The organism is Streptomyces lancefieldiae, from assembly GCF_031845825.1.
GTDB classification, from domain to species: domain Bacteria; phylum Actinomycetota; class Actinomycetes; order Streptomycetales; family Streptomycetaceae; genus Streptomyces; species Streptomyces lancefieldiae.
Genome location: NZ_JAVRFH010000021.1, coordinates 1 through 57,671, shown reverse-complemented (window position 1 = coordinate 57,671; position 57,671 = coordinate 1). Strand labels below are relative to the sequence as shown.

Genomic DNA, 57,671 nt, shown 5'->3' with positions numbered 1-57,671 from the left:
CGTCCACGCGATCCCGCTCTCGCGCACCGCGCTCTCACCGTCCACGTGTGTGGCACCGGCGATATTGGCTTCGCCGGAGTAGCCCGGCACATCCACACCGCGTCCCGACAGCAGCACGACGCGCTCGACACCCAGCTGCGCGGCACGCTCGACGAAGGGACGCGTCAGGAGCTGCCCGTCGAGCGGCACGAGGTATACCGCCTCCACGCCCTCCAGCGCGGTGTCCCAGGTGGTGCGATCGTGCCAGTCGAAGGCCGGCTCACCGGAGCGTGACGCCACGCGGACTGGGGCCCCCTGTGCCCGTAGCCGGGACACGACCCGGCTGCCCGACTTGCCCGTGCCGCCAGTTACCAGAATCGGATGTTTGGTCATGAGGCAAGCCAAGCCCCTCCTCGCGAGACGATCCATGGCCAACAAGCTCACTTCGATGCCTGCACGTCTACTGTGGAGGTGTGGATGTGCTCTCCGAACTGCTGGACGGAGTCAGAGCGCGGGGTGCCCTGTTCCGGCAGACGACCATGAGCGGGCCGTGGTCCATGAGATTCGCCAGCGGCTCACCGCTGACACTGGCCACCATGCTGCGCGGCCGGGCGTGGATCGTTCCCGCCGAGGGCGAACCGGTGCCGGTCAGCATCGGAGACACCGCGATCATCCGCGGCCGGGCGCCGTATACGGTCGCTGATGATCCGGCCACTCCGCCACAGGTGGTGATCGACAGCGCCGATTACTGCGCCGCCGAAGGTGACGCCGGCGACAGCCCGGACGGCTCAGCCCTGCTGCTCAGCGGCGCCTACACCGGCCGTGGCGAGATCAGCGAGCGGCTGCTCCACGCACTGCCCGAGGTACTGGTGATCCCCGCCGCGGACGGCCGCTGCCCGCTGCTCGATCTCGTGGTCGAGGAGATCGTCACGGACAGACCCGGGCAGCAGGTGATGCGCGACCGACTGTTGGACCTGTTGCTCCTCTCCACCCTGCGGACCTGGTTCGACCAGTCCGACGCCCACGCGCCGCCGTGGTATCGCGCATGGGAGGACCCAGTAGTAGGCCATGCTCTGCGACTTCTCCATGACGATCCGGCCCACCCGTGGACTGTGGCGAGCCTGGCGGCCAAGTCGGGGGTGTCCCGTGCTGCGCTCGCCCGTCGCTTCACCGCGCAAGTCGGCGAGCCGCCGATGACCTACCTCGCCTCGTGGCGCATCGACTTGGCGGCCGACCTGCTGCGCGAGACGGACGCCACGGTCGGCTCGATCGCCCGGCGAGTCGGCTACGCCAACACCTTCGCGCTGAGCGTTGCCTTCAAGCGCCTCCGCGGCATCACCCCGACCCAGCACCGCATCACGGCGCCGTCCCCCAGGCTCGGGGAATGAGAACGTTGCCCGCTCCCACTCACGAATCCACAGCCCTTACCGGCGAACCGTTCAGCGACGACGCGCTGCTGCTCGCCGGTGTCGTGGCGGTCGTACGCCAGCTCCTCGGAGGCGAAGTGCAGGGCGGCCTGGGCTCGGCCGTCGGAGTTCTCGGCGACATGTTGGCCGCTTGCCCGGGAGAGACGTAGAGCTGCCCGGTGCGGTGCAGGGCCGCAGATGGGATCTACCCAGGCCTCCCGCAGTAACCCTGCTGGAAGGCTGCCCAGAAGCCCTCGTCGATCCCGGTGTCGGTGAACGAGTTCCAGTTGGTGTGGGCGACGAGTTGGTCGCGCCCGTCGCGGCTGTTGAGGGCATAGGTCAGGTAACCGGGTGCGCTGCCGCCGTGGCCGTACGCACGGCCGCAGCTGGTGCTCAGACGGCCGTGGGTTCAGCATGACTGAGGGACTTTCACCGGGAACCCACGGCGTCTTCGGCAGGCAGGCTCGGAAGTGCGGTGGGTTCGTCGCTGTCTCGTCTCAGATGATCTGGTCCCTGGTGATGCCTGTGACCTCCACAAGCACCCGGAACAGCGTCACTGAGCCGGGATCGGCTGGGTGAGGTTCACCGGGTTGCCGTCGGGGTCCTGGATGTGGGCGACGCGCTGTCCCCACGGCATGTCGTTGGGGCCGCCGCGGACCGAGCCGCCCAACGCCGTTACCCGGCCGAGCGTCTCATCGACGTCGTCGACACCGATGCTGAGCAAGACCCGCGGTGCCACCCCGGTCCCCGGATTCGTCTTGGTCACCAGCCCGAGGTCGGTGTCGCCGATGCGCAAGCCGAGGTAGAAGGCCGGCCCTTCCTCCGGTACCCGGAAGATCTCCTCGGCGCCGAACAATTTCGTATAGAAGCCGAGCAGGACGTCCTGGTCGGCAGTCAAGATCACTGGCTGGATGGTGGACATGGCACTCCTGTCGAGAACGGTCGTGTCGCTGGGTGGACCGTTCGAGGACGGTGAACTCATCGGCAAAACCGCCCTGCCAGACGATCTACGCCCCAGACTGCCGCCCACGACCAGTACGAGCACCCCGAAACGACGTCACGCCACGAGCCACCGTTGTTCACGCGCCCCGGCGGCCGGCGCTGCCGCGGGGACGCGGCGATAGGGTGCCGGGCATGTACCCGGTCGACCGTTCGAGTCAGCGCCTGCGCCTCCGCGAACTCACCGTCGACGACGTCGGTGCGGTGTTCGCCATCTATGGCAGTCCTGAGGCGACCGAGCACCTGTCGTTCGAGCCACGCACTCGCGAACAGGTCGGTGTGATCGTCGCCCGCTCCGTGGCCTCGGCCACAGCGGAACCGCGCAGCGAGTACGCGCTTGCGGTCGTCGAGAAGGAGACGGATCAGGTCATCGGCTTCGGACGCATCGCCCTGGACCCTCACCAACAGCGTGCGGCCACCTTCGGCTTCGCTCTCCGCCCGGATGCCTGGGGCGTCGGCTACGGAGTCGAAACCGTACGGCTCCTCCTTGGCCTCGCGTTCGAGGGGATCGGTCTGCACCGAGTCTGGGGCGGGCGCTCCCCCTTGAACGAGGCCTCGGCAAGGACCATGGCGGCGGCCGGCATGACGGAGGAAGGAGTGATCCGGGGCCACGTCCAGAAGGCGGGCCAGTGGCGAGATTCGGTCGTTCACTCGATGCTCGACGAGGAGTGGGAGGGCGAGTAGGCGAAGAGGCATCCAGCGGGCTCCGGCAGATCATCCACTGAACCGTCCCGGGGCAAGTGGAGACCCGGGCTGCCGCAGTTCGACCGGCTCCCCACCCGGGCTCCGGGCCCGGTCGAGGCGGTGCGCCGAACATCGGGAGCATCCGGTTTCCGGCTGTGGCCGGAAGGCTCACCAAAGGGGTCCCTGCCCGTGAAAAAGATCGCCTCGTCGGCTGCGCTGTCCGGGCGGGCCGAGCGGATCGCCCAGCGCACCCGCCCCGACAACTGGAAGAAACCGCCGCGCCGCATCGAGAAGTCCGAGTGCATCACCTGTGACACCTGCCTGCGCAGCTGCCCCGAGGAGCTCGGGGCCATCTTCGACCGCGGACTGGACGTCGTGATCATCCCGGAGCTGTGCTCGGGCTGCCCCGCGTGCGTCCTGGAGTGCCCCGTCGACTGCATCTACATCGACGAGGACTGGACACCGACCGACGAGACGATGTGGAACCACATCGAAGTGACCGCCAAGGACGCGAAATGAGCGGGCTGACCGAACGCGGCGAGTCCCGCCGCCAGATCAACGCGCGCAAGCGGATCAGCCGCCGCCCCAGCCGCCTCGGCATCCCCGCGGGCACGGTCGGACCGGACCGCGAGTTCGACCCCGAGGCAGGGTTCCCGGGACTGCTGAAGCGGGCCTGGCAGCGCGCCGGGGAAGCAGCCGACCTGCGCTCCTTCGTCGAGGTGCTGCTCACCCTCGACGGCCATGTGCCCGCCGACATCCAGCTGCGCGCGCTCACCGCTGCCGAGGAGGCCGCGCTGCACGCGCTGTGCGGCCTGTCCTGGGGCACGGCGGAGACGGACACGGCCGCGCCCTCGCCCGCGGCCGAGGACATCCCGGACGAGCGGCCGGGCGGCGACGACACGGCCTTCCTCGGCGAGATCGGCCTGTCCACCTCCGGCCGGATCCTGCTGCGCGTGCCCTCCCAGGGACCGCTGAAGAAGGACGACCTGGTCGGCGGAGTGCGCCGGGTGCCCTGGACGAGCGGCACCCTGCGCGCCTACCAGCAGCGCATCGAGGCCGCCGAGGCCCGCCTGAAGGAGACCGCGGCCGACTGCCGGCGCTGGCTCGACGAGCAGGGCCCCGAGGGCCGCGACGAGCTGCTGGCGCAGGCCAGGGAAGCGGCGCTGCGCAACGCGCCGTTCGTGCTCTACCAGCAGGAGCGGCAGTACACCAACTTCCGCGAAGCCAACAACCTCACCGGCAAGACGCTGTGGCCCGGCCACCCGGACTGCGTCCTCAGCAGCCTGCACGGCCTGCCGCTCGACCTGTGGTCGGACCACGACGTCCAGCTGATCGTCTGTCTGACCCTGCTCATCCGCTCGGCCGGCTTCGGCCGTGTCGAGGAGGCCAACGGCACCCAGCTGACCGTCGATCACGTCGCCCACATGCTGGAGCGGATCCGGCGCGGCTACAACGGCGTCCCCGGCGGCACGCAGGTCCCGCCCGCCGCCGCACACACCGTCGCGGCCCTGAACGACCTCGCCGTCGCCCTGCGTTCCGCCCGCGCCGAGGCCGGGCGCGGCGCCCAGCTGTACCGCGAGATCCACGGCGCGCTCATGCACAAGATCGAACGCGTGGCGCAGGAACCCGGCGAGCGGACCCGGGCCCTCGAGGAGGCGATGGTCGCCCGCCTCACCGAGCGGCTGCCGCTGACCGGCACCACCCTGCACGAGCTGGGTGAGGACCTCGCCGCGGCCCCCGACCTGCTCGCCACCCCGCTCGGCGGCTACGGCACCGGCCTGGAGCACCTCGTCCACGAGACGGTGGCCGCGGTCACCGACGTGTTCGAAGCCGACTTCGCGATGAGCCGCGGCATGCGGTCGCTGCCCGCCCTGATCGAGGCACTGCGCGAGGAGCGCTGGCCGGAGATCTGCGACTGGGACATCACCCGCTTCTTCTGCTGCGTGGTCCCCCACCCCTCGGCCGTACGGCACTTCGGCGGTTCCGCGGCCGCCCTCGCCGACGCCGCCTGGGCGATGTCCTCGCGCATGCAGTACAACTCCTGGCACTTCATCGCGGGCAACCTGCCCCGCACCGACGAGGTGGCCGCCCGCGACCACTTCGTGCCGCCGGTGATCCCGGACGTCGCGTTCTACTCCGACCAGCACCACCACGGCCACGTCAACAACAAGGTGCGGTTCTCCATCCGCTCCCCGCAGGCCGTCGAGGTGGACGGACGGGTCTTCAACGGCTTCATCGACCTGCGGCTGCTGCGCTGCGCGGGCACCCCGTTCGGCGAGCAGGACCTGCTCGCCGTGCACCGGGTCTCCGCACTCGTGGCCCGGGCCACGGGCCTGGCCGCCACCCTGGCCGCGGCCGGCACGCCGATCGAGGTCACCGCGTTCGACTCGCCCTGGCACTGGTCGACCGTAGCGGGCGACGAGCCCGCCGAGGCTCCCACCGCAGCCGGGCCGGCCCGCCGTGCGTCCTGACGCGCACGGCGGGCCCCGCCCCGTTCCGCTCCCAGAGCGCTCTTGAAGGAGGGTCCGATGACCGCCCGCGGCATCAGCCACATCAAGGACCTCCTCTCCCGGGGGGAGATCACCGTCGTCGAGCACGTCCGGTCCGTCCTGACGGACATCCGCGAGCGGGACACGCTGGGGGCCTACGTCGCGGTCGCGGGCGACGAGGCCCTGCGGGCCGCCGAGCAGGCCGACGCCCGCATCCGTGAGAAGGGCCGCGAGGCCTGGTGGGACCAGCCGCTGCTGGGCGTCACGGTCTCCGTCAAGGACCTGCTCCAGACCCGCGACCTGCCCACCACACGAGGAACGCTGCTGCCCAACGACCGCCCCCGCGAGGACGCCCCCGCGGTGGCCCGGCTGCGCGCGGCCGGCGCCGTCGTCGTCGGCAAGACCACCACGTCGGAGTTCGGGTGGAGCGCCTCCACCGTGGGCCGCGTCGCCCCGCCCACCCGCAACCCCTACGACCCGAACCTGACCGCCGGCGGCTCCAGTGGCGGGGCCGCCGCCGCGATCGCCGCCGGCCTGTGCGAGGGCTCGCTGGGCACCGACGGATCCGGCTCCATCCGGATCCCGGCCGCGTTCTGCGGCGTCGTCGGCTACAAGCCGTCCTACGGCAAGGTGCCCTACTTCCCCAACGGCGCCGACCGCCTCGCCCACCAGGGCCCGCTGGCCCACTGCGTCGCCGACGCCGCCCTGCTCGGCCAGGTGATCGCCGGTCCCCACCCCACCGACCCCGACTCCGGGCTCGGCTCCCTGGACTCCCCGCGCGACCTGCGCGCCCTCAGGATCGGCTGGATCGAGTACGAGGGCACCGACCCGGAGATCCGCCGGGTCACCGAGCGGGGCAAGGAACTGCTCCTGGCCGAGGGACACCGGGTCGAGGACGTGGAGGTGCGCTGCCAGGACCTCTACCCGGCCGTCGTCGACATCCTCGCCGCCACCGAGGCGGCCGGCACCCGGCCCGAGCACGAGGCCTTCTGCGACCCGGGCCGCCTGGAGATCGTCCGCCACGGCCGCACCCTCAGCGGGGTGCGGGTCATCCAGGCCGAGGAGGTGCGCCAGAACCTGCGCGCCACCCTGCGCTCGGTCATGGACCGCTACGACCTGCTCGCCATGGCGACCGTCCCCGTCGAGCCGTTCGACGCCGACGCCATCGGCCCCGCCTGGGCGGCCGACCCGCGCGATCTGATGTGGCTGGCCTGGGCGCCCGCCTCGTACCCCTACAACATGACCGGCCAGCCCGCCGTCTCCCTGCCCGCCGGGCTGACCCCGTCCGGGCTCCCGGCCGGTCTGCAGCTCGTCGGCCCGGTCGGCGCCGACGACCTCGTCCTGACGGTGGCCCGCCGCCTGGAGGCGATGCTGGTGCCGCTGCCCCGCCCGCCCGCGACCGGCCTCACTCCCGTCACCACCGGCGAAAGGACGTTCTGAACCATGTACGCCAGGTCATGGTCCACCCCTGCCGCGGACGGCAGCGTCGGGTCCCCGTCGTTCGTCGCCGACCACGGGCTGTGGGACGCCGAACAGACCGCCGCGGCCGAGCGCGTCGAGTCCGTTCTCGACGACGTCGACTTCGTGCGGATCGCCTTCGCCGACCCGCACGGGCTGGCCCGCTCCAAGACGCTGACCACGCAGGCCTTCCGCGCCGTGCTGCGCAACGGCATGAACTTCAGCCCCGGCCCGTTCCTGTTCGACACCGGCCACGCCGTCGCCGTCGACTTCCTCGGCGAACACGGCATCGGTGTCGACGAGATCGCCGGCGCCGGCAACTTCGTCCTGGTGCCCGACCCGCTGACCTTCCAGGTGCTGCCCGGCGCCGGCCCGCGCACCGCCTGGGTGATCGGCGACGAACACCTGCGCGACGGCACCCCGCACCCGCTGTCCGCGCGCGCCGTCCTGCGCCGGGTGCTGCGCCGCTACGCCGACCAGGGGCTCGCCCCCGTGCTCGGCCTCGAGGTCGAGTGGTACCTCACCCGCCGCCTCGACGACGAACCCGGCAACCAGGGCAACGGCTTCGGCCTCCAGGGCCGGGCGCCGCGCGTGGCCGCCGTCAACGCCGGCTACCAGTTCAACCTGGACGCCGCCTACGACACCGTCGCCCCCGTCACCGACCCCCTCGCCCTGGACCTGCTCGCCCTGGGCCTGCCGCTGAGGTCGATGGAGCACGAGTCGGGTCCCGGCCAGGTGGAGACCACCTTCAGCCCCATGTCGGCCCTGGACACCGCCGACGCGATGCTGTTGTTCCGCACTTACACCAAGCGGTTCTGCGCCGGCCGCGGCCATCACGCCTCCTTCATGTCCCAGCCGCTGCTGGACGCCGCCGACCCCAGCGGCTGGCACCTGAACCAGTCCGTCGTGGAGAGCGGCACCGGCCGTAACGTCTTCAGCGCCGAAGGGCTCTCCGGCGGCCTGTCCCCGCAGGGCAAGGCGTACGCCGACGGCCTGCTGGCCTGGGCACGCGAGCTGTTCGTGCTGTCGGTGCCCACCGTCAACGGCTACCGGCGCCTGGCCGCCGAGCACTCGCTCGCCCCCACCCGCGTCGGCTACAGCGTCGAGGACCGCACCGCGATGCTGCGGATGGTCGGCAGCGGGGCCGGCGCCCACATCGAGAACCGCATGGGCGAGCCGTGCGCCAACCCGTATCTGAACATCGCCGCCCAGCTCTTCGCCGGCCTGGAGGGCCTGTCCGGCACCGCCGCGCCGGCGGCGCCCACCGCAGCCGGCGCCGCACCCGGCGCCGTACCGGCCGACGGCCCCCGCCAGATGGTTCCGCAGTCCCTGCGCGAGGCGCTGGAGGCCTTCACCGCGGGCCGGGCCGCACAATTGCTCGGCGCGCCCCTGGCCGCCTGTCTGGCCAAGCTCAAGGAGAGCGAGCTGCACCGCTTCGAGGGCTGGTGCCGACAGGCCGCCCCGCCGCCGGGACGCGTCACCGAATGGGAGCAGCGCGAGTACTTCGGGGCGTACTGAGGGACCGTCCCGAAGCAGAGCCCGGTGCGGTCCCACGCGCGCCGCACCGGGCCCCCACCGTCCCGCCCGACCGACGAAGGCCGACCGATGATTCCTCGTTACACCCTGCCCGAGATGGCGGACCTCTTCGCCGACCAGTCGCGCTACGCCACCTGGGTCAAGGTCGAGATCCTCGCCACCGAGGCCCAGGTGCGGCTCGGACGCGTACCCGCCGAAGCCCTCGCGGACATGCGCCGCGCCCCGGTACCGCTCGCGGCCAGGGTCGCCGAGATCGAGAAGGAACGCGATCACGAGGTGCTGTCCTTCCTCGCCGCGTACTGCGAGAGCATCCCCGAGTCCTCCGCGCGCTGGGTCCACCTCGGCATGACCAGCTACGACCTGGTCGACACCGCCCTCGGACACACCCTGGCCCGCGCCACCGACCTGCTGCTCGGCGCCGGGCGGCGGCTGCGGCGGGTGCTGACCGACACGGCGCTCGCGCACTGGGACACGGTGATGGTGGGCCGTACCCACGGCGTCCACGCCGAGCCGACCACCTTCGGCCACAAGCTCGGCACGCACGCCTTCGCCGTCGACCGCTCCCTGACCCGGCTGGCCGCCGCCCGCGAGGCCGTCGCCGTGGGCACGGTCTCCGGCTCCGTCGGCACCTACGCGCTGATCGACCCGTCCGTCGAGGCCTACGTGTGCGAGGCGCTCGGCCTCGGCGTCGAGCCGGTGCCCAGCCAGGTCGTCGCCCGCGACCGGCACGCCCAACTGCTCCAGGCAGTGGCGGCCCTGGGCGCGTGCATCGAGCAGATCGCCCTGGAGCTGCGGCTGTTGCAGCGCACCGAGGTCCGCGAGGTCGAGGAGCGCCGAACCAGCGCCTACCAGGGCTCCAGCGCCATGCCGCACAAGCGCAACCCCACCACCAGCGAGCGGCTGTGCGGCCTGGCCCGGCTGCTGCGCGGATACGCCACCACCGCCCTGGAGAACGTGGCGCTGTGGCACGAGAGGGACCTCGCCCACCAGTCGGTGGAGCGGGTCATCCTGCCCGACAGCCTGTCCGTGGGCCACTTCCAGGCGACGAAGGCGGCCGAGCTGGTGGAGTCGCTCACCGTGCACCCGCAGCGGATGCGGGACCACATCGACACCACCGACGGTCTGATCTACAGTTCGTCGGTCCTGGCCGAGCTGCTGGGCGACGGCACCGAACGCGAGCGGGCCTACCGCTCGGTGCAGGCCGCGGCGAACCGCACGATCGCCACCGGCCGGCACTTCGCCACCACGCTCGCCCAGGAGGGCATCGACCTGGGCGCGCTCGAACCCGAGCGCTTCCTCACCCATCACGACGTGATACGCGGCCGATTGGAGAATCTTCGTGAGCTGGACGATTGAGCGGGTGGAGGGCACCGCCCTGGACCTGGACGAGGTGCTCGAGGTGTACCGCTCGTCGGGCCTGGGGGAGCGGCGCCCGGCCGACGACCGCGAGCGGATGGCGGCGATGGTGCGCAACGCCAACCTCGTCCTGGCCGCCCGGGACGCCGACGGCTCGCTGATCGGCATCGCCCGCAGCGTGTCCGACTTCTCCTACGTCACCTATCTGTCGGACATCGCGGTGTCGGGCACCCACCAGCGCTCCGGGATCGGCCGCGCCCTGATCGACGCCACCCGCAAGGAGGCCCCGACGGCGAAGATCGTGCTGCTGTCGGCGCCCGCCGCGACGGAGTACTACCCGCACATCGGTTTCGCTCCGCACCACTCGGCGTGGGTGCTGAATCCGTAGCGGTGTCCCGGGCGGCACCGTCGGCTCGACGCGGTCGAGCCTCGCGCTTCAGCGGGATTCGACCGACGGACCGTAGGGTCGTGGCCAGGGGTGCGCGCCGGTGACCGCCTGCGCGGCAGCGCGCACGGGCCGTGCAGGACCCTTGGGGGAAGGCATGAGTCAGACGATGACGGCACAGGTGCTGCCGGAGCTTCAGATTTCCGTCCCGCAGCCGGCCCGGCCGGTCCAGGGCCTGTCCGGGACCGCGCCCGCCGTGACCGCCACGGCGTGGCGCATCCTGGTCGTGGGCCCCGACAACGGCGACCCACTGGTGACCCAGCTTCGCCGGCACGGCCACGAACCCGTCGGCGTCACCCAGGGCAGCGCGGCCCTCCAGGCGTACGCGGACGTGGACCTCGTGCTGCTCGCGCTGGAACTGCCCGACCTGGACGGGCTGGAGGTGTGCCGGGCCATCCGGTCCGTCAGCCGCGTCCCCGTCATCGTCGTCACCGCCCGGCAGTCCGAACTGGACTGCGTCCTCGGTCTGCAGGCCGGCGCCGACGACTACGTCACCAAGCCCTACGGGCTGCGCGAGCTGATGGCCCGTATCGAGGCCGTGATGCGCCGCGCCCAGTGGCAGCCGACCGCCGTGGAGGAGATCCGGCACGACTCGCTGCGGATCGACGTCAACTCCCGCCGGGTCGTCGTGGACGGCACCGAAGTCGCCCTGACCCGCAAGGAGTTCGACCTGCTGTGCCTGCTGGCCTCGCACCCCGGCACGGTCATTCCGCGCAAGCAGCTGCTCAAGCAGGTATGGGGCGACTCCTGGTCCCGCCGCACGGTCGACACCCACGTCAGCAGCCTGCGCGGCAAGCTGGGCGACAGCGGCTGGATCGTGACGGTACGGGGAGTGGGCTTCAAACTCGGCCACTGCTGAGGCCAGACTCGGCCACTGCTGAGGCCAGACTCGGCCACTGCGGAGGACCGCCCGGGGCACCGGCCGCGAGCGAGAGCGGCGCGAGAGCGGCGCGACAGACACGATGGTCTTTCGCGCCTTCCCGTCGTTCGGGCGTCCACCCGGTTCTTCCAGCGGCAGGCCCTCGGGCGCAGAGGGGGCTCGACCCGCGACGATCGGCGTCGCCGCCTGAGACACCTTGGGCCTGGGACACCCGTACGGGTCACATACTGAACACCCGAGTGCTACTCCCTGCGCCGAACCGCCCCGAGGGCCTGTCACGCCCGCTCCACCGCTCCACCGCTCCACCGCCCCACCGGCCCGGGGACCCGGGCGGTCGGCGGGCGCCGCCGAGGAGGTGACCGGCCTCAGCGTGCCGGCCTCAGCGTGCCGGGCCCGGCCGGGCCGGTGCTCAGTTCGTCGGCGAACGTCTGACACAGCTCCGAGTAGCGGCGCATCAGCTCCGCCAGCTGGTCGGTGCAGTGCGGCGGCAGGTTGGCGATGATGCGCCCCCGGTCGCGGGCGAGCAGCGCACACGCGTCCAGCATCCGCAGCATGCCGCGGCCCATCTCGTTCAGCCGCAGCGACGGGTCCCGCCGCAGCGCCTCGAAGAGGGTGATCAGCTCCTCGGCCGACTGCGCCCGCTCCTCCCGGTCCCGGCCGCCCGGCTCCCGTCCCTCGCGCGCGCCGCGTCCGGCCGCCGCCAGGCCACGCTGCCGCGGCGGCACCGGATCGTCGCCCCGCAGCACCCGGTCGCGTACGTCGGCGACGGTCGCCGGGGAGATCCCCGCGCGCCGTGCGACCGTCCGCAGCGACGCCGTGGGGTCCGCCCGCAGCAACTCCCCGGCCAGCTCCCGCCCCTGCACGGTGCTCAGCGGCCGGGCCCGTCCGTCGAGCCCGACCCGCCGCTCGCACCGCGGCAGACCTTCCATCCGCGCCCGCAGCTCGGACACCTTCTTCGCGGACAGTCCCGCCACCATGGCGATGGCACGGTCCGACCACTGAGGCCGCGCGGCGACGATGCGCTCCGCGGCGGCGGCCCGGTCGCTCTGGGACAGCGGTCGGCCCTGGGCCACGTTCATCGCCACCGCCAGCAGGGCCGCGTCCTGCCGGGACCCCTCGAAGAAGCGGACCGCGATGTGCGTACGGCCCTTCAGCCGCGCGGCCCGCAGCCGGTGCAGCCCGTCGATGACGGACAGGGTGGGGCGGTGCACGACGATCGGCGGCAGCTCGCTCTCCAGGTTCGCCAGGGCCAGCGCCCACTCGCCGTCCACCCCGCCGGAACGCGGGGTGAACGAGGCCGTCAGGTCGGTCAGCCGCACCCGCTCCACGGGCGCCTCGTCCAGAGCATCCCTCAGGGCGAGCAGTCGCTCCGAGCTGCTGTCGTGGTGCACACGAACGGTCTGATGGGTTATCACCGCGACTCCTCACAGACACAACGGGCCGACGGGCCGGGGCGGGGCCTGGCACGGACCCTGGCAACGCCCCCTGACACGGGGCTGACGTATCTCTGACACCGCCCCGCCCCCACCTCGTCGCACCTGCTGCCCGAGCCCTGGAAGTGCCGCAGGCGGGCACGGAAGCCCAGCTCACCGCGGGCCGGACGGGTGGCAGGGGACGCGGCGGGCCGTGAGCGGGATACGAGCGGCACACGAGCGGTCCCTGCTGGACTTCCGTGCGCTGCTCACCGCGCGCGGTGCCCGCGCCGTCAGGGTGGCGCCCCAGCACGGCCGGCGGGCGACCCATGCTGCGCGGCCGCGCGGACCAGCGAATCGAGCGAGGTGAGCACCGTGGCGACGACCATCGACAAGGCGGCGGGCACAGCACGGCGGGAGGCACGCGGGCCCAACATACGGCTTATGCTGCTCCCGCTGATGATCGCCATGCTGCTGTCCCAGTTGGACAACATGATCGTGGGCACCGCGATGCCCACCGTCGTCGGCGACCTGGGCGGCATGGAGCATCTGTCGTGGGTGGTCACCGCCTACACCCTGGCCACCGCCGCCGCCACCCCGATCTGGGGCAAGCTGGGCGACCTGCACGGCCGCAAGGGACTCTTCCTCACCTCGGTGGTGATCTTCCTGGCCGGTTCGGCACTCAGCGGCATGGCCCAGGACATGGGCCAGTTGATCGGCTTCAGGGTGATCCAGGGGCTGGGCGCGGGCGGCCTGATGGCCGGCGTCATGGCGATCGTGGGCGAACTGGTGCCGCCGCGCGAGCAGGGCCGCTACCAAGGTATGCTCGCCGCCGTGCTGGCCCTGTCGATGATCGGCGGACCGCTGGTGGGCGGCACGATCACCGACCACCTCGGCTGGCGCTGGACGTTCTACATCAATCTGCCCATCGGCGCGGTCGTCCTCGTCATGGCGGCGATGGTGCTGCGGCTTCCGGTCCGCAGATCCAGCGCCCGTATCGACTACGCGGGGTCGGCACTCCTGATGGCGGGCATCACCGCGGTCGTCCTGGTCGCCACCTGGGGCGGCACCGAGTACGCGTGGGGCTCGGACGTCATCGTCTCGCTGTGCGCCGCCGCGGTGGTCAGCCTGGGCGCCTTCGTCTACTGGCAGACACGGGCCGCCGAGCCCGTGCTGCCGCTGCACGTCTTCCGCAACCGCAACTTCGCGCTGATGTCGGTCACCGGGTTCGTGATGGGCTTCGTGATGTTCGGCGCGGTGCTGTTCCTGCCGCTGTACCAGCAGGCCGTGCAGGGGGTGTCGGCGACCAACTCCGGTCTGCTGCTGCTGCCGATGATGAGCGCGATGATCGTCGTGGCGATGACGGCGGGCCGCATCACCAGCGGCACCGGACGCTACAAGGCGTTCCCGGTCGCGGGCGGCGCACTGATGCTGGCCGGCATGCTGTTGCTGTCGACCATGGACACCTCCACCTCACGTACCGAGGCGGCGGTGTACATGGCGGTGCTCGGCGCGGGTCTCGGCTGCCTGCTCCAGGTCGTCATGCTCATCTCGCAGAACAGCGTGGACATCCGGGACATCGGCGTGGCCTCGTCCACCATCACGCTCTTCCGCATGCTGGGCAGCTCCTTCGGTGTCGCCGTGATGGGCGCGCTGTTCAACCGCCGCGTCCTGGAGGTGATGGCCGAGCGCATGCCCGGGCAACAGCCCCTGGCCGGAACCCAGCCCGACGCGGCCGGCCTGGCCCGCCTGGAGCCCGCGGTCCGGGAGGCCTACCGCCATGCCACCGCTTCCGGCATCCACAGCGCCTTCCTCATCGGCTCCGTCGCCGGCGCGCTCGCCCTGCTGGCGGGCCTCCTGGTGCGAGAGGTGGCCCTCCGCACGACGGCAGCCCCCACACCGGACGCATAGCCCCGCGCCGGACGCGTCAAGCGTTTCTCGAGCGAGTCTCGGCCGCTGCCGCCAAGACTGAGGGTGCGTGATCGAAGGGAACGCGGCCGGCCCGGCCGACCGCGGACACCCCCTTCAGCCGAGGGACCGGGCGCCGGATCCGACCCCGTCACCGGCGCGCGGTCACCCCGCGCAGCCAGGTCCCTCCTGCCACGGCCGCCGAGCGGTGACCCCGCCGGCCCGGCCATCAACGGCGGCTGACCGCGCGGCGATCCCGCGCAGTTCCACCCGGCACCTCCCGTACGCCACCGGCGACGGGAGGTGCCGCGCGTCCGCCCACCCCCGCGGGGAGTGGCGTCGACGACTGCGGACGGCGGGGGGTCTCATGGGCACGAGCAGCCGCATGACCGTGGCCACGCACGCACCGACCTGGATGGCGTGGGTCTGCCCCAGGCATCCCGACGGCATCGTGACATCCGGACGGATCGCCGCCAGTGTCATCTCCTTGCACTCCGCGTCCCCCCATCAGGCGTGCCCCGTCGGGCGGGGCCTTCCGCCAGCGCTGCGCCAGGTGTACGGCCGCGCGGAGGAGCCGATGAAAGCCGAACCGGCGGCCGTCACCGTCGCCGACGTGGCGAGAGAGACGGTTCCCGGGCTCTGAGCAGCCCCACCATCCATCGGTCGGTCCCTCGGTCGGTCCTCTCGGGCCGGCCTCTCTTCGGCCCCTTGTCATCACCAGAGCCGTCACATCACGGTACCTGGAGGCCCCGGACCGTGTACCGATCGCTCGTAGACCTCGCCGCCGCACCGTTCGCCATCGGCACCGAAGGCTTCGGCGTCGCCGGCATCCTGCCACACCCATAAGCGGCGGCGGACGGAGCTGGACACCACCGCTGGCCAGGGAAGACGTACCTGGACTGTCTCGGACGCCGCAGGCCGTTGCCGAGTGCGCCGGACGCCCCGAGGCTCTTGCTCACCGCCCCGCACCGCTGGGCCGCGCCCCGTCGAAGGCGCTGCCCCGTGCGATGCCGGGTCCGCTCTGCCGCTCACCGGTGTCGACGGCCGCAGGCAGGCGAGGAACGCGCCCGGGACGGCCCGCACATCAGGCGCCCGGCTGCCCAGCACTCACTCATCTCTTCAGCACAGGAGGAAACAGCATGCGCAACACACGAACCCGGCGGATCCGTCCCCTGGTGGTCGCGGCCCTCGCCGGCAGCCTGCTCGCCGGCGGCGGCGCCGTAGCCGTCTCCGGCGGTCTGGTCTCCGCCAGCGCCTCGGGGAAGCCCGCCGACACCATCGCCAACGCCGCGGCCGCCCAGTCCAACAAGGCGAGCAAGTGCCAGGGCTCTGCCGTCGGCGTGGTCGGCAAGTGGACCGAGGGACTGTCTTCGTGCGCGTTCTTCGGGTCGAAGAGCACCCCCACGTTCACCTACGAGCTGTGGGGCGACAAGTACGCCGAGCTGCAGCGCAGCCAGGTCGAGGTCTTCGGGATCGCGCCGAACGGCAAGGGCACGTGGTACAAGGCCGGCGTCATCGCGGGCGGTACGGAGCAGGAGACCGTCTTCATCAAGGTGCCCTGGGGCAACAGCGCGGCCACGCCGAAGATCCGTGTCAAGCCCATCCCGATCGCCGGTGCCGTCGTCACCAAGGTCTCCTTCGCCCACCGCTGACCACACCGCTATCAGCGGCATCGGCCGGGACATGCCCGTTGGGCCCAACGGACCCAGCGGACCCAACCGGCCCTGATCCGGGTCTACGCGTCCGACCGGCCATCGCAGACCGGGGACGGCCAGCGGGCCCCGGCCAGGTCGTCCAGGGGTGCAGACCGGGCGGCATCAGCCGCCGTCGTCCCGCTCCCACCCGTCTCACGGAGCCTGTCCACCGCCGCATCGAGAGGTCGACCGGCGTCCGGACGCCGGCCCCACCCCGGGCGGGACCGTGACCGCCTGGCCCTCACCGGCCGATGGGCCACCACCCCGGCGGGGAGGCCCGCCGGGGCTCGCATTCCTTCAACTCCGATCGGAGCAGTATTCGCATGCATACGGCACACAGCACCCGTTCACGCAAGGCCCGTGCGCTGATGGTCACCGCGGTGGCCGGCGCGCTGTTGGGCGGGGCCATCGCCCTGCCCAGCACCTCGCCCCTCGGCGGTGAGGCGGCCGGCGGCGAGCGCGACACCGTGGTGAACGCCGGGGCGGCCCAGTCCGACACCGCCTCGGCCGACTCCGCCGCGGACCGGGCCGCGGCCGTCGGCAGCACCAAGAGTGACTGCCCGTTCTCGGTGGAGAATCCCTTCGTACAGAACGGACGTCTCTACGCCCGCACCACCATCACCTGCAAGGAACGACACACCATCAGCCTGACCCTCATGCTGCGCCGCCCCCAGTGGCCCTTCGGCACCAAGTACATCGCCGTCGGCAAGGTGCGGCTGAACGACTGGAAGGGCACCAAGTCGCTCACCACCTCCATATCCTGCAACGAGGTCAGCCCCCGAACGGACTACTCGGCCGACGCGGTCCTGTACGACAAGCGCTTCGTCGACTACCCCGTCGAGGTCGACGACCAGGACAGCCCCGGGACGAGCAAGGGCTGCTGACCTCGGGCGGCATGACTCCGGCACCTACCCACGGACCGGTTAGGCCCGTTAGGACTGACGGGCCTAACCACCGCTAGAAACCTAGGTGCTGGGACCGTACACGAAGGGCCCTGCCGGTAATCGGCAGGGCCCTTCGCGTATGTGCCTGATCAGCCAACGGACGGGCCCGTCTTGAGGCGCTTGTTCGGACGCGGCGAGCCCCGACACCGCGGTGTCGGGGCTCGCCGGCGCGACCATGCGGGCCAAGCTGCCCTGCCTGCACCGCTACGCCACGGAAGGGACCGCCCGACGTACCCGGGCAGCCTGGTCGCACCTGTGCCTGGGATGCCACTACCTCCAGTACGAGGTCGGCCCCGCACACGACCAGGTCCGTGTCTGGCGGGTGGAGGTCGGGGAGTTGGTGGGGGAGCTGGCCTCCTGATGTGGGCCCGGACTGTTCGTCACCGTCCGGTCTCTGATAGTCATGTCGCCGGGGACGGGCGTATGCCCGTGGCGGCGCCCTGCGGGGCGTCGCAAGGGAGGGAAAGCACATGAGCACCACCACACGCGACGACGTCATCGCCCTCGAGCAGAAGGCGGTGGACCACGCGTACGCCTGTTACGAGGCGCGGCTGGCCGAGATGAACGGAACGGGGGCCGCCACGGCGTCGGCCACCGGCAAGGACGGCATCGCCAACAAGAAGGACGCGGAGCAGCGGGCAGCGGCCTACGGCAGCCTCGGGGGCGAGTCGCTGGTCTTCGCCCGCGTCGACGCCCCGGAGGAGTCCGGCGGCGAGCCCCGACCCTGGTACGTCGGCCGGCGTCCCGTCTCCGACGTCCGGACCCGCGACACCGTCGTCGTGCTGTGGACCAGCGGTATGGCCACCAAGTGGCTCGAGGCGCGGCAGGAGGCGCCGGGCGACGTGGTTCTGCGGCGGCGGCTGCGCTGCGCGGAGCGTGTCGTCGAGGACTACTCCGATGAGATCGCCGTGCCCGGAGCGCTTTCCGGCACCGTCTCCGAGGCCGCCCTCGACGCCGCCCTCGACGCCGCCCCCGACGCGGGCCTCGTTCCCACGCCCAGGCCCGCCGCCGACGACGCCCCGACGGCCGGACGGCCGGGCGCCGCGAAGCACGGGGAGCGTCCGCCGGCCCACACCCCTGCCGACATCGCCCGTATCCAGCGTCGCAAACGGCCCCTGCAGCCGGACGATTTCCTCCTGCGTGAGCTGCAGCGTTCGCGCAGCGGCCGGATGCGGGACATCGTGGAGACGATCCGCCGTGACCAGATGGACCTGGTCACGGGTTCGCCGACCGACATCCTCGTCGTGCAGGGCGGGCCGGGCACCGGCAAGTCCGCGGTGGGGCTGCACCGCGTGACCTGGCTGGTCAACAACGAGCACTTCACGGCCTCGGACATCCTCGTCATCGGCCCTCATCAGCGGTTCCTCGACTACGTCGGCCAGGTGCTGCCCACCCTCGGCACCCGCGACGTCAACTCCGTCCAGCTGTCCCGTCTGTGGGAGGGCGAGGCCCTCGGCACCGACACCCCGCGGGCGCGGCTGGTGAAGTCCGACGAGCGCATGGCGGCCGTCCTGCGTCGGCGGGTCGAGCGCGAGTGCCGCCCCGAAGCCCTCGACGCCCTCCTCACCGCTCCCTCCTTCGAGGGCGACGAGCCGGCGTTCACCGTCACCGCCGGCAGCACCACCCTGCGCGTGCCGCGCTCCGAGGTCCTCGCCCTCCTCGCCGAGGCGCGCGGCGGTGACGGTGCCCACCGCGAACGCCGCGACCGCTTCCGCAACCAACTCGTCGACCGCCTCCTGGCCGAACTCGTCGCCGTCGCCCCGCGCCGCGGCGCGGACGGCACGATCCGCCGCAGCCTGGAACGCAACCGCAGGGTCGAACGCCTCCTCGACCGGGTCTGGCCCTCACCCGGCGCCCTGGAGGCCCTGCGCAGTCTCTACGACTCGCCCGACCTGCTGCGCGCCTGCGGCGCCGGCGTACTCGACGACGAGGAGCAGGCCGCCCTGCACCGCCCCCGCGCCGCCACCGCCGACGGTGACCCGTGGACCCTGGACGACCTCGTCCTGCTCGAGGAACTCCGGTACCTCATCACCGGCGAGACCCCGCGCCGCTACGGCCACATCGTCATCGACGAGGCCCAGGACCTGACCCCCATGCAGGCCCGCACCCTGCGCCGGCGCGTCGCGCGGGGCGGTTCCATGACCGTCCTCGGCGACCTCGCCCAGGCCACCGGTCCGCGCGTGCACACCGACTGGGAGGAACTGGGCACTCTGCTGTCCGACCACGGCGACTGGCGCGTGGCCGAACTGACCACCAGCTACCGCGTGCCCGCCGAGATCATGGAGTTCGTCGCGCCGCTGGCCCGCACGGTCGCCCCCTCGCTGCCCTACCCGCAGGCGGTGCGCGAAGCCGGCGAAGGTGCCGTACGGACCATCGTGACCGAGCCGTGGCGGCTCCTGGACGACACCGTCGCCCAGGCCGTCCGCCTCCTCGGCAGCAGCGACGGGCACACCCTGCGCTCGGTGGCCGTCATCGTCCCCGACGACTCCGGCTGGCTCGACGAGATCGCCCGCCACCTCGACGAGGCGGACGGCCTCACGCAGCAGGAACGCGAGGCGGTGTCCGTGCTGGCCGCCGCCCAGGCCAAGGGCATGGAGTACGACCACGTCCTCGTGGTGGAACCCGCCACCATCGCCGCTCGCGGCCCGGCCGGCCTGCGCCAGCTGTACATCGCGCTGACCCGCAGCACCCAGACCCTGACCGTCCTGCACACCGCACCGCTCCCGCAGGCCCTCACGAACACCGGCACTGCGGGCTCCGCGGAACAGCCGCCCACCGGCACCATCCCCGGCACCGACGAGGTCGCCGGCAGTACAGCAGGACCGGCCACCGCGGCGGGGAACGCCCCCGAGATCGGCACCGACATCAAGGTCCGCGTGGTCGGCCACACCACCGGCGGCAACTACAAGGTCGAGGCCGTCTCACCCGCCACCGACCGTCCGCTGCTCCTGGCCGTACGCCACGGCTCCACACCGCCCGAGACCGGGGCGGAGCTGGACGCCTGGGTCCTGCGCCACACCTCCAACGTCACCTTCGTCACCGTCGACGAACGCGGACGCAGGCCCATCTCGCCCACCATGGCCGAGCGGTACGTGGACGCGCTCACCGTCGTCGGAGAACTGGCCGACGGCGACGTCGCGGACGACGCCCGGGCCCGGCTCTCCGAACTCAAGGGCATGGCCAACCGCTGCCTGCGCCTGGACCAGCACGACTGGCTGGACGTCTGGCGAGTCCTCGGCTCCCCGGACCGGGACCGCCTGGCCCTGCTGCGGGACCTCGCCGCGAACACCAACCGCGCGCTCGCCTCGGACACCCCCGACCTGGACCGGTTCCGGGCGGAACTCCAGCGCAGCGGCTGGGCCGAGGCCCTGGCCGAGGCACGCCGCACGCTGGAACAGCGCCTCGCGGCCAAAGCCGCCGGCCGTCCGGTGAACGAAAACGGGGCCACCGAGCCTGCCGCCACGCGACCCCCCGAGCCCGCACCCCTCAGGCGGACCGAACCGCCCACACCGCCCCAGCAGCCCGAGCCGGAGGAGAACCACCCCATGCCCAGCACCACCGCCGGCACCGTCGCACCGGCGTCCGAACCGACGGCCGGGCCGAGCACGGACCTGCTCCGGTTCCTGGAGAGCTCGGCCGCGACCGACCGTACCTGCAAGACCCATGAGGCGGTGCGCTTCGAGCTGATGGCGGCCCTCCTGCGGGCCGACCGGCAGCCGAAGGCCGACTCGCTGGTCGTCGACGTCGACTGCACCACCGAGCACGGCCGCTTCCTCTACGAGGTCCTGGGCGCCGGTCTGTCCACGTACCCCGACCTCCGGTCGGGAGCGGCCCGACTCCGCGAGGTCAACCACACCCTGCCGGCGGCCGCCGACCGCCTCTACCTGGTGCTGTCCCAGTCGCCCGCCGAGGACTGGTCGGCCGCCACCGTCCACGACGTCTTCGGTGTCCACCTCCTGTGGCGCACCCCACAGGGCTGGGGCGGACAGGACACCGCAACCGCTCTCGGCCTCGATCCCGGTCAGGCCTGACTCCACCGACCCGCGCGCCCCGACCCGAGCGGTGTTCCGCCAGGACGGGGCGTGCCGAGGGGCGTACCGGAAGGAGCAGAGCTCCGACCGCACCCATGCCGGTCCCTCGACATGTTCTTCCGGGCTCGCGTCGACGGGTGTCCTACGCGTATGTGAGGGGAGAAACATGCCAGGCGAGCGACTTGACGCGGAGTGGGTCCGGTTCTGGTGGGAGCAGGACGGTGCGGCCCTGACGAAGCTGATGCCGGCGTTCCCTCCAAACGCACGGCTTCCCGCCCGGCCACAACGCCGTGACGCTCGCGACCGATGACGGCCACCAGGCGACGGACGCATGCGCGGACCTGACGCCAATTCCCTCCGACCCGGCCACGCTACTGGGTGATCAGCGAGGCTTGCCTGCCGACGTCGACAGCGGGTACTTCATCCACTCAGCCGCGACGGCAGCGGACCATGTCCGCGAGTACGGCCCCGCTCGGATTGCATGCGAATCGATCGCACTGGTTCTCGGCGGCGACGGTGGGGGCCAGCTGTTCGCCATCGGAGACAGCGGACATGTCTGGAAGTCCACCACGGCTTCCTGGTCTGACGACTTCGAGGTCGCCGCGGCCAACTTGCAGTAATTCCTCGAACAGCTCGGTCGGCGGATCGCGAACCAGCCCTGATCGCCGGCCGAGGAGCAAACCCGCACCCCGCCCCACGGAGACGATCTCACTCCGCAGGTGGGGAATCGTGAGCAGATGGGTCACCCCCGAGCAGGGAGTGGCCGATTGAGGTCAAAGAGAGCCATCGACGTCACAACGCAGACGAAACGGTCTGGTGCGGCACTAGGATCTCCGAACCGATCATCAGGGGGCAACATGGCCATCGACATAGCCGAGGTACGCAGGCTCGTGGAGACGAACCGACGGAGGCGCCAGCGTCTGCTCGAGCGCCAGCAGGAGGAGTTCGATCAGCGGGTCGCCCAGGAGAACACCGCCCTGCAGAAGGCACGGCAGGCGCTCTACGACGAGGCCCTCGTCCCCTTCCGTGACGTCTTTCAGTGTCTCAAGCACGTCGACCTGACCGAGCCGACCGCGATCGAGAGACCAACCGTCGACGGCGAGGTGGGCATCGAGCCTCGACGGCCGCGCAAAAGTGCTGTGCAGGCCACTGTCGGCGTGCTGCTGGGCGGCGCCCTCCTTGGGGCCGTCGGCTCGCCCGTCGTCGGTCAGGTTGCCAAGGCAGGTGCCTATCGCGCGGTGCGTACTTTCGGCTCCGCCTCCACCGGCAGGGCGATCAGGAAGCTGTCGGGGGCGGCGGCCCGCAACGCTACGGAGGCGTGGTTCGGCCGCGCTGCCGGCGGTGGCGGGAGGGCGGCCGGGAGATTGGTGCTGTCCAAAATCGAAACGACTTCGGCCGGCCTCTCGCGGGACGTCATCGTGCAGTGCCAGATCCAAACGCTCGCATACGGCCACCAGGCCAGGGCACGGGACCTGGAGCGGCGCGAGAGGAGGATGAGAGAGAAGCAGGACGCGGCGCCCGCACTGCACGAGCGCGGCAAGGACATGCAGCGTGTACTGCAGGAACTCCGGTCCGAGCTGGTGGGACGGCTTCCGTCGTTCACCGCGCTGGTCGAAGCCTGCGACGACTTCGTTCAGTACGACTCCCGTCGGCGCGCGGAGGTGGCGGCGATGGTGGAACTCGACGGCCTCGCCGTCACGGTCATGAATTGCCCGATCACTGACGCGGAGGGCCGGATGACCGAGGAATCGGGGCGGGTCGTCGCCGACGCCGAGGCCCGACTGCGGGCCATGGAAACCGAGACGTGAAGCTCAGGAGAACTCGCGGGATGTCGCACAGTCCCTCAGCGGCCGGCCAACGAGGGGGCCGAATGTCGTCCCTCTACACCCTTCGCAGGGTGGCTGGCGTATGGGGCAGAGCCCCATGTCTTCCCTGACCTGGCCTGTTCTCCCCTTTGATCACCTGGGGTACTGATGTGCTGACGCGGCTTCTGACCGAGCTCCTGCCAGGGCGTCAGCCAGTGGCGAGTCACGACCGCCGGAACCCGAGTATCAGCATCGATGTCAGTGCCTCCTGTCAGCACGGGCGGTTGTGCGGGGGAGTGGTTACGAGGGGGAGGCCTGGCCGGCAGCAGCAGCGGGACGTGCAGCTGGTCGTCTTCGCCGTGGTGGTGGCGGCCGGCATCGGGCTGGTGGTGATGGTGGTCAATCGGCTGCTGGCGCACTGGTGGGTGCTCGTCATGGTCCTGGTGCTCGCCGTGCTGGCGGGCGCCCGGCTCACCCTCACCCGGGAGGCGCTGATCGACGGCGCGGACCGGGCCCGCCGCAGGACCGCGGGGATACTGCGACTCCACTAAGGAGTTGCGTCGCCACCGCACCGGTAGACCCCGGCCAATACGAGAACGGGGCCTGCGCCGCGGGCCCCGGCCCGAGTCGCGCCCGAGCCCCGTTTGAGCGCCCCGGCCGACCGTGGCCTCAAGAGGAGGCGCTGTGGACGGTACGTACGCAGGCGGGCGGGGCGATTCACCAGAGCCCCGGCGGGCCTGCCGATGACGACGGCGGCCGGCTCTCTCTGCCCAGGGCTCCGGGAACCCGCCAGGACCTTCGCCGCCCGGCGCGGGCGGGCAGCGGGGCCGGCCGGGTGCCGGCCGGCGTCCGGGCCACCTCACCCCCATCCTCACCCGGGAGCGAAATGAGCCGCATGAACACCGACGTCATCGTTGTGGGAGCCGGTCCTGTCGGGCTGATGCTGGCGTGCGAACTGCGTCTGGCCGGCGTCGGGTGCGTGGTGCTGGAGAAATCGACGGAGCCGACCGACCAGTCCCGCGCCCTGGGCTTCACGGCGCGCACCATCGAGACCTTCGACCAGCGCGGGCTGCTTCCCCGGTTCGGCGGCTTCGACACCATCCCCATCGGCCACTTCGGCGGGGTCCCGCTCGACTACCGGGAGGTGCCGGGCGGCTCCTACGGGGCCAAGGGCGTGCCGCAGTCGCTGACCGTCGCCGTCCTCGGCGAGTGGGCCGACGAGCTGGGCGTCGACGTGCGCCGCGGCTGGGAGGTGACCGGCCTGGACTCCGGCGACGACGGCGTCGAGGTGACGGTGACCGGCCCGGACGGACCAGCCCGGCTGCGCGCCGCCTATCTGGTGGGCTGCGACGGCGGCCGCAGCACCGTCCGCAAGAGGGCGGGCATCGGCTTCCCCGGCCACGACGCCACCATCGAGATGGCGTTCACCGAGGTGGTCGGAGTGACCGGGGTGCGTCCGCGGCCCAACGGCGAGCGGGTGCCCGGCGGCATGGTGCTCGCCTTCCAGCAGGGCCCGGACACCTTCCGGGTCACCTACTACGACGCCGGCGTCGTCCCCCGCAAGGGCGACGCGGCGCCCTCCTTCGAGGAGGCCGCCGCCGCCTGGCAGCGGCTGACCGGCGAGGACATCCGCGGCGGCACACCGCGCTGGATCGGCAAGTTCACCGACGCCACCCGGCAGGCGGACCAGTACCGCAGCGGGCGCGTGTTCCTGGCCGGCGACGCCGCGCACATCCATCTGCCCATCGGCGGCCAGGGCATGAGCGCGGGCGTGCAGGACGCGGTCAACCTCGGCTGGAAGCTGGCGCTGGCCGTCAAGGGCCAGGCCCCCGCACACCTGCTCGACACCTACCACGACGAGCGGCACCCGGTGGGCGCCCGGGTCCTGATCAACACCCTCACCCAGCGCAGCCTGTACATCACCGGCGAGCACATGCAGCCGATGCGGGACCTGTTCGCGGAACTGATGGAGCTGCCCGAGGTCCGCCGGCACCTCATCGGCATGGTCACCGGTCTGGACATCCGGTACGCCATGACGGCGCCGGACCACCCGCTGCTGGGCCGGCGTCTGCCGAGCACCGAACTGGTCGACGGGGCGGGCGAGAAGACGACGAGCCCCGAGCTGCTGCACACCGCACGCGGGGTGCTGCTCGACCTGGCCGGCGACGCCCGGGTGCACCGGGCCGCCGCCCCCTGGCAGGACCGGGTCGACGTCGTGACCGCGTCCCCGCACACGGCCGGTGCCGACGACCCGTTCGACGGCGCCGCCGCCCTCCTGGTGCGCCCCGACGGATACGTCGCCTGGGTCGGCGACGAGCGTGGCGCCGAGGGCCTGACGGACGCGCTCGCGCACTGGTTCGGCGAGGCGGTGACGGCGGCATGACCAGCGCCCCCGAACACGGCCGGGTCGCCCTGGTCACCGGTGCCAACAAGGGCCTGGGCCGGGAGATCGCCCGTCAGCTCGGCGCGCGAGGGGTGACCGTGCTGCTCGGCGCCCGCGACGCGCAGCGCGGCAAGCTCGCCGCTGAGGCGCTCACCGCCGAGGGACTCGACGCGCACCCGCTGCTGCTGGACGTGACCGATCCCGTCGTGGTCGCGGACGCGGCCGCCACGATCGACGAGCGGTACGGCCGTCTGGACATCCTGGTCAACAACGCGGGCATCACCGGGGCGTTCCACGGCCCGCCCGGCGCGGCCACCGCCGAGCAACTGCGCGAGGTGTACGAGACGAACGTCTTCGGTGTGCTGACGGTGACCAACGCGATGCTGCCGCTGCTGCGCCGCTCCGCGGCCGGACGCATCGTCAACATGTCCTCGACCGTGGGTTCCCTCACCCTGAACGCGGACCTCTTCGCCGGTTTCGGCGACTACAACCTGGTCACCTACCAGTCCTCCAAGACGGCTCTGAACGCGCTCACCCTCGCCTACGCCAGGGAACTGCGGGACACCCCCATCAAGGTGAACGCGGCCAACCCCGGCTTCACCGCCACCGACATGAACAACCACCGCGGCCACCAGTCGGTCGAACAGGGCGCCGTCACGGCGGTACGGCTGGCCCTGCTCGGCCCCGACGGTCCCACCGGCACCTCGCAGGACGACACCGGCACCGTCCCCTGGTAGCGGCCGGGCACCGCCGCCCCCAACCGGTGCCGCTCCCGGCGGCACCGGCCGGCCGCATGAGCGAAGCTCCCCGCCGGGAGGCCGGCCGCATGAAGCGAAGGCCCCCGCCGGGAGGCCGGCCGCATGAGCGAAGCCCTCCACCGGGAGGCCGGCCCCGGCAGCAAGGGCGCCACCTGGGCCACCGCGCACGCGAGCGAGCCCCCGCCGGAGCCCGCCCCGGGTCTCCCGGTGCGGGCCCCGCCAGGGGGCTCGCCGATGACCGGCCCCGGCAGGGGGCCCGGCGGCCCGGTGCGCACCGCCCGCGCACCGCCCGCCCGCCGCCCGGTGTCAGGCGGTGACGAATTCCACCAGCACCGGCCCGAGCACCTCCGGCAGCACCCGGTGCCACACCCCGGGCAGCTCCAGCAGCCGCCCGTTCGGGAGTGCCGCCGCCGTCGCCCGGGCCGCCGCGAGCAGCCAGTCGCCGGTGTGATCACTGTTGATGACCACCGTCTCCAGCCGCATTCCGGCCAGCCGCTCGACCGGCACCCGGCCGTCGCCCATCACCGCGGTGTCGTAGGGCAGGGTGTGCGCCAGCGATTCGTTGGACGGCCACAGCGGGCTGTCCTTCCATTCCTGCACCCACTCCGGCGGGAAGCCCACGTGCTCGGCGAGGAAGTACTCGACGGCCTCACCGCGCCGGTCCTCGGCGAGCAGCGCGTCCAGCTTCTCCGCGAAACCGGCGGGAGGCGTGCGGAAACCCGGGACCCGGTAGGGCGGCTCCAGCAGGGCCAGCTTGCTGATCGACGCACCGGCGAGAGCCGCCTCCAGCACCAGGATCGCCCCGCTGGAGCCGCCGAACACCGCCGCTTGACCGCCCGCCTCGTCGATGACCGCCTGGAGGTCCTCGATCTCCCGCTCGACCGCGTAGGCGGGAGCGTCCCCGCTCTGACCACGCCCGCGCCGGTCGTAGGCGTACACGGTGCAGTGGGGAGCCAGGTGCGGGACGAGTGTGTCGAAGGCCGTGTGGTCGCGGAAGCCGCCGCCGAGCAGCACGAGCGGGGGGCCCTCGCCGGACTTCTCATAGGCGATGGTGGTGCCGTCCCGCGATACGACCTTGTGCATCACAAACTCCCCAGGGACATATTCCTGCCAGTTTTCCATCTCTGTCCGAGAACGTATCCGCGGATTTCGGCGGCGGTCAATGCGGAAAGCGTGGACAGTTGAACACCCGACTGTTCAACCTCGGCATTCCGCAGTCGAACACCGGAAATGCCGTCGGGTGTTGTCGGCGGGGATCCGCTGAATTACCCTCGCCCGGTAAGCGGGCCGGCCCCCGCACTTCCCCGCGGTCAGCCGCGCAGGTCGAGAAATCCCGAGCCGGCGCCCGTACACGGCCGAGACCGAAGCGTCCACGCCCCGCAGCGGGCCGATCGACGGCCCCCGACCGACCAAAGCAGGAGTTATGACCTCCCAGATCCGCACCGCACTGGTCATCGGCGGTGGCATCGCCGGTTCGACCACGGCCATGGCGCTCCAGCGCGCAGGGATCGAAGCCTGCGTCCACGAGGCCCACCACGTCACCGCCGACGGCATCGGCGGCGGCCTGAGCCTGGCACCCAACGGCGTGCACGCCCTCGACGCGATCGGCGTCGGCGACGTCATCCGCCAGGTCGGCACCCCCATGCGCGGCACCGTCCTGCACAGCGGCGACGGCGAACTGCTCGGCGAGATCACCCTGCCGGCCGACCTGCCGCCGTCCCGGTTCGTCTGGCGCGGCGAGCTGTACCGGGCGCTGTACGACGAGGCGACCCGCCGCGGCATCCGCACCCTGCACGGCAAGCAGCTGGTGCGCGCCGAGGACACCGGCGACGGCGTCAGAGCCCACTTCGCCGACGGCACCGAGGAAAGCGCCGACATCCTGGTCGGCACGGACGGCATCCGCTCCACGGTGCGCGCCCTCATCGACCCGGCCGCCCCCCGCCCCCAGTACGCGGGCCTGCTCGGTTTCGCCGCCCCGCTGGCCGAGACGGGGCTGCCCGGCACCGACGGCAAGCTGCACGTCAGTTACGGCCCCGGCGGCTCCTTCGGCCACCTGGTGCACGCCGACGGCTCCGGCGGCTGGTTCGTCAACCTGCCGCACCCCGAGCCGCTGACGCTGGCCGAGGCCCGGCAGACCCCGCCGGAACAGTGGCTGGACAGGCTGCGCCAGGCGTACGCCGACCACTGCGCGCCCGCCGCTGACCTGCTGGCCCGCACCGAGGCGGCCGACCTGCTGATCACCGGCCCGCTGGAGACCATGCCGCCGGTACCGACCTGGAGCCGGGGCCGGATGGTCCTGGTCGGCGACGCCGTCCACGCGGCCTCCCCCAGCTCCGGGCAGGGCGCCTCGCAGGCCGTGGAAAGTTCCGTACAGCTGGCGCGCTGCCTGCGCGACCTGCCCTACGACCAGGCGTTCACGGCGTACGAGGGGCTGCGGCGGGCCCGCGTGGAGCGGATCATCGCCCTGGCCGCTCGCACCAACGCCGGCAAGGCCAGCCCGCTCACGCGCGGAGCGCGCGACCTCAAGCCCGAGCCCCTCGACTGGCAGTTCACCCACCGCATCGACTGGGACGCCCCCGTCCTGCCCTCGGAACCCGCCCTCGAATTCCAGTCGAAATCCGCTTGAAGCCCGCTTGAAGTCCATTCGAGAAATGTTCGAGGCATACTCGAGGGATGATCAGGGGAAAGTGGGCATTCGCTCGATAAGGGCGCATAAAGCTGCTGTGGTCCGCTGGCGCGACTATTACGCGAGTGGCATTCATGTCATGATGGGTGCCACATCGGCGCTCGACGTCGTGGGCGGACATATGTCTTCGACGCTGCAAAGGGAGAGCGGATTGTGGATACTCGCGTCATAGTGGTCGGTGCCGGCCCTGTAGGTCTCATGCTCGCGGGTGAACTCAGGCTCGGCGGCGCGGATGTCACCGTCTACGACAAACTGCCGGCGCCGTCCGGGGAATCCCGGGCCCTCGGCTTCACCAAGCGCGTCGCCGAGATCCTCGACCAGCGTGGTCTGCTCGCCAGGCTGGGCGAGTTCCGTCGCGGCCAGCGAGGCCACTTCGGCGGTGTCGGCTTCGACCTGAGCACGCTCGACGAGAGCCACCACGGGGTGCTCGGCCTGCCCCAGTCGCGCACCGAGCAGCTGCTCACCGACTGGCTGGCCGAACTGGGGGTCACCGTCCGACGCGGCCACGAGGCCGTCGCCTTCACCGAGGCCGCCGACGGCGTCGAACTCGTCCTCGACGGCCCCGACGGCCGCCACCAGGACACGGCCTCCTACCTCGTCGGCTGCGACGGCCCCGACAGCACGGTCCGCGCACTCGCCGGCATCGCCGCCCAGGGCTGGGAGTCCACCCGCGGGATGTACATGGCCGACGTGACGGGCATCGAGCTGCGCCAGCGCCCCACCGGTGAGCACGTCCCGGGCGGCAACATGATCCTGTCCGTCAGCCTCGGCGACGGCTACTACCGCGTCCTCATCCACGACCGGAGCCTGCCGCCCCACCCCGAATCCACCACGCCGTCCTTCACCGAGGTCGCCGACGCCTGGCAGCGCATGACCGGCGAGTCCATCCACCACGGCAGCGCCCGCTGGACGGCCGCCTTCGGCAACGGCGCGGGCCTGGCCGCCACCTACCGGCACGGCCGCGTCCTGCTCGCCGGAGACGCCGCCCACGCCACCCCACCGCTGGCCGGCTGGGGACTGAGCACCGGCATCCAGGACGCGGTCAACCTCGGCTGGAAGCTCGCCGCGGTGGCCACCGGACGCGCCTCCGAAAGCCTCCTCGACACCTACCACGCCGAGCGCCACCCCCTCGGCGAGCAGCTGCTGCGCAACACCCACGCCGCCACCGCCCTCTACCTCAGCGACGAGGAGATGGACCCGCTGCGCGCCGTCATGCGCGAGTTGATGGACGACAAGGGCGCCGCGGAGCACTTCGCCGGCATGGTCAGCGGCCTCGGCGTCCACTACGCCACCTGCCCCGGCGAGCACCCCCTGGTGGGCCGCCGCCTGTCTCCCGACCACGCACTCGACCTGCCCGACGGTCGTCGCACCCGCGTCGCCGAACTGCTGCGCCCGGGCCGCGGCGTCCTCGTCGTCACCGACGTCACCGACGGACCGCAGGACCGGGCGGCGGCCTGGTCCGACCGGGTCGACGTCGTCACCGGCACCTGGGTGCCCGCCGACACCCCGGGCGCGCCGCAGCTGCCGGCCGCCGCACTGGTCCGGCCCGACGGCTACGTCGCCTGGGCGGAACCGGGCGGCGCCGACCTGACCGCAGCCCTGGAGAACTGGTTCGGCCCGGCCCGCGTCACCGCGGGTATCTAGCATCAGACGACCCCGAACCCGCAGGAACTCCAGACCCCCAGAGCGAAGAGGAGACAAGGGAGCGATGACCGCACCCATTCTGGTCACCGGTGGCACAGGCACCCTCGGAAGCCATGTGGTCCCCCTGCTGCAGCAGGCCGGCCACGACGTACGCATCCTTGCCCGCAAGCCCCGCGAGTCCGCCAACGGCATCGAGTACTTCGCCGTCGACCTGATGACCGGCGAGGGCATCGACACCGCCCTGCGCGGCGTGGAGACCGTGCTGCACCTCGCCGGCAGCAACAAGGGCGACGACAAGGTGGCCCGCACCCTGGTGACCGCCGCGAAGAAGGCCGGCGTCCGTCACATCGTCTACATCTCCGTCATCGGCACCGACACGATGCCACTGGGCTGGTTCAAGACCCAGCTTGAAGCGGAGAAGATCATCACCGATTCCGGCATCCCCTGGTCCATGCTGCGCGCCGCCCAGTTCCACGACATCGTGTGGATGATGGCGCAGAAGATGACCAAGATGCCTGTCGTACCCGCCCCCGGCGGCCTGCAGTTCCAGCCGGTCGACTCCCGGGAGGTGGCGGCCCGCCTGGTCGAGCTGACTCTGGGCCAGCCGGCCGGCCGCGTGCCCGACCTGGCCGGACCGAAGGTCTACCCGCTCGGCGACCTGCTGCGCAGCTACCTGTCCGCGCAGGGCAAGCGCCGCCCGATGCTGCCCGTGCGCATGCCCGGCAAGGCCGGCAAGGCCTACCGCGCCGGCCAGAACCTCGCCCTGCGGGGCAACGACGTGGGCAAGCGCACCTGGGAGGAGTTCCTCGCCGAGCGCGTGGCCGCCTGACCACCACCCCTCCCTCCGCTGCTGCCGGGGCCCCGCCAAGGGCCCCGGCAGCAGCGTTTCACGGCACCGACGGCACCGGCACTGCCGGCACCGAGCACGGCCCTCAGCGAGACTCCAACTCCCGTGCCAGGCACCGCTCCAGCGGCGTGAACGCCACATCCCCGCCCACCTGCTCCGGACGGCCCGGCCCCGGCACAGACCCCGGCCCCGACACAGGCCCCGTCAACGGGCCCACCGCTTCCCCGGGGACTGCGTGCCGGAGCGCTCCGCTCGTGCCACCGGGCTCCGGGCCCGTGTGGGGCGTGCCGTACACCACCACGCAACGGTAGATCGCGCGCCGCACGCGGCAGGTGCGCAGCAGATCCCACATGGCGGGTCTCCTCAGTGGTCGGCGGTCAGAGGCCATCCACGCCACCTTGCGGCGGGGCGGCGGAGAAGTACCGCAGATCCGCTCGAGCCCTGCCCCAGCCCACCCCGCCCCCCGCCGGAGTACGGCCTGCTCCCCGCCGCAGTGCGGCCAGTGTCCCGCCACAGCCGCGCCCGGACCCCGTCCGAAGCCGCGCCCGGGGCCCGCTCGACCGACGAGGGCCACCCGCCACCGCACCCCCGGTCCCGGGTCGGCCCGGCCCTCGCCCCCACACCCGCGCAGACCCTCGCCACCAGGCACGACACCCGGCAGCGCCACGGCCACCCGACGCCCGCCCGCCACCGCGGCCCGCCCGCCCGGCCCGCTGCGCGCGCGGACCGTAACGGCAAACCTCCCTGTCCAACCGCGTCCCGGCATCCGCAGTCGGACACCCGAGCCGCGGGTTAGATCGAAGACGCCGTGCGATGCGATCCGAGAGAGGGACCCCATGACCTACATCATCCACCCCGGTGACCGGCCCGAAGGCCGCCGCGGATTCGAGATCGTGCTGTCGAGCATGATGACGGACGGGGCGGCGTCGTTGGTGGAGACGCGCCAGGGGCCGGCCTGGTCCGGCCCCCCGTTGCACACGCACGCGGAGTCCACGGAGACGTACTTCGTCGTCTCCGGCAAGCTGATCGTCCAGGTCGACGACGAGGTCGTCGAACTCGGTCCGAGCGCCATGGCCCACATCACCACCGGCACCCGGCACACCTGGGCCACCCCTCCCGGCGAGGGCGCGCACTTCCTGACCCTGCACATGCCCGGCGGCTACGAGGACTACCACCCCACCGCGTTGCAGGCCGAGAAGGACAACGGCGGCCCCCTCACCCAGGAGGACCTGTTCAAGATCGCCGCCCGGTTCGACTGGCGCCCCGCCGGCGACCGGCCGATGCGGCTGACCCCCGACGGCCGCCTGGTCCCCGCCGCCCAGGCCGACGAGGAGGCCGCCCGCCTGCGCGAGGAGTGGCTCGAGGCCAACGGCCGGCCCATCGAGGTCCAGCCGATCCACGAAGACGGCTTCTACGACAAGTCCGACACGGCCGAGGCCGGCCAGAACGCCTGAACGCGGCGCCAACGCCTGTACGAAGGAGCACCCGTGAGTGACCTGAAGATCGCCGTCATCCTCGGCAGCACCCGCCCCGGCCGCAACGGCAAGGCCGTCGCCGACTGGGTCATGGACCGGGCCGGGGCCCGCACCGCCGCCGAGTACGAACTGATCGACCTCGCCGACCACCCGCTGCCGCTCCTGGACGAGCCCGTCCCGGCGGTCCGCCGCCAGTACCGCAACGAGCACACCAAGGCCTGGGCCGCGAAGATCGCCGCCTTCGACGGGTACGTCTTCGTCACCCCCGAGTACAACCGCTCCATCCCGGCCGCGCTGAAGAACGCCATCGACTACCTCCACCAGGAGTGGGCCGACAAGGCCGCCGCCTTCGTCTCGTACGGCACCTTCGGCGGCGTCCGCGCCGTCGAGCACCTGCGCGTCGTCGCGAGCGAACTCCAGCTGGCGCACGTCCGCCAGCAGTTGTCGTTCTCGATGTTCACCGACTTCGAGAACTGGTCCCTGTTCAAGCCCGGCGAGCAGCACGACGCCACCGCGCCCGTCCTGTTCGGCCAGCTGGAGTCCTGGGCCCGCGCCCTCAAGACCGTCCGCGCCTGAAGGTACGGCGGGCTCGCCGTCGAGGTGCCGACACGAGGCCGGGACGACGCGGACACGACGCGGACACGACCGACACGACCCCGACACGACCACCTGAAAGACCCCGAACGTCGGCCGGCACGGTCGGCCCCCCGGCACGCGGCCTTCGCGTGCTCACCGCCGCTCGAGTCACCCTCACGACCACGTCGACAAACCCTTGAGCTTCCACCCTCCGCCGGCCAATCCCTGCCGCGCGGCCTGCCGTTGCCCGCATCATGCAAGAACAACCCACAAGAAGGGGGCGGGCGAGTTGAGCGTGCACGCACCTGTCGTCGGCGGAGGTGGCGGCTACGGCCACGCCGTGGTCGTCGGCTCGAGTCTCGCCGGGCTCACCGCGGCCCGGGCCCTGGCCAACTTCATGGACCAGGTCACCGTCGTCGAACGCGACTGGGTCCCACGCGGACCCGGTCGACGCCGAGGAGTCCCCCAGGCGAGGCACACGCACAGCCTCATGACAGCCGCCCAGCAGGGTCTGGAACAGCTGTTCCCCGGCATACGCCAGGACCTGACCGACGCCGGAGCGGTGCACGTCCGGATGCCCGAGGACATGCTGCTGCTCGGCCCGAGCGGCTGGCTGCCCCGGGCTGACTCCGGCCTGTCGATGCTCAGCGCCGGCCGCGACCTGATCGACGCGGTGATACGCGACCGGCTGCTCGCCGACCCCAAGGTGACCTTCCTGCGCGAGCACGAGGCCGTCGCCCTCCAGCCCGGCCGCCACGACACCGTCACCGGCGTATGGGTACGCCGGCGGGACCGGAAGACACCCGGCGGGTGGGCCACCCGCCACCTGATATCCGCCGACTTCGTGGTGGACGCCACCGGTCGCGGCTCGCGCGCCCCCCAATGGCTGGCCGAACTCGGCTACGAGCCTCCCCACGAGACCGTGGCCGACGCCGGTACCGCCTTCGCCACCGCCGTGTTCGCCATGCCCGTCGGCCATGTCGCCGACTGGAAGGGCCTGCTGCTCCTGCCCTCGCCCGGCGACCCGGTCCAGGGCATGCTCAACCCCCTGGAGGGCGGACGCTGGTCGGTGTCGGTCTGCGTCGGCGACGGCAGGAGCCTGCCCACCGACCACGCGGGACTGCTGCGCGCCGCGGACGCCCTGCGCCACCCCCTGCTGCACGACGTCCTCCGGGGCGCCACACCGCTCGGCCCGGTCTACGGCTGCCGGGCCACCGAGAACCGCTGGCGTCACTACGAGAAGCTGCGCCGCTGGCCCGACCAGTTCCTCGTCCTCGGTGACGCCTTCGCCGCCTTCGATCCGGTCCACGGCCAGGGCATGACGGCGGCGGTGCACTCCGCCCTCGTCCTCGACCACATGCTGGCCAGCCACGGCACGGCCGTCGGCCTCGGCTACCGGTTACGCCGTGCCCTCGCCCACCGACTGGCCCCCGCCTGGCGGACGAGCACCCGCGCTTCCCGGGCGGCGAAGGACGACCAGGACCCGCGGGCCGGCCTGCGCACCCGGCTCAGCAGGCGCTACCAGGCAAGGATCGCGGCAGCCGCGACCAGGGACCCCTACGCGGCGAAGGCGCTGCTCCAGCTCCTCCAGACGGCCGCACCACCCGCCACCGCGCTGCGGCCACGGGTGCTGCGAGCCGCCCTGCGCGGCCCGCACGGCCCTGCCCCGACGGCCCCGCCCACCACCACGCACGGACAGGACACCCACCGGCGTCGCCCCGCCGCACCGCCCGCACCCGCCCTCGGCATGTCCGACAGCCCGCCGTGGCACAGCCTCACGCGCCCGGTGTGACCAGAGCCGGAGGAAACCGGGGCGCGCGCCCCGCAACTCGTGACTGCCTTGAAAATGGCTTGAGTTGGCACCGAAATCCGGCTTGAGAGCGGTTGTTCGGTCCTACCGCGCGTAGATAACGTTCCAGCTGTTCCACGGCACGGGCCCGCTTACGCCGCGGCAGGCCACCTTGACCACCGACCGCTCACCGGCCGGACCGGGTGTGCCGGTGATGGCCGAGCGGCGAGGGGAGGGTGCGCGGGATATGAGCACGACCGAAACGGCGCCGCCGGATGCGCGCACCGAGGCGTCAAGAGGCGAGCGCATCGCGGACTGGGCGGACGGACGGCTCGGGATCTACAACTTCGGGAACCTGATCCGCAAGGTGTTCCCCGACCACTGGTCGTTCATGGTCGGCGAGATCGCCCTCTACAGCTTCATCGTGCTGCTGCTCACCGGCGTGTGGCTCACCATGTTCTTCGACCCGAGCATGACCGAGGTCGTCTACGAGGGGTCGTACGCCCCGCTGCACGGCATCCCGATGTCAAAGGCCTACGCCTCCACCGTCGACATCAGCCTCGAGATACGCGGCGGCCTGTTCGTCCGCCAGCTGCACCACTGGTCGGCCCTCATCATGATCGCCGCCCTCTGCGTGCACACGCTGCGCCACTTCCTCACCGGCTCGTTCCGCAAGCCGCGCGAGGCGAACTGGCTGATCGGCTTCATGCTCCTGGTCCTGGTCATCCTGGAAGGCTTCGTCGGGTACTCACTCCCCGACGACCTGCTTTCCGGCACCGGCCTGCGCATCGCCGAAGGCATCACACTCGCCATCCCGGTGGTCGGCACCTACCTGACGATGTTCCTCTTCGGCGGCGAGTTCCCCGGCCACGACGTGATCCCCCGGTTCTACAGCTTCCACATCCTGCTGCTGCCGGGAATCATCGTGGCCCTGGTCACCGTCCACCTGATCCTGGTCTTCTACCACAAGCACACCCAGTTCCGGGGGCCCGGCCGCACCGAGAAGAACGTCGTCGGCCAGCCCCTGCTGCCGAACTACGCGGCCAAGGCGGGCGGCTTCTTCTTCCTCGTCACCGGAGTGCTCGCACTGCTCGCCGGCTTCGCGCAGATCAACGCCGTGTGGACCTACGGCCCCTACCGCGCCGACCAGATCTCCCAGGGATCCCAGCCGGACTGGTACATGGGCTTCCTCGAAGGCGCCCTGCGGGCCATGCCGCCCTGGGAGTTCGTCCTGTGGGGCTACACCGTCAACCTCGGCATCCTGATCCCGGCCGTCATCGTGCCCACCGTGATGGCCGCCGTGTTCGCCCTCTGGCCCTTCCTGGAGGCCTGGGTCACCAAGGACACGAGGGAACACCACCTCCTCGACCGGCCTCGTGACCACCCCGCGCGGACCTCGTTCGGCTGCGCCTTCGTCGCCCTCTACCTCGTCCTCTTCTTCGGCGGCGCCAACGACGTGCTGGCCGAGCGCTTCCACCTCTCCATCAACGCCGTCACCTGGGCCGTACGCATCGGCATCTTCGTCGTCCCGGCACTGACGTACGTCGTCACCCGGCGGATCTGCCTCGGTCTCCAGCGACGCGACCGCGACAAGCTCCTGCACGGCCGTGAGACCGGCAGGATTCGCAGGCTCCCGCACGGCGAGTTCATCGAGGTGCACGAGCCCCTCGACCGCGGCACGCAGTACGCGCTGCTGTCCAGGGAGGACTACAAGCCCCTGCCGGCGCCCGCACCGGAACACGACGGCGTACCCAATCCGCAGGGCCACAAGGAAGTCCTGCGCCACCGGCTCAGCCGCTGGCTCTACGGCAGCCAGATCGCGAAGCCGACCCGTCAGGAGCTGGCACAGGCCCTGGCACACTCCGAGCACGCGCCCGACGGGCACCTGGAAACCGAGGCCCGGCACGCCGTCGCGCGGCGGGAGCCGGACCAGGAACCGCACTGACCCGGCGGTAGGCAGCAGAGGGGCGGTCTCCCGCGCGCCATTTCCGTACGACGAACGGATGCCTGATGAGCACAGGCCCATGGCGCCGGGAAGCCCCCCGGGCCGAGTCCATCACCCGGGCACGCACCGGCCTGACCCGGGACCTGCGCGGCCGCCAGCGGCGCTACCTCACCGCCATGCTGATACGCACCGCCTGCGTGGTCCTGATGGCCGTCACCTGGAACCGCTGGCCCGTCCTCGCGGTCTGCGCCCTGATCGGCTCGGTCGTCATCCCGTACGTCGCCGTCGTGGTCGCCCAGGCCGGCTGGCGCCAGCAACGCGGCGCCCGGCCGGCCCTGGCGTGGGGCCCCGAAGACCCCACGCCCCGCGTCGTCCTCGAACCCACCCTGGTCCTCCCCCCGGAGCACGACACAACGAACTGACCGCGGCCCGGACGCGGAGCCGGACGGAGCCGGCGGGCACCGGCCGTCTGCGCCGCCCCGACCGACTACGCCGGCCCGCGAGCGTCAGCCGGGCACGCGAACGGCCCCGCCGGTCGGGGGACGGCCGGCGGGGCCGTGGATCGAGGATGCGGGCTGCGGCTCACCGCTACTTGTCGGCGTCGGCCGGCACCAGGGTGGGGCCGTCGGCGGACATGGCCTGTGCGGAGCTCATGGACTTCTTGCCGCGGGGCATCATGAAGGCGACGACCAGCAGGGCGAGGGTGCCCAGCAGGGCGCCCGAGAGGAACGCGTCGTGGTTGGCGGCCTCGTGGACCTCGGCGATCAGCTCGGGCCTGCCGCCCGTCGCGGCCATCTCGGAGCTCATGCCGCTGTAGGCGATGGTCGCCACGACGGCCAGGCCGAGGGCGCCGCCGGCCTCCTGGCTGGTGTTGATCAGGCCGGCGCCCACGCCCGCGTCCTCGTCGGAGACGCCGACGAACGCGGCGATCTGCAGGGTCACGAAGACCATGCCGCAGCCGAGGCCCAGCAGGACGAACGGGGCCAGCAGGTCGACGGCGTAGCCGCCGTCGGCGGGGGCCCGCCACATCAGCAGCAGACCGGCGACGGTGAGCGTGAGACCCGTCATCACGACCGGGCGCGCCGCCATCTTGGTGACCAGGCCCGAGGCGATGCCCGCGCCGACCGCGACGGAGACCGCGAGCGGCACGTAGGCGAAGCCCGCCTTGAGCGGCGAGTAGCCGAACGCCTGCTGCATGAAGAGGCTGGCGAAGAAGAACAGCGAGCCGAAGGTGCCGAAGACCAGCACGGCGGAGATGTTCGCGACCCGCATGGTCTTCAGACGGAAGATGCGCAGCGGCATCATCGGCGAGGCGACCTTGGACTCGATGAGGACGAAGGCCGTCAGCAGCACGACCACGCCGGCCAGCGAGCCGATGGTGCGGAAGGTGCCCCAGCCGACCGTGGTGGCCTCACCGAGGGTGAAGACCAGCAGCAGCAGACCGGCGGTGAGGGTGACCGCGCCGGCGGTGTCGAACCTGCCGCGCTCGTCGGCCTTGCTCTCGGGCAGGATGCGCGGCGCCAGCACGGCGGCGGCCAGACCGATCGGCACGTTGATCCAGAAGATCCACTCCCAGCCCCAGGTGTCGGCGAGCACACCGCCCAGGATCACACCGACGATGGACGCGATACCGGACAGCGAGCCCCACACACCCAGGGCCTTGTTGCGCTCGGGGCCCTCGGCGAAGGTGTTGGTCAGGATCGCCAGGGCGGCGGGGGTGACCAGCGCCGCGCCGAAGCCCTGGACGGCACGCGAGGCGATGAGCATCGTGCCGCTCTCGGCGAGACCGGAGCTCAGCGACGCCAGGGCGAAGAGGGCGAAGCCGACCTGGATCAGCCTGCGGCGGCCGAACGTGTCGGCCAGGCGCCCGCCCAGCAGCAGGAAGCCGCCGAGGACGGTCGCGTACGCCGTGACGATGTAGTTCAGGCTGACCTCGGACATGCCGAGGCCGTTCTGGATGGACGGGAGGGCGAGGTTCACGATCGACACGTCGGTGAAGACCATGAACTGGCCCATGCAGACGAATGCCAGGATCAGTCCGGGGCTGAAGCCCTCCCCTGAAGCTGACCGGGCCGTGGTGGCGTCGGAGGCAGCCATCGATTTCTCCTCAGAACAGTGCCGGATCGGGTCATCGAACGCGGTCTTCGGCCTGGTTCCGGCGCTGGTGGGAACCGCCGGGACAGCCGCCGGGCGAGGCCCAGGCGGCCGGAGTGGGCGTTCGTCGCAGCTATGACGACCGGGGACCGGCAGATGTGACCGGCCTGCCGGAATCGCTTCCGGAGCGGCCCCGCGGTCCCTGCCCGCCGTCCGCGTAGCGGCTGACCACCTGGGGGCCGGCGGTACGCGCCGGCCACGCCGGGGCGAAACCGCTCAGCACGAAGAGGGCCACACCCGGTGGAAGAACGCCGACAGCGCCGCGCGGAACCGCAGCCCCCTCAGGGCCTGTCCGACCATTCCCGCCTGCCGCGCGACGGGTATGGTCGGACAGGCCCTGGCGCACCCGGCCGCCGACCGGCGTGACCGGGCGACCACCCGTCGCGGTACACCAGTGGGTTCGGCGGCCACGACGGGTGTGGAGCGCCGGGTCAGCCGTCGAGCAGGGCCAGCTCCAGCGTGCGCAGCTGATCGGGGTCGGTGACGACGTCGATCTCGACGATCAGCCCGCCCTCGATGACGAACATCATGGCCCGGAAGCCCTCGCCGGCGTGCGCGGCGATGACCCCCGGCGAGCCGTTGATGAGCGCCAACTGCGCGACCTCGGCGATCTGCGCGAAGGTGGAGGCCCCCTTGGCCACGGCCAGGGCACCGCGCACGCCCTCGTACCCGTCGGACCGCGCCACGACGCCGGGATCGAGCACGTTCAGCAGCGCCTCGAAGTTGCCGCCGCGCGCCGCGGACAGGAACGCCTCGACCACCTCGCGCCGTCGCACCAGATCGGGGTCCGCCACCTGGGTGCCGCCGCGGACCCGGCGCCGGGCACGGCTCGCGAGCTGCCGGGCCGCGGCCGGAGTACGGTCCACGATCGTCGCGATCTCGTCGAAGGGCACGCCGAACATGTCGTGCAGGACGAACGCCAGCCGCTCGGCGGGGTCCAGCGCCTCCAGCACCACCAGCAGCGCCAGCCCGACCGAGTCGGCCAGCAGCGCCTGCCGCTCGGGATCGCCGTCGTCCTCGACGGTGGTGCTCGGCGCGTGCACCATCACCTCGAAGGGGTCCTCGCGGCGGATGCGGCGCGACTTCAGCATGTCCAGGCAGACCCGGCCCACCACGGTGGTCAGCCAGCCGCGCAGATTCTCGATGTCGCTCTCGTAGGACCTGTTCAGGCGCAGCCACGCCTCCTGCACGGCGTCGTCGGCCTCGGTCAGCGAGCCGAGCATGCGGTAGGCGACCGCCCGCAGGTGCCCCCGGCTCTCCTCGAACTGCTCCGCCAGCCACTCACGCTCGCTCATTCCCAGTCCTCCCGGTCGTTGCCTCACCACCCTGACGCACGGCGCCCCGCCGATGTGACGAAAGGACCCTGGGCATCCGGGCCGGCGGTACCGGATGCGGCGGCCTTCCAGCGTGATGCGAGCCCTGGTCGAGCATCACGGCCGACGGTGGCGGAGAAGGGAGGCGCTGTGAACGGTACACACGAAGGTGACCGCGCCGGCTCGCCGTACTCCGGGCCGGGCGGAGCAGGTCGGTGAGCGGCGGATCCATGGCCGTCTGCCTCGTCGGAGCCGGACCTCGAGGTCTGTCCGTACTGGAGCGGCTGTGCGCCCACGAACGCAACTCCCCCCGCTGGGACGCCCTCACCGTGCACGTCGTCGACCCCGCCCCCGCGGGCTCGGGCCAGGTGTGGCGGCCCTCGCAGTCCCGGCACCTGCTGATGAACACCGTCGCCTCACAGGTCACGATGTACACCGACGCCAGCGTCGGCATCGACGGGCCGCTGGAGGAGGGGCCGAGCCTGTACCAGTGGGCCAAGGCCGTCGGACCCAGCGCACTCACCCCCGGCCCGGGCCTGGCCCACGATGACGAAACCCTCGCCGAGGCACGGGATCTGGGACCGGACACGTACCCCACGCGTGCCCTCTACGGCCAGTATCTGATGTGGGTGTTCCAGCAGGTCACCGCGAACGCGCCCGCGCACGTGACGGTGCGCGTACACCGCGCGCGGGCCGTCGCCCTGCACGACGGCGAGCCCGGCGGGGCGGGACCGCAGACCGTGGTGCTGGAGGACGGCACCCGGCTGACCGGACTCCACGGGGTGGTCCTGGCCCAGGGACACGTACCGGCCCGGCTCACCGCCACCGAGCAGGAGCTGACCGCCTTCGCGGACCGGCACGGCCTGACGTACTTCCCCCCGGCCAACCCGGCGGACACCGACCTGTCCGGCGTCGCGCCGGGCGAGAAGGTGCTGTTGCGCGGTCTCGGCCTGAACTTCTTCGACTACATGGCGCTGTTCACGCACGGCCGGGGCGGCACCTTCGAACGCCGGGACGGCCGGCTCGTCTACCGCCCCTCGGGCCGCGAGCCACGCCTGTACGCCGGTTCCCGGCGCGGCGTGCCCTACCACGCGCGCGGCGAGAACGAGAAGGGCGCCCACGGCCGGTACCTGCCCCGGCTGCTCACGGCCGAGCACGTCGCCGCACTGCGCGCACCCGCCGCCCGCCCGCGCCCGATCCGCTTCGGCGACGACCTGTGGCCGCTGATCGCGCGGGAGGTGCAGAGCGTCTACTACGAGACCCTGCTGGCCGCCCGCGGTGAGGAGTCCCGCACGGTGGCCCGGTTCACCGCGCGGTACCTGCGCACCGCGCCGGGCCCGGACGAGGAGGCCCTCCTCGAGGAGGCGGGCATCACCGCGGCCGACCGCTGGGACTGGGACCGCATCGCCCGCCCCTACGGCAACCGCGTCTTCGACGACCTGGCCTCCTTCAGGGGTTGGCTGCGCGGACACCTGGACGACGACGTGCGCGAGGCCCGCCACGGCAACGTCAGCGGCCCGCTGAAGGCCGCCCTGGACGTGCTGCGCGACCTGCGCAACGAGGTGCGGCTCGCCGTCGACCACGCCGGGCTCGACGCCGCCTCCCACCGCGACGAACTGGACCGGTGGTACACCCCGCTCAACGCCTACCTGTCGATCGGCCCGCCCGCGTCGCGCATCGAGGAGATGGCCGCGCTCATGGACGCCGGCATCCTCGAGGTCACCGGCCCGGGCCTGCGCGTGGACCCCGGCGTCCACGACGAGGCCGGCCCCTGCTTCACCGCGACGAGCGAGATACCGGACGTCCGGGTACGGGCCACCACGCTGATCGAGTCCCGGCTGCCCGAGATCGACCTGCGCCGCACCGCGGACCCACTGATGAACCAGCTGCTCCGCACCGGGCAGTGCCGCCCCTACCGCATCCCCGGCGCCGACGGACAGGACTACGAGACCGGCGGCCTCGCCGTACACGGACGGCCCTACCACCTGATGGACGCCCAGGGTGTGCCGCACCCGCGGCGCTTCGCCTACGGGGTGCCCACCGAGTCGGTGCACTGGGTCACCGCGGCGGGGATCAGACCCGGGGTCGGCTCGGTCACGCTGGAGGACTCCGACGCCATCGCGGCCACCGTCCTCGCCCTTCCGGCGACATCCACCCCGGCACGGGCCACCACCCCGGCACGGGCCACCACCCCGGCACGGAACGCGGACACGACACGAACCGCCGTCCGGACACCTGCCACCGCCCTCACCCGGTTCGCTTCCCCGTCACCCGCCGCGGCCTCCACGGGCGCGCAGCCCCCTTCCGCACGGCCCCCCGCCCGAACCCTGACCACCGCCCCGGCACCGGCCGCGGCCACCACCGCCCAGGCAGAGTCCACCACCCAGGCATCGGACGCTTCCCCGGACGCCGCCCCCACGGGCACCCAGTCCCGCCCGGCCGGCCCCCGGCGCCCTTCCGCGAGGCCCACCGCAGCATGACGACGACACAGCCCCGACCGCCCGCCCGCGCGACGCCCCCGTGCCCCCCGGACACCGGTCTGCTCTCCCCGGTCCGGGCGGGCACGCCCGTCGAGACGGCGGTGAGTGACCTCGCCTGGCTGCAGGCGATGCTCGACGCGGAGGCGGCCCTGGCCCGCGCCCAGGCACGCTGCGGAACGGTTCCCCCTCAGGCGGCCGAGGCGATCACGGCCGCGGCCCGCGCGGACCACCTGGACCTGCGCGAACTGGCGCTGGCCGCCCGGGAGACCGCGAATCCGGTCGTCGGCCTGGTCAAGGCACTGCGGACGGTGGTGGCGGCGCGGTCGCCCCAGGCCGCCGAGTACGTGCACCGCGGCTCCACCAGCCAGGACGTCTTCGACACCGGCGCGATGCTGGTGGCCGCACGGTCGCTGCGGCTGATGGAGGCCGATCTGCGGGAGGTGGCCGAGGCACTGGCCCGCCTCGCCGCCGGTCACCGCGACACCGTGATGGCGGGCCGCACCCTCACCCTCCACGCCGTGCCCACCACCTTCGGCCTCAAGGCGGCGGGCTGGCGGCACCTGGTCCTCCAGGCGGCCGAGCGTCTGCGGCACGTCGCGGACAGCGGTCTGCCCGTCTCCCTGGGCGGCGCCGCCGGAACACTGGCCGGCTACCTCCAGTACGCGGGGCAGGGCGCCGCCCACGAGGCCGTACTCGACGACCTGGTCGCCGCCTTCGCGGACGAGACCGGCCTCGCCGTGCCCGTACTGCCCTGGCACGCGCTGCGTACGCCCCTCGCCGACCTCGGCGCGGCCCTCGCCCACACCACGGGCGCCCTCGGCAAGATCGCCGCGGACGTGCAGGTGCTGACCCGCACCGAGGTCGGCGAGGTGGCCGAGCCCGCACTCGCCGGACGGGGCGCGTCGTCGGCGATGCCGCACAAGCGCAACCCCGTCCTGGCGACGCTGATCCGCTCGGCCGCCCTGCAAGTACCCGCCCTCGCCTCCGTCCTGGCCCAGTGCCTCGTCACCGAGGACGAGCGCTCGGCGGGCGGGTGGCACGCCGAGTGGCTGCCGCTGCGCGAGTGCCTGCGGCTGACCGGCGGCGCCACGCACACCGCCGTCGAACTGTCCCGGGGACTCACGATCCACCCCGAGCGGATGCGCACCAACGTCGGGGCGACCGGCGGGCAGATCGTCTCCGAGCGCCTCAGCGCGGTCCTCGCGCCCCGCCTCGGGGTGCCCGCGGCCAAGGAGCTGTTGACCGAGGCGTCACTGCGGGCGGCGGAACAGTCCCGCCCCCTGGCCGACGTTCTGGCCGAACTCCCGCAGCTGAACGGCGAGTTCACCCGCACCCAGCTGGCGGAGCTGCTGGACCCGGCCGCCTACACCGGTGCGGCCGGGCCACTGGTCGACCGGGCACTGGCACGGCCCGCCGGCCCGCCGGCGCCCTCCCCGGACGCCGCGGAACCCGGACGGTGAAACGGCGCCCACTCCGTCCCGCCCGCGCGCGCGGACGCCCGCCGGTGCGGCGCCGTCGGACTCCCGGCGCCGCACCGTGCATGGCGGCCCGTCAGCCGGCCACCGACTGCGCGGGCTGGCGCGTGGTGGGGATCAGGCGGTGCCACAGGTTGCCCAGACCCGTCGCGAGCAGGATTCCGGCGAGCTGCTGCTCGTCGTAGTACTTCGCGGCCTCGGCCCAGACCTCGTCCGACACCGCGTCCACGCGGTCGCTGAGCCGGGTCGCGGCCTCGGCGAGCCCCAGCGCGGCCCGCTCCTCGGGGGTGAAGAACGGCGTCTCGCGCCAGGCGGCGACCGTGCTGATCCGCTCGTCGCTCTCGCCGGCCGCCCTCAGGTCGGCGGAGTGCTTGTTCACGTTCCAGCTGGAGCCGTTGATCTGGCTGGCGCGCAGGTACACCAGGTTGATCGTGGTCTCCGGCACACCGGTGTTCTTCACCGCACCCGCCACGGAGAGCAGCGCCGGGATGACGTCGGGACCGGCGGCGACGGCGGGGTTGGGCATACGAGCAGACATGGGTTCCTCCAGAAATCCGTAGGCGGCCGGTACCGAACGGCCGCTGTGCTGTCACTGCACTGACGAACCGCAAGCAGAAAATGTGACCGGCACACTCCCGCGCCGACGGAGATAAATCCAAGGGTAAATGCATCCGCAAATCCAAGGCTAACCAATGGTAGGGTCGAGGCGGAGGTGGAGCATGCCGACGGAAGAAGAGCTGTTCGCGGCCGTGGACGCCCTGCTCGCGGGAGAACCGGAAATGCCCGACCCCGCCGAACGGGCACGACTGCGTGAGGCGGCCGGGATCACCCAGGCCCGGCTGGCGCAGGTACTGCAGACCACGACGCAGACGGTGAAGAACTGGGAGGCCGGCCGCTCCGAGCCACGCCCCCCACGCCGTCAGGCCTATCAGCGACTCCTCGACAAATGGACGGAGCAGTTCCCCCCCGCCCCCGCTCCCGCACCGGACCCACCGAAGCCGAACACGACCCCGAAGCCACCCACCCCCGCGACGGTCCAGCGCTCGGCGGTCCAGCGCTCGACGGACCAGCGTTTCGAGAACGGCCCCCTCGCCGTAGTCGACGTCGAGAACGGCCAGACGCTGGCCTACTGCACCGGCGGCCTGATCCTTGACGTACCCGCCAAGTCCCTCCCCGCGCTGGTCGACTGGACCCTGACCGAAGCCGGACTCGGCCAGAGGCGCCTGCACCGCAATGGCCGCGACGCCGACCCGCTCCTCGTCCTCACCCCCGCCGCGCTGGAACGCTACGGCCTCCCCACCGCCCTGTCGGACGACGAGCGGCGCGCCGGACGGCTGGCGGACGGCCACAAGGCGGTCAAGCAGCTCACCAGGGCCGACTGGAAGCTGACCCAACGCGGGTTCGGACCGTGGGCGAGGATCTACCGCCCGGCCGAGGGAGCGAAGCGCAACTGCGTCCAGCTGTGCATCCCGGCCTGGAACGCCCTGGACGCCCGCGAGTGGGACAACAAGGCCGACCCGCGGTTGCCGACGATGCACCCGGCCGATCTCGCCCGCTACCTGGGCGCCTACGCGGAACGCGTGATGACGCCCCGCGGCACCGCGGCGGTCACCGGCCTCGAACTGATGACCGCGCTGCGCCCACCGACCCGCGCCGAGAAGGACCCGGACACCGGAGAGTTCACCCGGGCCTTCAACGACGACGCGCTCACCGCCGTGTACGACGTGGTGGAGTGCGAGGTCCCGGACGAGCACCCCGTCCTCAAGGGGAAGTTCGCCCGCCACCACCTGCGCACTCCGGCCGAGATGCTGATGGAGGAGCCCTACGACTGGTGCCGGCCGCTCACCGACGACGAGTGCATGCGGCGGTACCTGGTCGCGATCGACGTCAACATGTCGTTCGCCGCGGCCGCCAACGGGCTCACCGTCGGCCTGAACGGACCGACCCACCTCACTGGCAACCCGGCCTTCGACCCCGCGCTGCCCGGCTCCTGGCTGGTCGACCTGAGCCACGTCGACCTGTCCCGGGTGCGCGTCAACGGGCGCACCGTCGACGGGGACCGGCTGCCCTCACCGTTCACGCCGAAGGGCGACCGCCCGACCGGCCCGGCCTGGTACGCCACCCCGACCGTCGCCTACGCGGTGGAGCTGGGCTTCGAGGTCGCGCCGATCGAGGCGTACGTCCGCACGCGGACCGGCCGCTACCTGGACGCCTGGTACAAGCGGCTGCGCGACGCGTACGTGACCACGATGGCCGACCTCGGCGTCACCACCGGCATGGGCGGCGGCGAGTTCCTGGAGGCGATGGCCCGCTCCAAGCAGACCGACCCGGCGATGGCGCTGCTGGTGGGCGCGGTCAAGGCCACCGCGAAGGGCGGCATCGGAAAACTCAGGCAGCGCAACCGGGGCCAGGTGCCGTACTACGAGCCGTGGCCGGCCCTGGCCCGGGAGACGTGGCGCCCCGACATCCGGGCCGCCGTCCTGGCCAACCAGCGCATCGGAATGCACCGCAAGCTGATGAAGACCGCCGCCGCGGCCGACCTGTACCCGACGGCGATCGGCACCGACGCCGTCGTCTACCCTTCACCGGGCCCGTCCCCGCTGGACATCCTGCCGCACACGCCCGAGGGCAAGCCCGTCCCGGGCACGTTCCGGCTCGGCGTCTCCCCGGGCATGGTCAAGCACCAGGGCACCCGGACGGTCCTGTGGGCCGAGGAGCTGTACGAGGAGCACGGCGGCGTGTTCAACATCGCCAACCTCATCAAGACCGACCCGGCCGCCGGGGAAGGGGAGTAGCCGACGATGGTGGACCCGGTCGGGGACGGACTGGACCGCTCCCTGGAGGGGGCGTTCACCCGCCCCATCCCCAAGAGCGCCCAGGCCCAGATGAAGTACCTGGTCAAGCAGCTCAAAGGCACCAGGGCCGTCGCCCAGCTCCTCGGGGTGTCCCAGCGCACCGTGGAGCGCTATGTCAAGGGCCAGCTCAAGCGCCCCCGCCCCGATCTGCGCGACCGCATGGAGCGTGAGGTCAGGAAGAGGTGGCAGCCGCAAGTGCGGGCGAGGGCCAAGCACAAGGCGTCCACCACCGACGGCCTGGTCCTCTCCACCCGGGCCCGCTTCGGCTTCACCGCCGCCCCCGGCACCACCGACGACGCCCGCGTCCGCGACATCACCCAGGCCCTCACCCCCCAGTGGGCGGACCGCCTCTTCACGGCCCGCGACGCCGGCGCCACCGAACAACAGCTCCAGCGCATCGCGGCCGAAGGCCTCGCGGAGATGTACTTCCGCAACAACAACACCCGCGCCCACGGCCTGGGCGTGGAGTTCACCGGCATCGAACGGATCGACATCGACCTGTAGTCCCGTCAGCGCCCGTCGCGCAGCCGAAGAAGGTACACCGCAGTCACCGCGACGGCACGCTCCCCGTCCTGCGACAGCTCCTCGAGAGCACGTGACGCCGTGACCCCCGGGATGTCCGCCAGCGCCTGGGTCAGCCGTACACGCGCAGGCGCTTGCGTACTGACATGGGCGAGCCGGTCGACGAGCCCGTTGGCGATCCGGTCCGCCAACCCGGGATCCCCCGCCAGCACAGCCAGCGCGTCGGCCGCATCGGTGTCGTTCCTCCCCGCCACGACCATGTCGAGGAGCGCCGGGACCGCGTCCTCCAGGCCCCGTGTCCCGAGCGCCAGAGCCGCATACCCGCGGACCACGACGTCGGGGTGCTCGAGGGCGTCCCGCAGCCGGGCGTCGGCCTCCTCACCGGGCATCTCGGCGAGGGACTGAACGGCCCGCTTCCGCACCGCGGCCACCGCCGACCCGAGACCCTTGGCCAGCAGCGCCGTGCTGGTGCCGCCCGACCGCGCCAGCGCCCATCGAAGCGCTCCGGCGACGTTCGGATCCGTCTCGCTCAGTACCGCCTCGACCAGGGCGTCCACCGGCACCGGAGCCTCGTCGACCGAGGACAGGGCCGCGCGCTGGCGCGCGTCGGGGCTCTTCGACGCCAGTGCCTGCAGGAGCGCGACGGCCTGGAGGACGTCCTGCCAACCGGCGGGTTCCGCGGCGTCGATCCGGCGAAGCCGCGTGAGCAACTCGGTCTCGGCCGCGATGCGGTCGCGTGTCTGACGGACGAGGTCGCCGACGAGCGCCGAGGGCGTGAAGCCGGGATCGTCGAGCGCACGCCCGACCTCCCGCAGCGACAGCCCCAGCGACCGCAGGCTCTCCACATGGAAGATCCGCCGGATGTCGTCACCGGAGTACTCCCGATAACCCGAGCCCGTACGCCCCGAAGGCCGCACCAGGCCGAGCGACTCGTAATGCCGGAGCATGCGGGCACTGACCCCGGACCGTCGCGCCACCTCACCGATCAACACGCCCCATCATCCCCCGTGGCCGGAACCACCGAGGGCCACAACGCGCTTCGCCTCCTCGATCGCGAACTCGAACCCGGTGTCCGGCTCACGCAACAACCGCTCCGTGGCGAGCGCGTGTGCACGCACGTGTCGGTCCGGAGCCCTCGCCGCGGCCCCCAGAGCCGGCACGATCACGCCGCCCAGCGCGACCAGCGCCCGGCTGAGACTCCGCTGCGTCTCCCGCTCACCGCGCCCGAGCTGCGTCGCCAGCACCGCGGCCAGGGCGGACTCCTCGCCGTCCGGTACGAGCACGACCGCGGCCCGCCAGGCGCTCCGCGCCACTTCGTCGTCGGCGTCGCACAGGAGTGCCCGTGTGATCGCCGGCCACGCCCGCCGGTCCCCGATCTTGGACAGCGTGTGCAGCGCCTGGCTCCGCGCCTGCGCCCGCTCCGAGCGGACCTCGCGGAGCAGCTCGGGGAGCGTGACGGACACCGGGTGACGGGTGAGCGCCCAGGTCAGCATGTCGCGCACGAAGAACTCGGGTTCGACCGCGCACCGCTCGACAAGCTTGCCGACGAACAGCGGATCAGGCGTCGTACCCACCGCCAGAGCCGCACGCAGCCGCACGGACGAACGCCCGTCCTCCAATCCCTGGAGCGCACGCATCGCAGTCATCGGGACCACCTCCTTCGCAAGCAGTGAAGGCCTTGTCACCGTGTCAAGGTCAAACAGCTCCCTGCGGGAACCGGTGACATTAGCGATCGCAATACGAACTATCCCTGGACAACGTGGGTGATCATGGCGAAAGAGAGCAAAACAGGCGGACCGGGCTGAGCGGGTCACCGGACGCGTTCCTGTCCACCTCCACGTCCTGAACCCGGAGGAAGTACATGCCGAAATCGTCGGGCCTGACACCACCTGCAGGCCGGGCCGTGGTCATCACCGGTGCCTCCTCGGGTCTTGGGGAGGCGTGTGCGCTCCACCTGTCACGAGTGGGGTTCCACGTGTTCGCCGGAGTCCGCCGCTCCGAGGACGGTGAGCGGCTGCGCGTGGCTGCCACCGGACGGCTGACGCCGGTGATCATCGACGTGACGGACGAGAAGTCGGTACAGGCCGCCGTGCACCACGTCACCGTGTCCACCGGTGAGGCCGGGCTGTGGGGACTGGTCAACAACGCGGGCATCGCCGTCACGGCTCCGCTGGAGTGCGTGCCGAGCGAGCTCATGCGCCGACAGCTGGACACCAACGTCACGGGCCAACTGCTCGTGATCCAGGGCTTCCTGCCGCTGCTGCGCGCCGGCGCCGGACGGATCGTCAACGTGACCTCGGCCGTGGGGAACGTCGCGATCCCCTACCTCGGGGCCTACGCCGCCGCCCAGTTCGCCAAGGAGGCGCTCAGCGACGCCTTGCGCCGCGAGCTCGCACCGCAGCGGATCCCCGTCGTGGTGGTCCAGCCGAGCCGCGTCGCGACCCCGCTCTGGGACAAGATGCCCGACGTGGGCAGCCGGGCCTTGGAAAGAGCCCCGGAGCCGGTCCAGGACCTCTACCGCAGCACGTTCCCACGCTTCATGGAGACCAACGAGACCCATGCGCGGGCCAGCCGCACGACCCCCGACGACGTCGCCCGGGTGGTCTTCCGAGCTCTGGTCGCCAAGCGGCCCAGTACCCGCTACGGCGTCGGACGGGACGCGACCGGCAGCCGAGTGCTGGCCAGGCTGCTGCCCGACCGGGCGGTCGACCGGATCCTCAAGGCCATCGTCACTCCCGCCCGCTAGGGGGCGTCGGCGTAGCCCTCGGGCGGGACGCTGGCGGCAGGCCGGCAGACTCTCCAGAGCGTGCTTCCGGGGGGCGCTGGGTCTGCTCGGGCTCAGCCGTCCCAGTTGCCTTCACCTTCCCCAGCCGGAAAATCCACGATCTCGTCGACCTGCTTCAGTGGACGCGTTTGAGGTGGGTTGGCTTGCTGATGGGCGTAACGTTCCTCTTCGTCTTTGTCTCTGCCTTGCGGGCTTTCTCGTCCAGGTGGTGTTGGAAGCGGCGTTCGTACTCGTCCTCGAAGTCGCCGATGTCCAGCCGCATGTCTTTGGGCAGGGTTTTGACGGCGCGTTGCTGTTCGCGGGGGTCGTTGAAGGCGGCGATCATTGGGTGGAGTTGGAAGCGGCCGCGGCGGAGCACGGTGACGAGGCGTGCAGCGACCAGGTGGGGCATGGCCCGGCTGATCATGCCGCGTTCCATGGCGAGGCCGGTGGCGAGTTCGCTGTGTGTGGCGACGACCAGGCCGCCTGGCTTCTGCTCGGTCATCATGTGCAGCAGCAGCGTGTAGGCGGTGGGAGGGAGCCGCGGTACGTATGCGAGACCGTTGAAGCTGCCCCACAGCACGTCGCGTCGGGGAACCCATTCTTCTGCGGCGGACGTCATGACGTGGCCTTCCCTTTCCCATCCGGCTCCTTGCGCACTTCCAGTTTCGCGCCGGGAGCGGCCAGGGCCCGGAACGCTTCGGGTGCGTCCGGGTCTTCCATGATCTCGCGCAACAAGTCCAACTGTTCCACCCTGTCGCCCGTACCTGCCTTGGAGCCCTTCTTCTCGTCCTTGTTCGGCTCCCTGAGCCCGCCCCTGAGCGACGCGGCCGGGTTGAGCTGGTAGATACCCCGCTGGAGCTTCCTCAGCGCCCCGTCAGCCTCCAGGACGTTGAACGCTCGGCTGATGTGGGACCGGCTGTAGCCGAGGGCTTCGGCGACGTCCTCGTGGGTGACTTTGATCAGGCCACCGGGCTTCTGCGATCCCATAAGGGTGAAAAGCAGCACGAGGATGAACCTGTCGTCGTCGTACCGCACTGCGGCCCAGCGCATGAACTCCAGGCTGTCCATGGAGAAGGCCTCGCCGATGAACCCCGTGCTGGAGCCCACCGGGAAGACCTGGGCGGCGTGGTTGGCGGGAAGCTCGATCGTGGAGCCCGAGGACCGGTTGTAGGCAGTGGGCGGCACCTTCGGTCGACGGCGACGACGGGACGGCGCGGCAGGCAGCTGCGGCGCTGCACTGCCGTCGAAGGGCCCTGAGTTCATGGGGTCGCTGCCTCCTGGAGTGACGACTCGTCAGAACCATAGCGGACGACCGTGGCTGTAGTGCCACCAAAAAGCGGCAGCACCGGCACGAAAGCTACTCGAATGTCAGCCTCGTACTGACCGTCGGGCCTCGGGGACGGTGCCGAGGAGCGGCTGACACACCACGCCGTGTTTGGTGGCAATAGTGCCACCAAACAGTGTCGTTGGGTCAGGACCTTCTGACATTCCGACCGAGATATGTCAGTTCAGGGCTGACATATCTCCCGGAACCTGACCTTCTGACCTGCGGAAACGTCGGTTCTTACTTCTAGAGCGTGCGCGCGCGTGATACCGGATCTCCTCATCGTCATCAAGCACCGACACGCCATGGAATCCGCCCCAGCAGCAGTGACAGACCCTGTTCCCGGATTGCACCACGTGATGGGCGTCGTGTGGTTTTCAGTGGGTGGCGTCAGTTGTTTGCACTGGGTGTGTGAGGCGTTTTTGCTGGTAGTTGGGGTGGGTGGGTTTGTGGGGATGTCGTTTTCTTGGTGAGGGTCGTTGTCGTTTTCCAGTGAGGGTTGGCTGTCGTTCGTGTAGGGCGTGAGGTCAGTCCTGCTGCAGGGCCTTGGCCTTGTCGTTGATGTGTTGTACCTGGGTGGAGGTCAGGGATCGGATGTCCCAGATCAGCTCGGCCACGTCGGTTGCCGCTGGGTTCTGTGGCGGGGTCTGGTCCGGCGGGTCGGTGCCGGTCAGGGCGGCCAGGTCGTGGGCGGGGATGCCGAGCAGGATTGCGAAGTCGGCCAGGAGGTCGGGGGTTACTTCTTTGCGGCCGTGGCCTATTGCTCCGATGGTGGCTGCGGCGAGGAGCCGGCCCGTGAGGTGGTAGAGGGTCTTGGCGGAAGCCGTCCAGTTCAGGTTCCGGTTGCCGAGCATGTGTACGAGCAGCGCGCCGTGGCTTGGTTGGTACTGCTCGTGCGCAGGCGGTGGCGGAGTCGGCTGTTTCCGGCTGTGCCGGGGCAGTGACTGGGCGAGCTGACGGAGTTGTCGTCTGCGGTCTGGCGGGAGGGCCGTGGCGTCCCCGGCGAGCGAGGGGATCTGGCTGCCGGCCTTTGTGTCGAAGGGGGCCAACTCGTCTGGTACCGCCATTCCTGCGATGACGAAGAGGTCTGCGGCGTGCAGTTTCAGCGCGGGTGCGAGCTGCCGGAGCAATGGTGGACGGGGTACGGCGCCGTCGAGTACTGCCTGGAGCTCGGATTCGGTTATACCGGCCCGTTCGGACAGGTCGCTGATGCCGAGTTTCCGGAGGTCTGACAGTCGCGCTAGGAGTGCACCGAAGCCTGGATGTCCTGTCACGCCGCCAGCGTAGTGAGGTGACCATATTCATACGGCAACTCCGATCCTCCCGCTTCCCTCGTTCGTGTTGGTCTGGTCGGTGTGTCGGGATGGACAGCCTCGGGTGCGGACAGCCGCATGGTGCGGGGTCGCGGCTGGGGGTGAGGGGTGTCCGATCAGGGGCTGGCTGCTGGGGGCATGCCGCTGCGGCCGGGTGCGGGGCGTGAGGGCGCGGTGGCGCGTCTGGTGGCGCTGGATTCCCGGGGTGAGTTGACCACAGACCACGCACGTCTGGTCGCCGAGGCCCTGGGGGTGTCGCTTCGGACGGTATGGAGCTGGGTGGCGGTAGCCCGGCGTGAGGGCCGACTGTCCGCACGGACTCCGTCGCGGGTCGGTGTGAGTGCGGATCTGCGTGAGCGGTTGGCGGTGTGGGGCGGGAACGTGGCCGCGGTGCACCGGGAACTGGTCGCCGAGGCCGCTGCGGCCGGCGAGCCAGGCTCGGTGCCTTCGCTACGTACCCTGCAGCGCGCTGTTCGTAAGGACCTGTCGGCGGGGGAGCGGGCGGGGTTGAAGGGCGGTGAGGCGGCGCGGCGCCGTTTCGATGTGTACGGCAAGCGTCCGCCCACGCATCGGAACGCGTGCTGGGAGGGCGACCATAAGCGGATCCCGGTCCGGGTGAGCCTGGACGGGGTGACGGTGTGTCCGTGGGTGACGTGGTTCATCGACGTGGCGTCGAAGGTGGTTGTGGGGGTGGCGGTCACCCCGCATCAGCCGGCACGGGACGCGGTCCTGGCCGCCTTGCGGGCAGGGATCAGCCGCGAGGACCCGTACGGGCCGTTCGGGGGTCTGCCGGGGCGGGTGCGGGTGGACCGGGGCAAGGACTTCCTGTCCAAGGCGGTGTCGCGGGCGTTGGGTGGCTTCGCGGTCCCGGTCGATGATCTACCGGCCTACAAGCCCTACCGCAAGGGCACCATCGAGGCCCTCAACGGCGCGGTCGAGGAGATGCTGCTCGTCTCCCTCCCCGGGTACACCCGCCGCGCCCGGCCCGCGGAGGCGTTCCGGCCCGATCTGATGGAGGACCTGCTGCCTTATCCCGAGTTTGTGAGGGTTCTGCTGGACTGGGTGGCCTGGTGGAACACCGAGCATCATCCGTCCGGCCTCACCGGCGGCCGCACGCCCGCGCAGGCCTGGGAGGCGGATCCGACACCCGTCGAGGACGTTCCGGAGGAGCGGTTGGCGTTCTTCGCCCTGGAGGACGACGGTCGCGTCCGGAAGATCACGACGAACGGGGTCTCCTGGCGGCGCCGTGCCTATATCGCGGACTGGATGGCCGGCCATGTCGGTACGCGGGTCCGGCTGCGGTTCCTGCCGCACTTCGACGGGCGGATCGAGGTGTTCTCCACCGAGGGCTGGGGCTGGCATCTGGGCAGTGCCTATCTCGCCGAGGCCGCGACGCCGGCTCAACGCCGGGCCCTGTCCCGGGTCCGTGAAAGCAGGGCCAGAGCGCTGAAGGCGGACCTGAAGGCAGCCGAGAAGCTGCGCCGTACTCGCTATACGGCCACGACGACGGCAGCTGCGCCGGGCCGGCGGCGCACGGAGACCGCGAGCGAGGCGCAGGCCGAGATTGTCCGGGCCCAGGCGGCGGATCTGGCGGCCAGAGCCTTGCCGGACCTGATCCCGCCGCGGGAGCCGCCCGCGGGCTGGGCACGGCCCCGTCCGCGCCCCGGCACTACCTGCCCCGCCCCAGAGCAGCGCAGCTCTGGCAACGCTGTGCCAGCCGACGCGATGGACACCGAGCCCGGTTCGGGCAGCAAGGAGTGACACCGGATGGCTACCGCTGAACGCAGGGGACGTCTGCCCAGGGAGCGGGAGGACCACTTCATGCGCCTGCCGGGCGCACAGGTGGTCTCTACCCGTGCGCTGCTCACGGCCCGGGAGAACATCCGGGCTGCGATCGAGGCGAAGGCGATGATCTGCATTTACGGGCAGGCCGGCAATGGCAAGTCCTTCGCGGTCAACGCCTCGCTGCGCGAGCTCGCGCCGAAGCTGACGCGCCGGATCCAGTTCCGGGCACGCCCCTCGACCCGGGACCTGCGCCACGAGCTGTTCCACGCTCTCGGCCTGCAGGGGCGCCCGCCCTCTCATGCGATCGAGTTCGATCGCATGCTGCGCGGTGCGCTGGAGGAGCCGCATGTCCTGGTCTGTGATGAGGCCCAGTGGCTGTCGAAGCTCTGTTTCGAATATTTGCGCTACCTGTGGGATGACGCTGATTCCGATCTCACGATCGTCTTCACCGGCGGCAACGGCTGTTTCGAGATGCTGCAGAGCGAGCCGATGCTGGAGTCCCGCGTGTACGCGTGGCAGGAGATCGACCGGATGCCGCTGGACGAGGTCCTGGCCGTCGTCCCTGCCTTCCACCCCCTCTGGACCGACGTAGACCCGGATCTGATCGCCTTGTGCGACCAGGAAGCGTCCCACGGGAACTTCCGGGCCTGGGCGAAGATCACCCACCACCTCACCGTCGGGATGAAGGAGTTAGGACGCGGATGCGTGGACGAGGACTTGCTGCGCTGGGCTTACAGCAAGCTGAGCCACCGAGCGGCGGCCTGATGCTGCACTGCCCGAACCCGCCGCCGGTCACGGTGGTCCTGGACCCCTACGACGACGTGGTCCACACCCGTGCCGCCCTGGCCGTACACGCCCCCGAAGCCGGACGGCTCACCGTTCACCCCACGCCCGGCACCGACTCCAGTCTCACCCTGGCCTACGACATCCTCGCCGCCCTGGACAAGCCCGTTCCCGTACTCGGCTACCGCCAGCTCGACACGGCTCCCGCCTGGACATTGGCGGCGGCCTGGATCCTCGCGACCCGCACCAGCCACCTGATGCTCCTGCGCGCTCACTTCCTCACCCCTCACCGCCTCAAGGCCTTGCTGCAGCTACGCCACCGCACCGGTTGCCGGCTGGCTCTGGTCTGCCACACCCGGCACGTTCCCGCGCCCGTCGAGCGAGCCCTGACCGGCACAGCTCACCAGGTCGCGGAGGCGGCCGCCCTCCTACCCGCCGCAGAACCGCCCACCGCAACGCCACCGGAGCCCGCCACGCGCAGGCCGTTGGCCAACCGGTGGCTCAACCTGCCCGCCCTGACCACGCTCTCCGCTTTCGACTCCGCATCCCGCCCCTGCCAGTGCACGGCGCCCATGGCCGAGGACCGGGACTTCTTCGCACCCGTCCTCCCGGCTGTCACCGAGGCCGAGGTCGCTCATCGGCTGCACCGCGCGACCGCGCACCCTCACCTGGCGGCCGAGCTGGCCACCGCTGTCCTCACCGCGGCCTCCGTCACGCAACTGGCCACCGCCCACGTCCGCGACCTCGCCTCGGACGCCTCCACTCTCACTCTCCACGACGACAGACTGCGCCAGGGCTGCATGACCCACCACGTTCCCGCCTGGGCACGCCCCCTGCTGCTGGCTGCCGCCTTCACCTGGCGGCTGGCCTCGGGAACGGGCGGACCTCTGTTCACCGATCCCCTGGACAGCACCGGACTGCCCGGCCTGACGGCCTTTGCCGAAAGCTGCAAACTACGCCCGCCCCAACCGCCCCGCCCGAAGCAGCGCAAGGGCTCACGCGCGCCGGCGAAGCCGCCGAAAACGATCTGGCCCTTCAGCCCCGCCCACTACGCCCTGTCCTGGGCGATGCGGGAACCCGACCTCATGCAGGGCTGTCCTCACCCCCCTCCTCACACTCGGCGCACGATCGATGCATACAAGAGAGGATGGCCGCCTCCCTACTACGGGCAGCGCTCACTCAGGCCACCCCTCTGATGAGGCGCCAGAAACAGCCTGTGTTCAGCCACCGCAGACTGACGACACCTGACGTGGTCCACTGTCATCCTGGTGACGATCTCGCCGGGGCTCTGCGATCGATCGGCCGGATCAGTGGGCCACACCAGATCCAGTCTCGATCCGCGCAGCATTTTGATGCACTCTGGCAAAGCAGGGGGCTGCGGCATACCTCAGACTGACGACGCTGGACTCTGACACCCCATCACTTTCTGAGCCGACCGCCCCACCCACCCCTCCTCCCGCTGCCGCTCGGGCCGCAGGCCCGCGGTGAACCGCGCGAAGCGCGGCTCACCAGGTGACGCGGAGCGTCACAAGTGGCCGGAGCGCAGCGGAGCCCACCCCGCGGGGCATCGCCCCGCGCGCTCCGGGAGCGCAGCGGACGGAGCGTCATCCGCCTTGCGCAGCAGGGCGGGTGAGCCGGGCCGCAGCGCTCGGCGCACGATCGATGCATACACGAGAGGATGGCCGCCTCCCTACTACGGGCAGCGCTCACTCAGGCCACCCCTCTGATGAGGCGCCAGAAACAGCCTGTGTTCAGCCACCGCAGACTGACG

At 71.6% G+C, this 57,671-nt stretch carries 51 protein-coding genes (1 of these 51 running past the window's edge); 38 read left to right on the top strand and 13 right to left on the bottom strand.

All coding sequences use genetic code 11. From position 1 onward, the window contains the following. On the bottom strand, window positions 1-408 hold the beginning of the coding sequence (locus RM812_RS21130) for an NAD(P)H-binding protein (protein ID WP_311574762.1). The gene continues 468 nt to the left of window position 1, outside the view; 408 of the gene's 876 nt are visible here — the first part of the coding sequence; it begins with the start codon at window positions 406-408; its stop codon lies beyond the left edge, outside the window. 44 nt (window positions 409-452) lie between these two features. On the opposite strand from RM812_RS21130, the gene RM812_RS21125 reads away from it, so the two are divergent. Both RM812_RS21125 and RM812_RS21120 read left to right on the top strand, forming a co-directional pair. Next, on the top strand, window positions 453-1,367 hold the full coding sequence (locus tag RM812_RS21125; RefSeq protein ID WP_311574761.1) for an AraC family transcriptional regulator: 915 nt from the start codon (window positions 453-455) through the stop codon (window positions 1,365-1,367). After that, window positions 1,364-1,555 carry a hypothetical protein gene (locus RM812_RS21120; protein ID WP_311574759.1) on the top strand — a complete coding sequence of 64 codons (192 nt, stop codon included), beginning with the start codon at window positions 1,364-1,366 and terminating at the stop codon, window positions 1,553-1,555. Before RM812_RS21125 ends, RM812_RS21120 begins: the two co-directional genes overlap by 4 nt. Window positions 1,556-1,938: 383 nt before the next feature. Here RM812_RS21120 and RM812_RS21115 read toward each other — a convergent pair whose 3' ends face one another. Continuing rightward, window positions 1,939-2,307, bottom strand: a complete 369-nt coding sequence (locus tag RM812_RS21115; RefSeq protein WP_311574757.1) for a VOC family protein — start codon at window positions 2,305-2,307, stop codon at window positions 1,939-1,941. A gap of 212 nt (window positions 2,308-2,519) precedes the next feature. Between RM812_RS21115 and RM812_RS21110 the strand changes: the two genes are divergently transcribed. From RM812_RS21110 to RM812_RS21075, 8 genes are all read left to right on the top strand, one after another. Next, window positions 2,520-3,068: a GNAT family N-acetyltransferase gene (locus RM812_RS21110; RefSeq protein ID WP_311574755.1), complete on the top strand. Its 549-nt coding sequence runs from the start codon at window positions 2,520-2,522 to the stop codon at window positions 3,066-3,068. A gap of 189 nt (window positions 3,069-3,257) precedes the next feature. Then, window positions 3,258-3,587, top strand: coding sequence for a 4Fe-4S dicluster-binding protein (locus tag RM812_RS21105; RefSeq protein WP_311574753.1), 330 nt, complete (start codon window positions 3,258-3,260; stop codon window positions 3,585-3,587). Beyond that, window positions 3,584-5,539, top strand: coding sequence for a hypothetical protein (locus RM812_RS21100; RefSeq protein ID WP_311574751.1), 1,956 nt, complete (start codon window positions 3,584-3,586; stop codon window positions 5,537-5,539). Before RM812_RS21105 ends, RM812_RS21100 begins: the two co-directional genes overlap by 4 nt. Window positions 5,540-5,596: 57 nt before the next feature. Continuing rightward, complete coding sequence (locus RM812_RS21095; protein ID WP_311574749.1) at window positions 5,597-6,997, top strand: amidase; 1,401 nt, start codon at window positions 5,597-5,599, stop codon at window positions 6,995-6,997. Between the two features lie 3 nt (window positions 6,998-7,000). Next, the gene (locus tag RM812_RS21090) at window positions 7,001-8,533 is read left to right on the top strand and encodes a type I glutamate--ammonia ligase (RefSeq protein WP_311574747.1); all 1,533 of its coding nucleotides are present in this window, start codon (window positions 7,001-7,003) and stop codon (window positions 8,531-8,533) included. An 87-nt stretch (window positions 8,534-8,620) separates the two neighbouring features. After that, on the top strand, window positions 8,621-9,907 hold the full coding sequence (gene purB, locus RM812_RS21085; RefSeq protein WP_311574745.1) for an adenylosuccinate lyase: 1,287 nt from the start codon (window positions 8,621-8,623) through the stop codon (window positions 9,905-9,907). Continuing rightward, on the top strand, window positions 9,891-10,295 hold the full coding sequence (locus RM812_RS21080) for a GNAT family N-acetyltransferase (RefSeq protein WP_311574743.1): 405 nt from the start codon (window positions 9,891-9,893) through the stop codon (window positions 10,293-10,295). Before purB ends, RM812_RS21080 begins: the two co-directional genes overlap by 17 nt. 154 nt (window positions 10,296-10,449) lie before the next feature. After that, a complete protein-coding gene (locus RM812_RS21075) occupies window positions 10,450-11,211 on the top strand; it encodes a response regulator transcription factor (protein WP_311574741.1) in 762 nt (253 codons plus the stop codon). Window positions 11,212-11,597: 386 nt separating this feature from the next. Here the strand turns inward: RM812_RS21075 and RM812_RS21070 are convergent, their stop codons facing one another. Further along, on the bottom strand, window positions 11,598-12,647 hold the full coding sequence (locus RM812_RS21070; protein ID WP_311574739.1) for a ParB/RepB/Spo0J family partition protein: 1,050 nt from the start codon (window positions 12,645-12,647) through the stop codon (window positions 11,598-11,600). Window positions 12,648-13,019: 372 nt separating this feature from the next. Here RM812_RS21070 and RM812_RS21065 point away from each other — a divergent pair, with 372 nt between their 5' ends. The 11 genes from RM812_RS21065 (at window position 13,020) to RM812_RS21015 (ending at window position 26,146) form a co-directional block, all read left to right on the top strand. Beyond that, entirely contained in the window at window positions 13,020-14,555 is a 1,536-nt protein-coding gene (locus RM812_RS21065; RefSeq protein ID WP_311574737.1) for an MDR family MFS transporter, read from the top strand. Window positions 14,556-14,919: 364 nt separating this feature from the next. Next, window positions 14,920-15,195 carry a hypothetical protein gene (locus RM812_RS21060; protein WP_311574735.1) on the top strand — a complete coding sequence of 92 codons (276 nt, stop codon included), beginning with the start codon at window positions 14,920-14,922 and terminating at the stop codon, window positions 15,193-15,195. 496 nt (window positions 15,196-15,691) lie between these two features. Further along, window positions 15,692-16,204 (top strand): hypothetical protein, encoded by a 513-nt coding sequence (locus RM812_RS21055; protein WP_311574734.1) that lies wholly within the window; start codon window positions 15,692-15,694, stop codon window positions 16,202-16,204. 365 nt (window positions 16,205-16,569) lie between these two features. After that, the gene (locus RM812_RS21050; RefSeq protein ID WP_311574732.1) at window positions 16,570-17,130 is read left to right on the top strand and encodes a hypothetical protein; all 561 of its coding nucleotides are present in this window, start codon (window positions 16,570-16,572) and stop codon (window positions 17,128-17,130) included. A 211-nt stretch (window positions 17,131-17,341) separates the two neighbouring features. Then, window positions 17,342-17,551 carry a hypothetical protein gene (locus RM812_RS21045; protein WP_311574730.1) on the top strand — a complete coding sequence of 70 codons (210 nt, stop codon included), beginning with the start codon at window positions 17,342-17,344 and terminating at the stop codon, window positions 17,549-17,551. A 109-nt stretch (window positions 17,552-17,660) separates the two neighbouring features. Beyond that, on the top strand, window positions 17,661-21,221 hold the full coding sequence (locus tag RM812_RS21040) for a HelD family protein (RefSeq protein WP_311574729.1): 3,561 nt from the start codon (window positions 17,661-17,663) through the stop codon (window positions 21,219-21,221). Between the two features lie 290 nt (window positions 21,222-21,511). After that, complete coding sequence (locus RM812_RS21035; protein WP_311574727.1) at window positions 21,512-21,841, top strand: hypothetical protein; 330 nt, start codon at window positions 21,512-21,514, stop codon at window positions 21,839-21,841. Between the two features lie 237 nt (window positions 21,842-22,078). Beyond that, complete coding sequence (locus RM812_RS21030; RefSeq protein WP_311574725.1) at window positions 22,079-23,029, top strand: hypothetical protein; 951 nt, start codon at window positions 22,079-22,081, stop codon at window positions 23,027-23,029. 335 nt (window positions 23,030-23,364) lie between these two features. Next, window positions 23,365-23,577: a hypothetical protein gene (locus tag RM812_RS21025; RefSeq protein ID WP_311574723.1), complete on the top strand. Its 213-nt coding sequence runs from the start codon at window positions 23,365-23,367 to the stop codon at window positions 23,575-23,577. A gap of 344 nt (window positions 23,578-23,921) precedes the next feature. Beyond that, window positions 23,922-25,409 (top strand): FAD-dependent monooxygenase, encoded by a 1,488-nt coding sequence (locus tag RM812_RS21020; protein ID WP_311574721.1) that lies wholly within the window; start codon window positions 23,922-23,924, stop codon window positions 25,407-25,409. After that, a complete protein-coding gene (locus tag RM812_RS21015) occupies window positions 25,406-26,146 on the top strand; it encodes an SDR family oxidoreductase (RefSeq protein ID WP_311574719.1) in 741 nt (246 codons plus the stop codon). Before RM812_RS21020 ends, RM812_RS21015 begins: the two co-directional genes overlap by 4 nt. Before the next feature lie 327 nt (window positions 26,147-26,473). Here RM812_RS21015 and RM812_RS21010 read toward each other — a convergent pair whose 3' ends face one another. After that, on the bottom strand, window positions 26,474-27,250 hold the full coding sequence (locus tag RM812_RS21010) for an alpha/beta fold hydrolase (protein ID WP_311574717.1): 777 nt from the start codon (window positions 27,248-27,250) through the stop codon (window positions 26,474-26,476). Between the two features lie 340 nt (window positions 27,251-27,590). Between RM812_RS21010 and RM812_RS21005 the strand changes: the two genes are divergently transcribed. From RM812_RS21005 to RM812_RS20995, 3 genes are all read left to right on the top strand, one after another. Then, a complete protein-coding gene (locus tag RM812_RS21005; RefSeq protein WP_311574715.1) occupies window positions 27,591-28,793 on the top strand; it encodes an FAD-dependent monooxygenase in 1,203 nt (400 codons plus the stop codon). Window positions 28,794-29,006: 213 nt separating this feature from the next. After that, on the top strand, window positions 29,007-30,497 hold the full coding sequence (locus tag RM812_RS21000) for an FAD-dependent monooxygenase (protein ID WP_311574713.1): 1,491 nt from the start codon (window positions 29,007-29,009) through the stop codon (window positions 30,495-30,497). Window positions 30,498-30,561: 64 nt separating this feature from the next. Next, the gene (locus RM812_RS20995) at window positions 30,562-31,326 is read left to right on the top strand and encodes an SDR family oxidoreductase (RefSeq protein WP_311574711.1); all 765 of its coding nucleotides are present in this window, start codon (window positions 30,562-30,564) and stop codon (window positions 31,324-31,326) included. Between the two features lie 103 nt (window positions 31,327-31,429). On the opposite strand, the gene RM812_RS43090 is transcribed toward RM812_RS20995, so the two are convergent. Then, entirely contained in the window at window positions 31,430-31,696 is a 267-nt protein-coding gene (locus tag RM812_RS43090) for a DUF6059 family protein (RefSeq protein WP_394816495.1), read from the bottom strand. 484 nt (window positions 31,697-32,180) lie between these two features. Between RM812_RS43090 and RM812_RS20990 the strand changes: the two genes are divergently transcribed. The 5 genes from RM812_RS20990 (at window position 32,181) to RM812_RS20970 (ending at window position 37,551) form a co-directional block, all read left to right on the top strand. Further along, window positions 32,181-32,798 carry a cupin domain-containing protein gene (locus RM812_RS20990; RefSeq protein WP_311574709.1) on the top strand — a complete coding sequence of 206 codons (618 nt, stop codon included), beginning with the start codon at window positions 32,181-32,183 and terminating at the stop codon, window positions 32,796-32,798. Window positions 32,799-32,831: 33 nt separating this feature from the next. Further along, window positions 32,832-33,395, top strand: coding sequence for an NADPH-dependent FMN reductase (locus RM812_RS20985; RefSeq protein ID WP_311574707.1), 564 nt, complete (start codon window positions 32,832-32,834; stop codon window positions 33,393-33,395). A 295-nt stretch (window positions 33,396-33,690) separates the two neighbouring features. Next, a complete protein-coding gene (locus RM812_RS20980) occupies window positions 33,691-35,187 on the top strand; it encodes an FAD-dependent oxidoreductase (RefSeq protein WP_311574842.1) in 1,497 nt (498 codons plus the stop codon). 244 nt (window positions 35,188-35,431) lie between these two features. Continuing rightward, window positions 35,432-37,129: a cytochrome bc1 complex cytochrome b subunit gene (gene qcrB / locus RM812_RS20975; protein WP_311574705.1), complete on the top strand. Its 1,698-nt coding sequence runs from the start codon at window positions 35,432-35,434 to the stop codon at window positions 37,127-37,129. 65 nt (window positions 37,130-37,194) lie between these two features. Beyond that, the gene (locus tag RM812_RS20970) at window positions 37,195-37,551 is read left to right on the top strand and encodes a DUF3099 domain-containing protein (RefSeq protein ID WP_311574703.1); all 357 of its coding nucleotides are present in this window, start codon (window positions 37,195-37,197) and stop codon (window positions 37,549-37,551) included. Between the two features lie 166 nt (window positions 37,552-37,717). On the opposite strand, the gene RM812_RS20965 is transcribed toward RM812_RS20970, so the two are convergent. Continuing rightward, on the bottom strand, window positions 37,718-39,226 hold the full coding sequence (locus RM812_RS20965) for an MFS transporter (RefSeq protein WP_311574702.1): 1,509 nt from the start codon (window positions 39,224-39,226) through the stop codon (window positions 37,718-37,720). A gap of 488 nt (window positions 39,227-39,714) precedes the next feature. After that, entirely contained in the window at window positions 39,715-40,578 is an 864-nt protein-coding gene (locus tag RM812_RS20960) for a sigma-70 family RNA polymerase sigma factor (RefSeq protein ID WP_311574700.1), read from the bottom strand. Window positions 40,579-40,811: 233 nt separating this feature from the next. Here RM812_RS20960 and RM812_RS20955 point away from each other — a divergent pair, with 233 nt between their 5' ends. Both RM812_RS20955 and pcaB read left to right on the top strand, forming a co-directional pair. Beyond that, on the top strand, window positions 40,812-43,076 hold the full coding sequence (locus RM812_RS20955; protein ID WP_394816494.1) for an FAD/NAD(P)-binding protein: 2,265 nt from the start codon (window positions 40,812-40,814) through the stop codon (window positions 43,074-43,076). Then, on the top strand, window positions 43,073-44,536 hold the full coding sequence (gene pcaB, locus RM812_RS20950) for a 3-carboxy-cis,cis-muconate cycloisomerase (protein ID WP_311574698.1): 1,464 nt from the start codon (window positions 43,073-43,075) through the stop codon (window positions 44,534-44,536). The genes RM812_RS20955 and pcaB overlap by 4 nt, the downstream gene beginning before the upstream one ends. Before the next feature lie 91 nt (window positions 44,537-44,627). Here pcaB and RM812_RS20945 read toward each other — a convergent pair whose 3' ends face one another. After that, a complete protein-coding gene (locus tag RM812_RS20945; RefSeq protein ID WP_311574697.1) occupies window positions 44,628-45,089 on the bottom strand; it encodes a carboxymuconolactone decarboxylase family protein in 462 nt (153 codons plus the stop codon). 181 nt (window positions 45,090-45,270) lie between these two features. Here RM812_RS20945 and tap point away from each other — a divergent pair, with 181 nt between their 5' ends. Continuing rightward, window positions 45,271-47,346 (top strand): telomere-associated protein Tap, encoded by a 2,076-nt coding sequence (gene tap / locus RM812_RS20940; protein ID WP_311574695.1) that lies wholly within the window; start codon window positions 45,271-45,273, stop codon window positions 47,344-47,346. 6 nt (window positions 47,347-47,352) lie between these two features. Then, window positions 47,353-47,910 (top strand): telomere-protecting terminal protein Tpg, encoded by a 558-nt coding sequence (gene tpg, locus RM812_RS20935; protein ID WP_311574693.1) that lies wholly within the window; start codon window positions 47,353-47,355, stop codon window positions 47,908-47,910. A 5-nt stretch (window positions 47,911-47,915) separates the two neighbouring features. Here the strand turns inward: tpg and RM812_RS20930 are convergent, their stop codons facing one another. Both RM812_RS20930 and RM812_RS20925 read right to left on the bottom strand, forming a co-directional pair. Beyond that, on the bottom strand, window positions 47,916-48,920 hold the full coding sequence (locus tag RM812_RS20930; RefSeq protein WP_311574691.1) for a MerR family transcriptional regulator: 1,005 nt from the start codon (window positions 48,918-48,920) through the stop codon (window positions 47,916-47,918). 6 nt (window positions 48,921-48,926) lie between these two features. Next, entirely contained in the window at window positions 48,927-49,574 is a 648-nt protein-coding gene (locus RM812_RS20925; RefSeq protein ID WP_311574690.1) for a HEAT repeat domain-containing protein, read from the bottom strand. A 215-nt stretch (window positions 49,575-49,789) separates the two neighbouring features. On the opposite strand from RM812_RS20925, the gene RM812_RS20920 reads away from it, so the two are divergent. Next, entirely contained in the window at window positions 49,790-50,674 is an 885-nt protein-coding gene (locus RM812_RS20920) for an SDR family NAD(P)-dependent oxidoreductase (protein WP_311574688.1), read from the top strand. 154 nt (window positions 50,675-50,828) lie between these two features. Here RM812_RS20920 and RM812_RS20915 read toward each other — a convergent pair whose 3' ends face one another. The 3 genes from RM812_RS20915 to RM812_RS20905 form a co-directional block, all read right to left on the bottom strand. After that, window positions 50,829-51,314: a hypothetical protein gene (locus tag RM812_RS20915; protein ID WP_311574686.1), complete on the bottom strand. Its 486-nt coding sequence runs from the start codon at window positions 51,312-51,314 to the stop codon at window positions 50,829-50,831. Next, complete coding sequence (locus RM812_RS20910) at window positions 51,311-51,958, bottom strand: helix-turn-helix domain-containing protein (protein ID WP_311574684.1); 648 nt, start codon at window positions 51,956-51,958, stop codon at window positions 51,311-51,313. The genes RM812_RS20915 and RM812_RS20910 overlap by 4 nt, the downstream gene beginning before the upstream one ends. Window positions 51,959-52,546: 588 nt before the next feature. Continuing rightward, window positions 52,547-53,086 carry a hypothetical protein gene (locus RM812_RS20905; protein ID WP_311574682.1) on the bottom strand — a complete coding sequence of 180 codons (540 nt, stop codon included), beginning with the start codon at window positions 53,084-53,086 and terminating at the stop codon, window positions 52,547-52,549. A gap of 27 nt (window positions 53,087-53,113) precedes the next feature. On the opposite strand from RM812_RS20905, the gene RM812_RS20900 reads away from it, so the two are divergent. The 4 genes from RM812_RS20900 to RM812_RS20885 all read left to right on the top strand — a co-directional run bounded on the left by RM812_RS20900 (window position 53,114) and on the right by RM812_RS20885 (window position 57,096). Beyond that, window positions 53,114-53,251 carry a hypothetical protein gene (locus RM812_RS20900; protein ID WP_311574681.1) on the top strand — a complete coding sequence of 46 codons (138 nt, stop codon included), beginning with the start codon at window positions 53,114-53,116 and terminating at the stop codon, window positions 53,249-53,251. Between the two features lie 255 nt (window positions 53,252-53,506). Beyond that, on the top strand, window positions 53,507-55,093 hold the full coding sequence (locus tag RM812_RS20895) for a transposase family protein (protein WP_311574679.1): 1,587 nt from the start codon (window positions 53,507-53,509) through the stop codon (window positions 55,091-55,093). 6 nt (window positions 55,094-55,099) lie between these two features. Beyond that, the gene (locus RM812_RS20890; protein ID WP_311574678.1) at window positions 55,100-55,882 is read left to right on the top strand and encodes an ATP-binding protein; all 783 of its coding nucleotides are present in this window, start codon (window positions 55,100-55,102) and stop codon (window positions 55,880-55,882) included. After that, window positions 55,882-57,096 carry a hypothetical protein gene (locus tag RM812_RS20885; protein WP_311574676.1) on the top strand — a complete coding sequence of 405 codons (1,215 nt, stop codon included), beginning with the start codon at window positions 55,882-55,884 and terminating at the stop codon, window positions 57,094-57,096. The genes RM812_RS20890 and RM812_RS20885 overlap by 1 nt, the downstream gene beginning before the upstream one ends. The last annotated feature ends 575 nt before the right edge of the window (window positions 57,097-57,671 follow it).

Excerpts from the sequence above, each read along its gene's own strand:
- RM812_RS21120 (WP_311574759.1), top strand. The coding sequence starts at position 1,364 with ATGAGAACGTTGCCCGCTCCCACTCACGAATCCACAGCCCTTACCGGC.
- RM812_RS21115 (WP_311574757.1), bottom strand. The coding sequence starts at position 2,307 with ATGTCCACCATCCAGCCAGTGATCTTGACTGCCGACCAGGACGTCCTG.
- RM812_RS21110 (WP_311574755.1), top strand. The coding sequence starts at position 2,520 with ATGTACCCGGTCGACCGTTCGAGTCAGCGCCTGCGCCTCCGCGAACTC.
- RM812_RS21100 (WP_311574751.1), top strand. The coding sequence starts at position 3,584 with ATGAGCGGGCTGACCGAACGCGGCGAGTCCCGCCGCCAGATCAACGCG.
- RM812_RS21095 (WP_311574749.1), top strand. The coding sequence starts at position 5,597 with ATGACCGCCCGCGGCATCAGCCACATCAAGGACCTCCTCTCCCGGGGG.
- RM812_RS21090 (WP_311574747.1), top strand. The coding sequence starts at position 7,001 with ATGTACGCCAGGTCATGGTCCACCCCTGCCGCGGACGGCAGCGTCGGG.
- purB (WP_311574745.1), top strand. The coding sequence starts at position 8,621 with ATGATTCCTCGTTACACCCTGCCCGAGATGGCGGACCTCTTCGCCGAC.
- RM812_RS21075 (WP_311574741.1), top strand. The coding sequence starts at position 10,450 with ATGAGTCAGACGATGACGGCACAGGTGCTGCCGGAGCTTCAGATTTCC.
- RM812_RS21060 (WP_311574735.1), top strand. The coding sequence starts at position 14,920 with ATGGGCACGAGCAGCCGCATGACCGTGGCCACGCACGCACCGACCTGG.
- RM812_RS21055 (WP_311574734.1), top strand. The coding sequence starts at position 15,692 with ATGCGCAACACACGAACCCGGCGGATCCGTCCCCTGGTGGTCGCGGCC.
- RM812_RS21050 (WP_311574732.1), top strand. The coding sequence starts at position 16,570 with ATGCATACGGCACACAGCACCCGTTCACGCAAGGCCCGTGCGCTGATG.
- RM812_RS21040 (WP_311574729.1), top strand. The coding sequence starts at position 17,661 with ATGAGCACCACCACACGCGACGACGTCATCGCCCTCGAGCAGAAGGCG.
- RM812_RS21030 (WP_311574725.1), top strand. The coding sequence starts at position 22,079 with ATGGCCATCGACATAGCCGAGGTACGCAGGCTCGTGGAGACGAACCGA.
- RM812_RS21020 (WP_311574721.1), top strand. The coding sequence starts at position 23,922 with ATGAACACCGACGTCATCGTTGTGGGAGCCGGTCCTGTCGGGCTGATG.
- RM812_RS21015 (WP_311574719.1), top strand. The coding sequence starts at position 25,406 with ATGACCAGCGCCCCCGAACACGGCCGGGTCGCCCTGGTCACCGGTGCC.
- RM812_RS21010 (WP_311574717.1), bottom strand. The coding sequence starts at position 27,250 with ATGCACAAGGTCGTATCGCGGGACGGCACCACCATCGCCTATGAGAAG.
- RM812_RS21005 (WP_311574715.1), top strand. The coding sequence starts at position 27,591 with ATGACCTCCCAGATCCGCACCGCACTGGTCATCGGCGGTGGCATCGCC.
- RM812_RS20995 (WP_311574711.1), top strand. The coding sequence starts at position 30,562 with ATGACCGCACCCATTCTGGTCACCGGTGGCACAGGCACCCTCGGAAGC.
- RM812_RS43090 (WP_394816495.1), bottom strand. The coding sequence starts at position 31,696 with ATGTGGGATCTGCTGCGCACCTGCCGCGTGCGGCGCGCGATCTACCGT.
- RM812_RS20990 (WP_311574709.1), top strand. The coding sequence starts at position 32,181 with ATGACCTACATCATCCACCCCGGTGACCGGCCCGAAGGCCGCCGCGGA.
- qcrB (WP_311574705.1), top strand. The coding sequence starts at position 35,432 with ATGAGCACGACCGAAACGGCGCCGCCGGATGCGCGCACCGAGGCGTCA.
- RM812_RS20970 (WP_311574703.1), top strand. The coding sequence starts at position 37,195 with ATGAGCACAGGCCCATGGCGCCGGGAAGCCCCCCGGGCCGAGTCCATC.
- RM812_RS20965 (WP_311574702.1), bottom strand. The coding sequence starts at position 39,226 with ATGGCTGCCTCCGACGCCACCACGGCCCGGTCAGCTTCAGGGGAGGGC.
- RM812_RS20960 (WP_311574700.1), bottom strand. The coding sequence starts at position 40,578 with ATGAGCGAGCGTGAGTGGCTGGCGGAGCAGTTCGAGGAGAGCCGGGGG.
- pcaB (WP_311574698.1), top strand. The coding sequence starts at position 43,073 with ATGACGACGACACAGCCCCGACCGCCCGCCCGCGCGACGCCCCCGTGC.
- RM812_RS20945 (WP_311574697.1), bottom strand. The coding sequence starts at position 45,089 with ATGTCTGCTCGTATGCCCAACCCCGCCGTCGCCGCCGGTCCCGACGTC.
- tap (WP_311574695.1), top strand. The coding sequence starts at position 45,271 with ATGCCGACGGAAGAAGAGCTGTTCGCGGCCGTGGACGCCCTGCTCGCG.
- tpg (WP_311574693.1), top strand. The coding sequence starts at position 47,353 with ATGGTGGACCCGGTCGGGGACGGACTGGACCGCTCCCTGGAGGGGGCG.
- RM812_RS20925 (WP_311574690.1), bottom strand. The coding sequence starts at position 49,574 with ATGACTGCGATGCGTGCGCTCCAGGGATTGGAGGACGGGCGTTCGTCC.
- RM812_RS20920 (WP_311574688.1), top strand. The coding sequence starts at position 49,790 with ATGCCGAAATCGTCGGGCCTGACACCACCTGCAGGCCGGGCCGTGGTC.
- RM812_RS20915 (WP_311574686.1), bottom strand. The coding sequence starts at position 51,314 with ATGACGTCCGCCGCAGAAGAATGGGTTCCCCGACGCGACGTGCTGTGG.
- RM812_RS20910 (WP_311574684.1), bottom strand. The coding sequence starts at position 51,958 with ATGAACTCAGGGCCCTTCGACGGCAGTGCAGCGCCGCAGCTGCCTGCC.
- RM812_RS20905 (WP_311574682.1), bottom strand. The coding sequence starts at position 53,086 with ATGGCGGTACCAGACGAGTTGGCCCCCTTCGACACAAAGGCCGGCAGC.
- RM812_RS20890 (WP_311574678.1), top strand. The coding sequence starts at position 55,100 with ATGGCTACCGCTGAACGCAGGGGACGTCTGCCCAGGGAGCGGGAGGAC.
- RM812_RS20885 (WP_311574676.1), top strand. The coding sequence starts at position 55,882 with ATGCTGCACTGCCCGAACCCGCCGCCGGTCACGGTGGTCCTGGACCCC.